General features: G+C 68.6%; 55 protein-coding genes (2 of these 55 running past the window's edge). 29 read left to right on the plus strand and 26 right to left on the minus strand.

Translation table 11 applies throughout. The annotated features are described in order from the left end of the window. Positions 1 to 468: the 3' end of a DUF5694 domain-containing protein gene (locus FXO19_RS00520; RefSeq protein WP_255516188.1), read on the plus strand. Its footprint begins 588 nt before the window's first position; the window shows 468 of its 1,056 coding nt (coding positions 589-1,056); the start codon falls outside the window, past its left edge; its stop codon occupies positions 466 to 468. Positions 469 to 543: 75 nt separating this feature from the next. Here FXO19_RS00520 and rlmF read toward each other — a convergent pair whose 3' ends face one another. Continuing rightward, on the minus strand, positions 544 to 1,584 hold the full coding sequence (rlmF, locus tag FXO19_RS00525; RefSeq protein ID WP_223115393.1) for a 23S rRNA (adenine(1618)-N(6))-methyltransferase RlmF: 1,041 nt from the start codon (positions 1,582 to 1,584) through the stop codon (positions 544 to 546). A 143-nt stretch (positions 1,585 to 1,727) separates the two neighbouring features. Here rlmF and FXO19_RS00530 point away from each other — a divergent pair, with 143 nt between their 5' ends. From FXO19_RS00530 to FXO19_RS00540, 3 genes are all read left to right on the plus strand, one after another. Next, on the plus strand, positions 1,728 to 2,828 hold the full coding sequence (locus FXO19_RS00530; protein WP_149193112.1) for a Gfo/Idh/MocA family protein: 1,101 nt from the start codon (positions 1,728 to 1,730) through the stop codon (positions 2,826 to 2,828). A 207-nt stretch (positions 2,829 to 3,035) separates the two neighbouring features. After that, the gene (locus tag FXO19_RS00535; protein ID WP_149193113.1) at positions 3,036 to 3,779 is read left to right on the plus strand and encodes a carbonic anhydrase; all 744 of its coding nucleotides are present in this window, start codon (positions 3,036 to 3,038) and stop codon (positions 3,777 to 3,779) included. A 127-nt stretch (positions 3,780 to 3,906) separates the two neighbouring features. Then, a complete protein-coding gene (locus tag FXO19_RS00540) occupies positions 3,907 to 5,094 on the plus strand; it encodes a glycoside hydrolase family 18 protein (RefSeq protein ID WP_149193114.1) in 1,188 nt (395 codons plus the stop codon). Here the strand turns inward: FXO19_RS00540 and FXO19_RS00545 are convergent. After that, complete coding sequence (locus tag FXO19_RS00545; RefSeq protein WP_187775567.1) at positions 5,091 to 5,855, minus strand: GAP family protein; 765 nt, start codon at positions 5,853 to 5,855, stop codon at positions 5,091 to 5,093. The genes FXO19_RS00540 and FXO19_RS00545 overlap by 4 nt on opposite strands. A gap of 197 nt (positions 5,856 to 6,052) precedes the next feature. Here FXO19_RS00545 and FXO19_RS00550 point away from each other — a divergent pair, with 197 nt between their 5' ends. After that, complete coding sequence (locus tag FXO19_RS00550; RefSeq protein WP_223115394.1) at positions 6,053 to 7,495, plus strand: SLC13 family permease; 1,443 nt, start codon at positions 6,053 to 6,055, stop codon at positions 7,493 to 7,495. Here FXO19_RS00550 and FXO19_RS00555 read toward each other — a convergent pair. The 4 genes from FXO19_RS00555 to FXO19_RS00570 all read right to left on the minus strand — a co-directional run bounded on the left by FXO19_RS00555 (position 7,485) and on the right by FXO19_RS00570 (position 11,250). Continuing rightward, positions 7,485 to 8,285 carry an SRPBCC family protein gene (locus FXO19_RS00555; RefSeq protein ID WP_149193116.1) on the minus strand — a complete coding sequence of 267 codons (801 nt, stop codon included), beginning with the start codon at positions 8,283 to 8,285 and terminating at the stop codon, positions 7,485 to 7,487. The genes FXO19_RS00550 and FXO19_RS00555 overlap by 11 nt on opposite strands. 3 nt (positions 8,286 to 8,288) lie before the next feature. Next, a complete protein-coding gene (locus FXO19_RS00560; RefSeq protein ID WP_149193117.1) occupies positions 8,289 to 8,888 on the minus strand; it encodes an ArsR/SmtB family transcription factor in 600 nt (199 codons plus the stop codon). Between the two features lie 93 nt (positions 8,889 to 8,981). Continuing rightward, a complete protein-coding gene (locus FXO19_RS00565; RefSeq protein ID WP_149193118.1) occupies positions 8,982 to 10,871 on the minus strand; it encodes a M56 family metallopeptidase in 1,890 nt (629 codons plus the stop codon). After that, positions 10,864 to 11,250 carry a BlaI/MecI/CopY family transcriptional regulator gene (locus FXO19_RS00570; protein ID WP_149193119.1) on the minus strand — a complete coding sequence of 129 codons (387 nt, stop codon included), beginning with the start codon at positions 11,248 to 11,250 and terminating at the stop codon, positions 10,864 to 10,866. The genes FXO19_RS00565 and FXO19_RS00570 overlap by 8 nt, the downstream gene beginning before the upstream one ends. Before the next feature lie 495 nt (positions 11,251 to 11,745). On the opposite strand from FXO19_RS00570, the gene FXO19_RS00575 reads away from it, so the two are divergent. Further along, positions 11,746 to 11,982: a DUF6289 family protein gene (locus FXO19_RS00575; RefSeq protein ID WP_149193120.1), complete on the plus strand. Its 237-nt coding sequence runs from the start codon at positions 11,746 to 11,748 to the stop codon at positions 11,980 to 11,982. An 88-nt stretch (positions 11,983 to 12,070) separates the two neighbouring features. Here FXO19_RS00575 and FXO19_RS00580 read toward each other — a convergent pair whose 3' ends face one another. Then, positions 12,071 to 13,216 (minus strand): DUF5694 domain-containing protein, encoded by a 1,146-nt coding sequence (locus FXO19_RS00580; RefSeq protein WP_149193121.1) that lies wholly within the window; start codon positions 13,214 to 13,216, stop codon positions 12,071 to 12,073. A gap of 592 nt (positions 13,217 to 13,808) precedes the next feature. Between FXO19_RS00580 and FXO19_RS00585 the strand changes: the two genes are divergently transcribed. After that, positions 13,809 to 14,972: a N(5)-(carboxyethyl)ornithine synthase gene (locus FXO19_RS00585; RefSeq protein WP_223115395.1), complete on the plus strand. Its 1,164-nt coding sequence runs from the start codon at positions 13,809 to 13,811 to the stop codon at positions 14,970 to 14,972. A gap of 91 nt (positions 14,973 to 15,063) precedes the next feature. Here FXO19_RS00585 and FXO19_RS00590 read toward each other — a convergent pair whose 3' ends face one another. Both FXO19_RS00590 and FXO19_RS00595 read right to left on the minus strand, forming a co-directional pair. After that, the gene (locus tag FXO19_RS00590; RefSeq protein WP_149193122.1) at positions 15,064 to 15,507 is read right to left on the minus strand and encodes an SRPBCC family protein; all 444 of its coding nucleotides are present in this window, start codon (positions 15,505 to 15,507) and stop codon (positions 15,064 to 15,066) included. Positions 15,508 to 15,733: 226 nt separating this feature from the next. Continuing rightward, positions 15,734 to 16,444, minus strand: coding sequence for a DUF899 family protein (locus FXO19_RS00595; RefSeq protein ID WP_149193123.1), 711 nt, complete (start codon positions 16,442 to 16,444; stop codon positions 15,734 to 15,736). Positions 16,445 to 16,751: 307 nt separating this feature from the next. Between FXO19_RS00595 and FXO19_RS00600 the strand changes: the two genes are divergently transcribed. The 10 genes from FXO19_RS00600 (at position 16,752) to FXO19_RS00645 (ending at position 24,959) form a co-directional block, all read left to right on the plus strand. Then, on the plus strand, positions 16,752 to 17,417 hold the full coding sequence (locus FXO19_RS00600; protein ID WP_149193124.1) for a c-type cytochrome: 666 nt from the start codon (positions 16,752 to 16,754) through the stop codon (positions 17,415 to 17,417). Positions 17,418 to 17,434: 17 nt separating this feature from the next. Beyond that, positions 17,435 to 18,361, plus strand: a complete 927-nt coding sequence (locus tag FXO19_RS00605) for a DUF305 domain-containing protein (protein WP_223115396.1) — start codon at positions 17,435 to 17,437, stop codon at positions 18,359 to 18,361. A 107-nt stretch (positions 18,362 to 18,468) separates the two neighbouring features. After that, positions 18,469 to 19,365, plus strand: a complete 897-nt coding sequence (locus FXO19_RS00610; RefSeq protein ID WP_149193125.1) for a bifunctional helix-turn-helix transcriptional regulator/GNAT family N-acetyltransferase — start codon at positions 18,469 to 18,471, stop codon at positions 19,363 to 19,365. A 218-nt stretch (positions 19,366 to 19,583) separates the two neighbouring features. Further along, positions 19,584 to 20,315 carry an SDR family oxidoreductase gene (locus FXO19_RS00615; RefSeq protein ID WP_149193126.1) on the plus strand — a complete coding sequence of 244 codons (732 nt, stop codon included), beginning with the start codon at positions 19,584 to 19,586 and terminating at the stop codon, positions 20,313 to 20,315. 9 nt (positions 20,316 to 20,324) lie between these two features. Continuing rightward, positions 20,325 to 20,807, plus strand: coding sequence for a nuclear transport factor 2 family protein (locus FXO19_RS00620; RefSeq protein WP_149193127.1), 483 nt, complete (start codon positions 20,325 to 20,327; stop codon positions 20,805 to 20,807). A gap of 100 nt (positions 20,808 to 20,907) precedes the next feature. Continuing rightward, complete coding sequence (locus FXO19_RS00625; RefSeq protein ID WP_149193128.1) at positions 20,908 to 21,837, plus strand: M14 family metallopeptidase; 930 nt, start codon at positions 20,908 to 20,910, stop codon at positions 21,835 to 21,837. 80 nt (positions 21,838 to 21,917) lie between these two features. After that, positions 21,918 to 22,442 carry a GNAT family N-acetyltransferase gene (locus FXO19_RS00630; RefSeq protein ID WP_149193129.1) on the plus strand — a complete coding sequence of 175 codons (525 nt, stop codon included), beginning with the start codon at positions 21,918 to 21,920 and terminating at the stop codon, positions 22,440 to 22,442. Between the two features lie 292 nt (positions 22,443 to 22,734). Further along, positions 22,735 to 23,193 (plus strand): GlcG/HbpS family heme-binding protein, encoded by a 459-nt coding sequence (locus FXO19_RS00635; RefSeq protein WP_223115397.1) that lies wholly within the window; start codon positions 22,735 to 22,737, stop codon positions 23,191 to 23,193. Between the two features lie 115 nt (positions 23,194 to 23,308). Continuing rightward, positions 23,309 to 24,547, plus strand: a complete 1,239-nt coding sequence (locus FXO19_RS00640; protein WP_255516191.1) for an amidohydrolase family protein — start codon at positions 23,309 to 23,311, stop codon at positions 24,545 to 24,547. 103 nt (positions 24,548 to 24,650) lie between these two features. Next, positions 24,651 to 24,959 carry a hypothetical protein gene (locus FXO19_RS00645; RefSeq protein WP_149193130.1) on the plus strand — a complete coding sequence of 103 codons (309 nt, stop codon included), beginning with the start codon at positions 24,651 to 24,653 and terminating at the stop codon, positions 24,957 to 24,959. Positions 24,960 to 24,994: 35 nt separating this feature from the next. On the opposite strand, the gene FXO19_RS00650 is transcribed toward FXO19_RS00645, so the two are convergent. Then, the gene (locus FXO19_RS00650) at positions 24,995 to 25,834 is read right to left on the minus strand and encodes a helix-turn-helix domain-containing protein (RefSeq protein ID WP_149193131.1); all 840 of its coding nucleotides are present in this window, start codon (positions 25,832 to 25,834) and stop codon (positions 24,995 to 24,997) included. A 120-nt stretch (positions 25,835 to 25,954) separates the two neighbouring features. On the opposite strand from FXO19_RS00650, the gene FXO19_RS00655 reads away from it, so the two are divergent. Both FXO19_RS00655 and FXO19_RS00660 read left to right on the plus strand, forming a co-directional pair. Then, positions 25,955 to 26,374 carry a hypothetical protein gene (locus tag FXO19_RS00655; RefSeq protein ID WP_149193132.1) on the plus strand — a complete coding sequence of 140 codons (420 nt, stop codon included), beginning with the start codon at positions 25,955 to 25,957 and terminating at the stop codon, positions 26,372 to 26,374. 641 nt (positions 26,375 to 27,015) lie between these two features. Further along, positions 27,016 to 30,234 carry an autotransporter outer membrane beta-barrel domain-containing protein gene (locus FXO19_RS00660; protein ID WP_255516279.1) on the plus strand — a complete coding sequence of 1,073 codons (3,219 nt, stop codon included), beginning with the start codon at positions 27,016 to 27,018 and terminating at the stop codon, positions 30,232 to 30,234. A gap of 166 nt (positions 30,235 to 30,400) precedes the next feature. Here FXO19_RS00660 and FXO19_RS00665 read toward each other — a convergent pair whose 3' ends face one another. Then, positions 30,401 to 30,871, minus strand: coding sequence for an aminoacyl-tRNA deacylase (locus FXO19_RS00665; RefSeq protein ID WP_149193134.1), 471 nt, complete (start codon positions 30,869 to 30,871; stop codon positions 30,401 to 30,403). 211 nt (positions 30,872 to 31,082) lie between these two features. Between FXO19_RS00665 and FXO19_RS00670 the strand changes: the two genes are divergently transcribed. Beyond that, positions 31,083 to 31,496: a CBS domain-containing protein gene (locus tag FXO19_RS00670; protein WP_149193135.1), complete on the plus strand. Its 414-nt coding sequence runs from the start codon at positions 31,083 to 31,085 to the stop codon at positions 31,494 to 31,496. Positions 31,497 to 31,696: 200 nt separating this feature from the next. After that, positions 31,697 to 32,656, plus strand: coding sequence for an SDR family NAD(P)-dependent oxidoreductase (locus FXO19_RS00675; RefSeq protein WP_149193136.1), 960 nt, complete (start codon positions 31,697 to 31,699; stop codon positions 32,654 to 32,656). 214 nt (positions 32,657 to 32,870) lie between these two features. Here FXO19_RS00675 and FXO19_RS00680 read toward each other — a convergent pair whose 3' ends face one another. Next, positions 32,871 to 34,706 (minus strand): DUF885 domain-containing protein, encoded by a 1,836-nt coding sequence (locus FXO19_RS00680; protein WP_149193137.1) that lies wholly within the window; start codon positions 34,704 to 34,706, stop codon positions 32,871 to 32,873. A gap of 231 nt (positions 34,707 to 34,937) precedes the next feature. On the opposite strand from FXO19_RS00680, the gene FXO19_RS00685 reads away from it, so the two are divergent. Next, entirely contained in the window at positions 34,938 to 35,381 is a 444-nt protein-coding gene (locus tag FXO19_RS00685) for a tellurite resistance TerB family protein (protein WP_149193138.1), read from the plus strand. Here the strand turns inward: FXO19_RS00685 and FXO19_RS00690 are convergent, their stop codons facing one another. Both FXO19_RS00690 and FXO19_RS00695 read right to left on the minus strand, forming a co-directional pair. Then, complete coding sequence (locus FXO19_RS00690) at positions 35,382 to 36,329, minus strand: alpha/beta fold hydrolase (protein ID WP_149193139.1); 948 nt, start codon at positions 36,327 to 36,329, stop codon at positions 35,382 to 35,384. It lies immediately after the preceding gene. A gap of 133 nt (positions 36,330 to 36,462) precedes the next feature. Further along, positions 36,463 to 37,251: an IclR family transcriptional regulator gene (locus tag FXO19_RS00695; RefSeq protein ID WP_149193140.1), complete on the minus strand. Its 789-nt coding sequence runs from the start codon at positions 37,249 to 37,251 to the stop codon at positions 36,463 to 36,465. Positions 37,252 to 37,564: 313 nt separating this feature from the next. Here FXO19_RS00695 and fucP point away from each other — a divergent pair, with 313 nt between their 5' ends. Further along, complete coding sequence (fucP, locus tag FXO19_RS00700; protein ID WP_149193141.1) at positions 37,565 to 38,848, plus strand: L-fucose:H+ symporter permease; 1,284 nt, start codon at positions 37,565 to 37,567, stop codon at positions 38,846 to 38,848. Positions 38,849 to 38,952: 104 nt separating this feature from the next. Here fucP and FXO19_RS00705 read toward each other — a convergent pair whose 3' ends face one another. The 6 genes from FXO19_RS00705 to FXO19_RS00730 all read right to left on the minus strand — a co-directional run bounded on the left by FXO19_RS00705 (position 38,953) and on the right by FXO19_RS00730 (position 45,315). Beyond that, complete coding sequence (locus FXO19_RS00705) at positions 38,953 to 40,107, minus strand: alpha-hydroxy acid oxidase (protein WP_149193142.1); 1,155 nt, start codon at positions 40,105 to 40,107, stop codon at positions 38,953 to 38,955. Between the two features lie 172 nt (positions 40,108 to 40,279). After that, positions 40,280 to 41,611, minus strand: coding sequence for an L-fuconate dehydratase (locus FXO19_RS00710; RefSeq protein ID WP_149193143.1), 1,332 nt, complete (start codon positions 41,609 to 41,611; stop codon positions 40,280 to 40,282). Beyond that, on the minus strand, positions 41,604 to 42,449 hold the full coding sequence (locus FXO19_RS00715) for a fumarylacetoacetate hydrolase family protein (protein ID WP_149193144.1): 846 nt from the start codon (positions 42,447 to 42,449) through the stop codon (positions 41,604 to 41,606). Before FXO19_RS00715 ends, FXO19_RS00710 begins: the two co-directional genes overlap by 8 nt. A 28-nt stretch (positions 42,450 to 42,477) precedes the next feature. Further along, positions 42,478 to 43,230 (minus strand): SDR family oxidoreductase, encoded by a 753-nt coding sequence (locus FXO19_RS00720; protein ID WP_149193145.1) that lies wholly within the window; start codon positions 43,228 to 43,230, stop codon positions 42,478 to 42,480. 169 nt (positions 43,231 to 43,399) lie between these two features. Beyond that, positions 43,400 to 44,245: an amidohydrolase family protein gene (locus tag FXO19_RS00725; protein WP_149193146.1), complete on the minus strand. Its 846-nt coding sequence runs from the start codon at positions 44,243 to 44,245 to the stop codon at positions 43,400 to 43,402. Further along, positions 44,236 to 45,315: an aldo/keto reductase gene (locus FXO19_RS00730; protein WP_149193147.1), complete on the minus strand. Its 1,080-nt coding sequence runs from the start codon at positions 45,313 to 45,315 to the stop codon at positions 44,236 to 44,238. The genes FXO19_RS00725 and FXO19_RS00730 overlap by 10 nt, the downstream gene beginning before the upstream one ends. 256 nt (positions 45,316 to 45,571) lie before the next feature. Here FXO19_RS00730 and FXO19_RS00735 point away from each other — a divergent pair, with 256 nt between their 5' ends. Together FXO19_RS00735 and FXO19_RS00740 are read left to right on the plus strand one after the other, a co-directional pair. Then, on the plus strand, positions 45,572 to 46,501 hold the full coding sequence (locus FXO19_RS00735; RefSeq protein WP_149193148.1) for an aminotransferase class IV: 930 nt from the start codon (positions 45,572 to 45,574) through the stop codon (positions 46,499 to 46,501). Positions 46,502 to 46,510: 9 nt separating this feature from the next. Further along, positions 46,511 to 47,242 carry a sulfotransferase-like domain-containing protein gene (locus tag FXO19_RS00740; RefSeq protein WP_149193149.1) on the plus strand — a complete coding sequence of 244 codons (732 nt, stop codon included), beginning with the start codon at positions 46,511 to 46,513 and terminating at the stop codon, positions 47,240 to 47,242. 145 nt (positions 47,243 to 47,387) lie between these two features. Here FXO19_RS00740 and FXO19_RS00745 read toward each other — a convergent pair whose 3' ends face one another. The 4 genes from FXO19_RS00745 to FXO19_RS00760 form a co-directional block, all read right to left on the minus strand. Beyond that, complete coding sequence (locus tag FXO19_RS00745; protein ID WP_149193150.1) at positions 47,388 to 47,834, minus strand: DUF421 domain-containing protein; 447 nt, start codon at positions 47,832 to 47,834, stop codon at positions 47,388 to 47,390. Between the two features lie 13 nt (positions 47,835 to 47,847). Beyond that, on the minus strand, positions 47,848 to 48,357 hold the full coding sequence (locus FXO19_RS00750) for a hypothetical protein (protein ID WP_149193151.1): 510 nt from the start codon (positions 48,355 to 48,357) through the stop codon (positions 47,848 to 47,850). Between the two features lie 271 nt (positions 48,358 to 48,628). Further along, on the minus strand, positions 48,629 to 49,531 hold the full coding sequence (locus tag FXO19_RS00755; protein WP_149193152.1) for an SDR family NAD(P)-dependent oxidoreductase: 903 nt from the start codon (positions 49,529 to 49,531) through the stop codon (positions 48,629 to 48,631). Positions 49,532 to 49,602: 71 nt separating this feature from the next. Further along, the gene (locus tag FXO19_RS00760; RefSeq protein WP_149193153.1) at positions 49,603 to 49,896 is read right to left on the minus strand and encodes a hypothetical protein; all 294 of its coding nucleotides are present in this window, start codon (positions 49,894 to 49,896) and stop codon (positions 49,603 to 49,605) included. A gap of 211 nt (positions 49,897 to 50,107) precedes the next feature. Here FXO19_RS00760 and FXO19_RS00765 point away from each other — a divergent pair, with 211 nt between their 5' ends. The 3 genes from FXO19_RS00765 (at position 50,108) to FXO19_RS00775 (ending at position 52,238) form a co-directional block, all read left to right on the plus strand. Next, complete coding sequence (locus FXO19_RS00765) at positions 50,108 to 50,455, plus strand: cupin domain-containing protein (protein WP_149193154.1); 348 nt, start codon at positions 50,108 to 50,110, stop codon at positions 50,453 to 50,455. Positions 50,456 to 50,577: 122 nt separating this feature from the next. Beyond that, positions 50,578 to 51,282: an SOS response-associated peptidase gene (locus FXO19_RS00770; protein ID WP_149193155.1), complete on the plus strand. Its 705-nt coding sequence runs from the start codon at positions 50,578 to 50,580 to the stop codon at positions 51,280 to 51,282. A 200-nt stretch (positions 51,283 to 51,482) separates the two neighbouring features. Further along, the gene (locus FXO19_RS00775) at positions 51,483 to 52,238 is read left to right on the plus strand and encodes an anthrone oxygenase family protein (protein ID WP_223115398.1); all 756 of its coding nucleotides are present in this window, start codon (positions 51,483 to 51,485) and stop codon (positions 52,236 to 52,238) included. Between the two features lie 60 nt (positions 52,239 to 52,298). Here the strand turns inward: FXO19_RS00775 and FXO19_RS19055 are convergent, their stop codons facing one another. Continuing rightward, positions 52,299 to 52,451, minus strand: coding sequence for a hypothetical protein (locus tag FXO19_RS19055; protein ID WP_187775568.1), 153 nt, complete (start codon positions 52,449 to 52,451; stop codon positions 52,299 to 52,301). A 550-nt stretch (positions 52,452 to 53,001) separates the two neighbouring features. On the opposite strand from FXO19_RS19055, the gene FXO19_RS00780 reads away from it, so the two are divergent. Then, on the plus strand, positions 53,002 to 53,859 hold the full coding sequence (locus tag FXO19_RS00780; protein ID WP_149193156.1) for a PA4780 family RIO1-like protein kinase: 858 nt from the start codon (positions 53,002 to 53,004) through the stop codon (positions 53,857 to 53,859). Between the two features lie 293 nt (positions 53,860 to 54,152). Here FXO19_RS00780 and FXO19_RS00790 read toward each other — a convergent pair whose 3' ends face one another. After that, positions 54,153 to 55,040 carry the 3' portion of a glutamate-5-semialdehyde dehydrogenase gene (locus FXO19_RS00790; RefSeq protein ID WP_149193157.1) on the minus strand. 387 nt of this gene lie beyond the right edge of the window, so 888 of the gene's 1,275 nt are visible here — the last part of the coding sequence; the start codon falls outside the window, past its right edge; it ends in the stop codon at positions 54,153 to 54,155.

A 55,040-nucleotide genomic window follows, 5' to 3' on the forward strand; every position in this document is an offset into this window, starting at 1 on the left:
GCCGCGCGACTGGGCCTGCAGCGGATCCATGCCGTCGACAACCACACCGGTGACAACGTCGAGGTCGCGGATGTGCAGGCGTTCGGCCAAGCGATCCAGCAAGCCTGGGAGGCGGGCAGGGCGGAACTGAACGCACGCGAGGAGCAGGAACGGGCCTTGTCGCAAGGCCGTGACCTGCTGCCGCTGTACCGCTACATCAACCATCCGGAACACCTGAGGGTGCTCGCCGACGTCAATGCCGGCGCGGCCATGCGGGCGAAGTCGCCGCGGGATTACCCGCAGATCTGGGCGGCGGGTTGGGATACCCGCAACCTGCGCATGGTCGCCAACATCCGCGAGGCTTTCCGCGAACGCCCCCGCGCACGCGTACTGTCGATCGTCGGTGTCTCGCACAAGCCGTGGTTCGACAGCTGGCTGGGGCAGATGCAGGGCGTGGAGGTCGTCGACGCGGAGCAGGTACTGAAGTGATCGGTCCGTAACGCCATCGATTGCTATCGCCGCGGGCGCGGCCGTGCGGATCCGGAGTGGCGCCGGTGCGATGATCTACCTCCGCCCCTTTTCCCGCCACGCCCGGCGCTGACCGGTCGCCAGGAACGTCCAGGCGACGAACCGGCTTTGCTTGCTGCCCTGTGCCATGGCGACTTCGCGCACGTCTTGCGCACTGGCCTTTCGCAGCTGCTTGTGCACGTCGGCAAGATGTTCGGACTTCGAGACGAGCGTGCTGAACCACAACACCCGGTCCTGGATGCCGGTGCTTTCCCGGACCATGCGGCGCACGAACGACGCTTCGCCGCCGGTGCACCACAGCTCGTTGGCCTGGCCACCGAAGTTCAGTGGCGCCGCCGGGCCTCGCGCGGCAGTCCTGTCGAGCTTGCGCCACTTGCGCTGGCTGCCGCGCGCGGCGTCCTGTGCGGATGCGTGGAACGGCGGATTGCACAGGCTCAGGTCGAAGCGTTCGTCGTCGCGCAGCACGCCCGCGAAGAGGCTGCCGCGTGCAGGCTGGTGGCGCAGCTCGATCGCTTCGCCCAGGCCGTTGTCTTGCACGATGGCGGCGGCCGCGCGCACTGCCGTGGCGTCGATCTCGGTACCGACGAAATGCCAGCCGTAGTCGGCATGGCCCAGCAGCGGGTAGATGCAGTTGGCGCCCACGCCGATGTCGAGCACGCGGATGGCGGGCCCACGCGGGATGCTCCCGTCATTATCCGTGGACAGCAGGTCGGCCAGCCCATGCAGGTAGTCGGCGCGGCCCGGGATCGGCGGGCACAGGTAGCCGTCAGGGATGTCCCAGTGCGCGATGCCGTAGTCGAGCTCGAGCAGGGCACGGTTCAATGCGCGCACCGCGTCGGGGTTGCCGAAGTCGATGCTGGTGTCGCCCGCAGGCGTGGTGACGAGGAATGCCGACAGCGCCGGGCATGCCTGCGTCAATCGCGCGAAGTCATACCGGCCCCGGTGACGGTTGCGGGGGTGCAGGGAAATGCTCGCCTTGGCGCGTCGGTCTGGCGGAGACTTCATGGACCGATTGGATGTGATCGGAAACAAAGGCCAGAGTACCGTTTTCGGGTTGATTCCGATGCCGGTTGGCAACCCATGCGATCTTGACGACCCTTGGAGGCTACGCGACATTGCAGCCGCACCGGCCGGCGATCGCCATCGTGCATGCATGGCGGCCCCGCGGTCCTAGGAGGGGCAACGCCCGCCTCTCGACCCACACTACGGGAGTGCTCGACATGGCCAAGCTGTCCCGCCGCCAGTTCCTGAGCGAGACCAGCTCCGCGATCGCGACGGCTCCGTTCATCAGCACCAGCGCCACGCGCGCCCGGGCGCAGGAATCACGGAAGCTCGGGTTCGCGATCTGCGGGTTGGGGCGGTTGAGCGAGGGCCAGATCGCGCCGGCGCTCACCAGGACCAGGCATTGCCGCCTGGCCGGCCTGGTGACCGGCACGCCGGCGAAGGCCGAGGCGTATATGGCGAAGTACGGCGTGCCGGCCGGCAGCGTGTACTCCTACGACACCATGCACCGCATGGCCGACGATCCGGAGATCGACGTGGTGTACGTGGTCACGCCCAATGCGCTGCATGCCGAACACACGATCCGGGCCGCCGCTGCCGGCAAGCACGTGTTCTGCGAGAAGCCGCTGGAGGTCTCGGTCGAGCGCTGCCAGCAGATGATCGACGCCTGCAGGAATGCCGGGCGGATGCTCGGCACGGCCTACCGCTGCCAGTACGATCCGCACCATCTGGAGTGCATCCGCCTGGTGCGCGAGCAGGTGTTCGGCGCGCCGTTCATCATCGAGGCCGGCTTCAGCATCGACGTCGGCGACCCCGACCAGTGGCGCTTGAGGCGGGACTTGGCCGGCGGCGGCGCCCTGATGGACGTAGGCATCTACGCGCTGCAGGCCACGCGCTATCTGACGGGTGAAGAGCCGACGGTGGTGTCCGCACTGGAAACCAAGAGCGATCCGGCCAAGTTCGCCGAGGTGGACGAGAGCATGATCTGGACCACCCAGTTTCCGGGCGGCGTCGTTGCCCACTGCAGCACCAGCTACAAGGCCGGCGGCATCCAGAACATGCGCGTGAACGCCGAGCGCGGCTGGTTCGAGCTCGATCCGGCGTTCTTCTACGACGGCAACCATGGCCGCCGCAGCGACGGGAAGGAGATCCGGTTTCCGGAAATCGACCTGTTCGCCGCGGAGATGGACGACTTCGCGCTATGCATCCTCGAAGACCGCCGGAGCAGGGTGTCAGGCGAGGAAGGGCTGCGCGACGTGCGCATCATGCAGGCGATCTACGAATCCGTCCGGATCGGTGCGGCGGTGACGTTGGCCTGAGCCGGGAAAACCGGAGCCAGCGTCGCGTTTCGTGGCTCCAGGGATGAAAAGTGCACGCTGACGCCGGTGTTCCGACCCCGGCGTTCCGCGCATTCCGACATTCTTCGCACAAGACGCTCTCTAGGGTCACCCGGTCCGAGACGGCCGATGTCCGGTCTCCGCCGAGACCGCGGCCGTTGCGGCTCCCCCGCAATCGAGAGTGAAGTGATGAAGAGAGTTCTGTTGGGAGCGTTGGGCGTCCTGCTCGCCTCCGTCGCCTCCGCCGCCGAACCGCAGGCGCACTGGGGCTATGAGGGCGGGCACGGCCCGGCGCATTGGGCCGAGATCGACGCCGGCTTCGAGGATTGCGCGATCGGCAGGATGCAGTCGCCGATCGACATCCACGGCGCACGCGAGGCCGACCTTCCCGGGATCGATTTCGAATACCGGGCCGGGCCCGCCGAGGTCGTCAACAACGGCCACACGATCCAGGTGAACGTACCGGAATCGGGCGGCATCGAGATCGGCGACGCGCGGTATCCGCTCGTGCAGTTCCATTTCCATACGCCGAGCGAGGAGAAGATCGACGGCAAGGCCTACCCGATGGAGGCGCATTTCGTGCACAAGGACGCCGAGGGCCATCTGGCGGTGGTCGCGGTGATGCTGAAGGAAGGCCGCAGCAACGAGGCGCTCGCGGACCTGTTCGACGCGCTGCCTTCCGCCGAAGGCGAGAAGCGCATGCTGGCGAAGGCGCTGGATCCGGAAGACCTGCTGCCGGAGGAGCACGGCTACTACGCCTACGCGGGCTCGCTGACCACGCCGCCGTGCAGCGAAGGGGTGCGCTGGCAGGTGCTGAAGCAGCCGGTCGAGCTGTCGAAGGGGCAGATCGCGGCGTTTCGCCGGCTGTTCCCGATGAACGCGCGTCCGGTGCAGGCGTTGAACGGGCGGGAGGTTCTGGAAAGCCGTTCGTGAGTCCGCTGCCGACCGCCGCAAGCGGCTGCTTGCGACGGTCGGTGGTTCCGCCGGTATCGCACTCGGCCTCCGCTTTTGGCAGAGTGCAGGCAGTTCAACCGAACAGGCGATGCCCGTGTCTCGATGGATGATCGCTGCTTTCCTCGTCGGCCTGACCGCGGGCAATCCGTTGGTGGCGGCCCACGCCGCCGATGGCAACCGACCCGCGACGAAGGTGATCGGTGCCTACTTCCCCGGCGGATCGGCAGCGCGCTATCCGATCTCGCGAATTCCGGCAGACAGGCTCACGCATCTGTTCTATGCCTTCGCCACCATCGACCAGGGCCGCTGCGCCAGCCCGGGCGCCGAGGCGGGCGCGCATTTCGCCGCGCTTGCCGAACTCAAGCGCCGACATCCCGGGCTGCGGACGCTGATCTCGATCGGCGGCTGGGGCGCGGGCGGGTTCTCCGATGCCGCGTCGACTGCCGAATCCAGGCGGCGGCTCGTCGCATCCTGCATGGCGCTGTTCTTCGACACGCATCGCGGCAGCTTCGACGGCGTCGACATCGATTGGGAGTACCCGGTCTACGGGGGGCCGCCGGAGATCGGCGCGCGTCCGCAGGACCGGTGCAACATGACCTTGCTGGCGCGCGAGTTCCGGCGGCAGCTGCGGGCGCTCGGCAAGGAGCGCGGGCAATCGTTCCTGCTCACCGCCGCGCTTCCGGCGGGGCGCCTGCAGTCGGCGGGTCCTTACGACCCTGCGCGCAGCTACGAGCTGGCCGAACTCGCCGGGGTGCTCGACTTCATCAACCTGATGACCTACGACATGGGCACCGGTTTCTCCGCGGTTTCCTCGTTCAACGCGCCGTTGCACGAAGTCGCCGAGGATCCGCTGGATCAGCCGATGCGGCAATGGAACAACGTGGCGGGCGCGATCGACTACTACCGGCAGCAGGGCGTGCCCGCGCACAAGCTGGTGCTGGGCGTTCCGTTCTATGGCCGCGGTTTTCGGGTTTCCTCCGAGGCGGAGGATGGCCTGTACCAGGCCTACGCCGGGACGTTCGTTCCGGGCGCCTGGCGCGACATCAAGGCCGACCTGCTGCCGGATCCGCAATGGGAGCAGCACTGGCATCCGGTCGCGCAGTCGCCGTGGCTGTTCCATCGCGGCGAGCGGAAGTTCGTCAGCTACGAGGACCCGAAATCGATCGCGATCCGCGCACAGCTCGCCAGGGACCGCGGCCTGCTCGGCGTCTTCATGTGGGAACTCACCGGTGACGACGAGCAGCACGGCTTGTTGGAGGCGATGGCGCGGCCTTTCAGGGACGGACGCAACTAGGTCGTCCGCGGCTCGCTACGATCCGCGGCTGGACGTGCCGCATTTCCCTGTGCGGGCGCTACCGGCGCGTGTATCGCCACCGCATCGTCCCGCTCCTTGCCGGCTTTGATCCATCGACCTGCCGCGTCGCCCAGCAGCGCCACGCCGACGATGCCGAAGATCCACAGCGTCGCTTCGCGCGCGCCGCGGCGCAGGCGTTCGCGCCAGCGGGCGAAGCGCTCGTCGGTGCGGTGGCCGAGCAGTGCATGCAAGCCCAGCAGCAGCAATGGCGGCGCCACGAACACCAGGTTGTAGCCCACCAGCAGCGGCAGCCACTGCGCCGGGGACAGCTCTGCGGCGATCATCAGCGCGATGGCCGCGAAGTAGGGCAGTGCGGTCACCAGCTCCACCACCGTCACCGTCATGCCCAGTAGCGCGAAGGCCGCCAGTCGTCCGCTGGCCGGCGCGTGCGGCTCGTGCGCCTGGTGCGCACCGGACGGCGCGAAGATCGCATAGACCAGCAGCCCTGCGCCCAGCAGCGCCTGCAACGCCACCGCGACGGGATGGTCCAGCACGGCGGCCAGCGTATCGCGCGCGGCGGTGATGCCCAGCATCATCGCGATGCCCAGGCCGAGATAGGCGACCAGGATGCCGGCCACGTAGGCCAGCAGGCGCGGCGCGGCGCGCGGTTGCGACAGCAGCCACAGCGCCACCACCAGGGCGGACGGGTTCAGGCTGTCCAGCAGCGCCAGCGGCAACAGGATCGGCAGCAGGTTGTCCATGGGAATGCAGGCGAGGTGGGTAAACGCGCAGCGTAGAAGAAACGGAGGGCGGCGTGTCGACCTTTTGGCCCGTGCTGAAACGCGGAAAACGTGGGGCGTCCCGGCGCGTCGGGCGGGTGTGCCGGATGACCGGGTACCATCCCCCGCTGTGCATATCGGCGCGGGGAGGGCACTTGGTTTCATCTGCGGACATCGCCATGAGCCCGGATCCGGGCGTTTCGATGCGCCAGCGCGTGGGCCTGGGCCTGGGGCCGTTGCTGTTCGCATTGGTCTACTTGCTGCCGGCCCTCACCGGGCTCGACGATTCGCCGCGTGCGGTGCTGGCGGTCACGCTGTGGGTGGCCACCTGGTGGATCACCGAGGCGATGCCGATCCCGGCCACCTCGCTGATGCCGATCTTCCTGCTGCCGATCACCGGCGGCGCGGACGAGCGCACCGCCACGATGGCCTACGGCAACCCCATCGTCTTCATGTACATGGGCGGTTTCACCATCGCGCTGGCGATCCAGAAGTGGGACCTGCACAAGCGCATCGCGATGGCCATCCTGTCGATGGTCGGGGCGGGCGGGCAGCGGATCACGCTGGGCATCATCCTGGCGACGGCGTTCCTGTCGATGTGGATCTCCAATGCGGCCACCGCCTTGATGATGTTGCCGATCGGCCTGGCGCTGATCGAGGAGATCCGCCGGGAGCAACTCTACGACGAGGCGTCCCTGAAGCGTTTTGCGAAGGGACTGCTGTTGTCCATCGCGTATGCGGCCTCCATCGGCGGCCTCGCCACGCTGATCGGTTCGGTCCCCAATGCGGTGTTCGCGGCGGTGTCGGCGCAGAACCTGGGCCGGACGGTCACCTTCGCGGAATGGTTCTTCTTCGCCTCGCCGTTGACCGTGCTGATGCTGGCGGTGCTGTACTTCTACATGACCAGGCTGAAGTTTCGCGTGCGCCCGCGCCAGGACATCGGTGCCGGGTTCGCCCGCGAGCAGCTGCGGCGGTTGGGCCCGATGGCGTTCGAGGAGAAGGCGGTGCTGGCGGTGTTCGGCGCCGTTGGTGCGTTGTGGATCGGCAGCGGCTTCCTGCCTGCGCCGCTGCGGCTGTCGGACACGTCGATCTCGATGATCGGCGCGGTGAGCCTGTTCCTGCTGCCGGCCCGGCGCGGGCGGGGCCGCCTGATGGGCTGGCCGGACATGAAGAGCCTGCCGTGGGGGCTGCTATTGCTGTTTGGCGGCGGCCTGTCGCTGGCGGCCGCCTTCGAGAGTTCGGGATTGACGGCATGGTTCGGCGGCCTGCTGGGCGGCCTGCAGGTGCTGCCGTTCGCGCTGATCGTCGTGGCGTTGGCGGCGATCGTGCTGTTCATGACCGAGATCATGTCGAACACCGCGGTCTCCAACATGCTGATCCCGGTCGGCATCGGCCTGGCGCTCGGCATCGGCGCGGATCCGCACACCATCATGGCGGTCATCGCGCTGTCGGCCAGCTGCGCCTTCATGCTGCCGATCTCCACGCCGCCCAATGCCGCGGTGTTCAGTTCCGACTACATCACCATCGACGACATGGTGCGTGCCGGCTTCTGGATCAATATCGCCGCGGTGATCCTGATCAGCGCGTTCGTGCTGCTGTGGAGGCCGATCGCTATGCCTTGATGGCCCGCTCCAGCCATGCCCGCCACTTCGGTTCGCTCGCTGCGGCTTTCCGCTTCGCGTCGTCGCCATAGAGATACAGGCTGACGCTGGCATGCGTGCTTTCGCCCCATCGGTAGGTGCCGATCAGCGCCACGCCGGGCTCCGGAGCGTTCAGGCGCAGGACTTGATAGCGGTGCCTGGCGCTCTGATCGATCCGTTCGACCACGCCCGACAGGCGCTCCGGCGTCTCGGGTGCGGTGATCTCATCGCCGGAATTGGCGCCGGCGGTCCCGAAGAGTTCGGTCAATCGCCGCCAGACCTGCGACTCCGACGCCTCAACGCGCTCCATCGCACCGAACATCCCCGCCTCCCGTCCGGCGAAATGCGCGAGGTAGATCCGCAGCACCTCGAAGAACCCCGGCCAGCCGCCCTCGAAGCCTTCGAGTTGGTCGTCCCAGTCGTCGGTCGACGCGAACAGGGAGTGGACCATGCGCATCACGCAGCGATCGCCCGACCTGGCGGTGATGGTGATCTCGGTGGCAACGGGCGGCGCGCCGTCGCTCCAATCGCGCTCGACATAGCCGAACCGCAGCGGCGGCTCCCACGCCGTCACCTCCCCGGTGGAACTTCCCATGGCGCCGAGGTCGAAATGGAGGGTGCCGCCGACCCGTTCCTCGATCTCCGTTCTGGTGAACCAGGCCGAATTGCCCGCGCCCGTCGCCATTGCTTGCCACACTTGCTCCGGCGTGCCGGGCACCAGCAGTTCCATTTCAACCCAGCGTTTCCCGCTCTCGTCTTTCTTGATCGGCATGTTTCATTCTCCTCGTGGTTTGGCACCGGCGGGCGCGGGATAGGCGGCCACCACGAGCCGGTGCGGCCGGCCGCCCGACGTGCGTTCGTCGTGATAGCGCGCCGCCAGCGCTGCGACGGCGTTGGTCAGGTCCTCGGTGAAAGCAGCGCGATCGGCGGGCGACTTGAATCGGATGACCATATCGATCGACAGGGTGGCCAGCCGCTTGTTCCCGGTTCGCGCCGTCTGCCATAGCCGGCCGACCTCGCTCACGATCCGGGCCGCCAGGGCGATGAGATAACTGGCCGACAGGCGATCGTTGCTGCGCGCCGGATCGGCGCCGATGCAGCCGAGCGCGGCCGGCGAGACGACGTACGAAGCGGCCGTCGCGACGACCAGCCGCTCGGTCAGCCCGCCCCACTGGCGCTCCTCGATCGGCTCGACCAGCCCGTGTTCCTCCAGGGCCCTGAGGTGGTAGTTCACCTTTTGCCGCGCAAGGCCCACCTTGCCGGCGAGCGAGGCCGCCGACGCAGGCTCCGAAAGTGCGGCCAACAGTCGCGCCTTGATCGGATCCATGACCAGGGCGGCGGTTTGCGGAGCTTCGATGACGTGGAGATCGCGCATGGGGGCGTTATCGCATTGACAAATATTTTTGTCAATAGGCGGCAAAGAGGCGTTCGGCGAACGGGCGGGCGCCGCCGCGGGCGCAGCAGGGAATCAATGCTGCGTCGGCGCCGGTTGCGCGCGGCCGCTGCGGTAGGCCTCGTCGATCAGCTTCCGTACCTGGTCGTCGGCGAGTCGTGCCTGCGCTTCGATGCGCGTGCCCAGCGCTTCCATTTCCTCGCCGATCGCTTCCACCGGCTCGCTCGCGGCTTCCATCTGGCGGCCCAGAGCTTTCATCGGCTCGTGCTGCGCCTCCATGCGTTCGCCGAGGGCCTCGAGCGTTGCGCCGTGCCGCTCCATTTCCTGTTGCAGGGTTTCCTGCTGGCGCGCGAGTTCCTCCTGTTCGCGTTCTATCCGCTGCGCGTCCGCTTGCTCCGCGTCGTGCATGCGCAGGGCCAACGTCACCTGCCGTTCGGCCAGCGCCTCCATCTCCCCGCCCAGGGCGTCCATCCTTGCGGTGGCGGCGCGCGCCTCCGGCGATTCGAAGGCATCGGGTTCGCTGAGCGCCTGCATGCGCGCGCCCAACGCCTCCATGCGATCGCTGTGCGGCTTCATACGCGCGTCCAGCGCCTGCATCTGTCCGCTTAGCGCGTTGGTTTCGGCCCAGGCATCGCGGGCGCGGGCCACGGTGGCGACGTCACGCACCACCCAGGCCTTGCCGTCGCGGCGGAACCAGAGGAAATCGCCGTCGATGCGGCGTCGGGCGGCGCGGATGTCGTCGATATCATCCGTGTTGCCGGACATCGAGAATCCCTCGCTGTCCTTGCGCACCAGCGCATAGCTGAGGCGGTCGTCCTCGTCCGCGGCGGCCACGACCTGCACGCCCGGTTTCGCGGCGGGCGCTGGCAGGGCCTGCGCGGCCGCCATCGGCATGGGCGTGGACGTGGATGTGGACGTGGACTGTACGAGGGCTCCCGGTGGCAGGGGCGACATGCGGGCATGCGCGTAGAAGGCGGCGCCGGCCACGGCGAGCCCGACCAGCGGCAGCAACAGGATGCCGCTGACAGGGCGGTGACCGGGGCGGACGAGTCGTTGGATGCGGAACATGAGTTGACCTCCGCGCGCGGCGAGCGCGTAGTGGGGCTGCGGGACGGGTGATCGCGGGCAGGCATCGCGATCGAGTTCGGACAGGGCCAGCGCCAGGCACCTGGGTTCGCCCAGGGCCGTGGCGGCGAGATCGTCGGCGACGAGTTCGCGTTCGCTACGGATGCGGTGCGACAGCCACCACACCACCGGGTGATAGAACAGCAGCGCCTCGGCCGCACCCTGTAGCAGGTTGACCGCATAGTCGTGGCGGCGGATGTGCGCCAGTTCGTGCGCGATCAGGGCTTCGACCAGGTCCGCGGGCATGCGCGAGGCGATTGCCACCGGCATCAGCACCACCGGTCGCCACCATCCGGCGGTCACCGGGCTGTCGCCCACGTCAACCAGGCGTAGCGCGACCCGGCGGCCGATGCCGAGCCGCGGAGCGAGCCGGTCGACACAGGCCTGCCAGCGGCTGCCAGCTTCGGCATGCGCGTCGCGGCAGAGCCGGCGCACCCAGAGCAACCCGCAGGCCATCCGCAGCGACAGCAGGCACACACCTGCCGCCCACAATGCGACGATCCAGGGCAGGGCATCCACTGGTGGACCCGGCAGTTCCAGCAGCGCATCGCCTTGCATTGTCGGCGGCGCGGCGTCCATGCCGTCGGCTGCCAGCGCGACGCGCGCGGCCGGTGCAGATGCGGCGTCCGCGCCCGTCAGCGCATGGGCCAGGCGCCATGCAGGCAGCAGCATGCAGGCCAGTAGCGCCAAGCAGGCCACGGCATAGCGCGCCTGGGGCCTTGCATTGCGCAGCAGGATCAGCGCCAGCCAGGCCAGCAGGCCGACCAGCATGCCCTGCCAGAGGAAGTGCAGCAGCGCGAGCGCAAGTGCCGGCACCAGCACCGTCAGGGCGTCAGTCATCGCGGGTCTCCTCGAGGAAGCGTTGGATCTCTTCGCGTTCGGCGTCGCTGACGCGGCCGCCGCGCAGCGCGGCCAGCACCAGCGCCTTGCCGGATCCGGCAAAGGCCTTGTGGATCAGATCGTCGAGCAGCTTCGTCTGCAGCGAACCCTGCGGCTGCGCGGCCGAGTACACGTGCGAGCGCTGGCTCTCGTCGCGCTTGAGCAGGCCCTTGCCATGCATGACTTGCATCAGCCGCAGCACGGTGGCATAGGCCAGGTCGGGGCGCTCGTTCCGCTGCGCCTCATGGACCTGGCGCACCGAGGAAGGGCCCAGTTTCCACAGGGTGCGCAGCAGATCGAGTTCGGCGGGGGTGGGCTTGGGCGGGCGGGGCTTGGCCATCGCTAGTGCGCATGTGGTACGGGTGACGGCGCCACGGTATACCATCTAGACTGTTTTGTCTAGACTTTATTGTCTAGATAGGCGCACTCAAGATCCAGCAGGGGCTTGTGGTGGTCGTCGGTACGATGGCCTGCAGTGCATGCAAGCCCAGCAGCAGCGCTCTGGTGAGGTGACTTGGACCGCGGAACCGGGCCCGTAGCGCGGCCATGGACTGTCTGATCGCGGATTCAGGCGCATCTCAGGCAGATCTCGCGCCAAACGCGCCGCCGTTTCTGTTGGTCTCGCGCTCGTCCTTCAGGCGCGTGTTCTCGCGCATGTGGATCGTCCGGAGTCTCTGAATGTCGATTTGGTTGCCGAATCCGGCCCCGCTGGATCGTCTGAGAATGTTCGCCGATACGGCGAAACGTGACGAAAGTCCGCGCCGGGGCCTGCCCCGGCTCCCCGCATAGCGCTAATCTCGGCAGTGGCGTTATCGCCATCACGAAGGAGAATGGAATGTCTCGTACCCGTGTTTTCGTTCTTGCCCTCGCACTGAGCGCGACTGCGTTCGGAGCCGCCATCGCGAAGGAGCCACCCGATGGTCCCGGCGGCTCCTGGATCGAGTACACCTACTATGACGCGAATGGCGTGGCGATCGGCGGCAGATGGAAGGACTGCACCGGCCATATCGCCACTTGGGGTGCCTCGGGCGGCTCGCGCACGGAAGTGACCACCGGCCCCTGTCCCGGATAGGCGCTGTGCACGGCGGATTCCGTTCCGGCTCCGCAGAAGCAGAAGAACAGGGGTCACCGACCCCTGTTCTGCGTGCGGGAGTGACGGTTCAATGTTCTGCGGCTCCAGCAGCCGATGTATCGAACTCCTCGAACTGCCGCAGCTTCAGGCTGAGCTTGGTCGCCAGCTCGCGGTCCAGATAGGCCTTGTGCGAGAAGCCCACCACCACCAGCACGCGTTCGGGCTGCGTGGATGCGGCAGCGTCGAGGATGGCGCTGGCCATGCGCAGGTTGCGCTGTTCCCACATGGCGTAGCGGAAGCGGTCCAGCCCGCTGGGATGGTCCATGGTCAGCCAGGACCGCCATTGACCTGCATCGACTTCCAGCACGTCCGGTGAGTTGACCTCCCGGACCAGCCCGAGCAGGTCGCCCGCCTCCAACGCCCGCTCCGGCAGGGCGAACACGCGCTGCATCTGCGGTCCCTCGCGCCAGACCGCCTGGGCGGGATTGGCGAACACATCGTCGATGACGTCCTGTGGAAAGCCGAGGGTGCGGATGACCTCGTACTGGCTGTCGATGGGATGGATGCGCTGCAGACCGTGCCGGCGTGCCAGTTCCAGTGCCACGATGACGTTCTCGCGCTTCGACTGCAGCTCCTCGTCGAGCGCGGTGCGTACCGTCTCCGGCAGTCCAGCCGCCTGGCGCTGTTCCGGGTTGAGGTACGACCACTGCAGGACGGCGCTGTCGTATTCGTAGGCGGCCAGCATCTGGCCGACGAGTTCGGTACGTGCGTCGGCGGCCATCTCCGGTCCGGCCTCGGCCAGCAGCGCCTCCATGCGCCCGGCAGCGGTGGCGCGGTCGGTGCCCAGGTGCTTTTGCATGGGAGCGCCGTTCTCGACGATGCGCTTGCCGAAGGTATCGAGCACCCAACGGGCGGCTTCCGAGTGGTCGCGCTGCTCGAGCAGCAGGGCGATTTCGTCGGGTGGCAGCGATTCCACGGCGATCTGCGTCGGCGCGTAGCGGTCCAGCCGCTCGAGGGTGCTTTCGAGGTGGCGCGGCTCCATCTCCTTGAAGGCCGCGGTATGCCAGAAGCCGAGCACGAGCACTTCGCTTTGCGCGCGCGGGGTCACCGTATCCGCAAGCGCGCGCGCGACGGCTTCGCCGCGATGCTCGACAGGAGGATTCGCGGTCGCGGTGCTTGCGGCCAGAGGCGCCAGCAGCAGTGCAGCCAGCAGGTGTCGTCGCAGCCTGGACATCTCGGGCTCCGGTGTCGGGGTGGTGGCCTCAAGTGTGCCAATGCGCCGGCAGCGCCTCATGTGTGCATGGTCACCCTGACGGTGGTCACTGTCGGCCTCACCCCGCTGCGTCCGATGTCTGCTCGTGGCGTTTCTCGATTCCACCGAAGGCATCGGCGTTCTGCTCCTGTGGTCTGGACGGCGTGGCAAACGATGGCGTCGTTGCTCCGTCATGGAATGACGGACGCGGCCATTGTGATGTGACGACCCGACATCCGGTCCGAACGGTGCGTGGTTTCCGGGCCGTATCGCGCCGGCGGCATCCGCACCGCATGGCGCAGGAGCAGCGCAGGCGAACTCGCAGAGATGGAAAGGACGGAAAATGAACATGAAGGCGCGCTTTTCCCGAAGCAGCAGGTTCTGCTCACATGCGACAGCGCGCAAACGTGCATACTGCGTCGGCACCACGACGCAATGTCGTGACGGCGACTCAGCCGCGTCGCACCTCCACCCACTCTCCGCACTGAGCATCCTGCTGCCGTCGCTGACGGCAGCTTCGGCTTCGGCCGCCGTGCAGTCCGCTGGACGGTCTCATCTCATGCAGGAACCGGGCATGCAACTGAATTCATCCTCCATCGGCATCGTCGGCACGTCGCGCAAACCCGACGAGCACCGTGTCCCCATTCATCCCGAGCATCTGTCACGGCTGCCGGAGGACGTCCGTCGCCAACTGGTGTTCGAAACCGGCTACGGCACGCCCTTCGGAATTGCGGATGCGACCATCGCGTCGCAGTCGGGTGGCATCGCCCCGCGCGCCGCACTGCTGGCCGACGCCGGTACCGTGGTCATCGCCAAGCCGGTGCTCGCCGATCTGCAGGAACTGCGCGAGGGCGGGGTGCTGTGGGGTTACGTGCATTGCGCCCAGCAACGCGCCATCACCCAGGCCGCGATCGATCGCAGGCAGACCCTGATCGCCTTCGAGGACATGTTCGTCTGGAGTCCGGACGGCCGTATCGGGCGGCATACCTTCTACAAGAACAACGAAATGGCCGGCTACTGCGCCGTGCTGCATGCGCTGCAGCTCAAGGGCATCGATGGCCACTACGGCAACCAGCGCAAGACGCTCATCTTCAGCTTCGGTGCGGTCAGCCGCGGTGCCATCTATGCACTCAAGGCGCACGGCTTCCGTGACATCACCATCTGTATCCAGCGCCCCGACCACGAGGTGCGCGAAGAGGTGCTGGATTGCCACTACGTCCGCATCGAACCGGGCACGGAAGGCGAGGCCCGGATGATGGTCGTCCAGCACGACGGCAGCCGCCTGCCACTGGGCGACCTGATCGGCGAGGCGGGCATCATCATCAACGGCACCTTCCAGAACCCCGCCAGTCCGGTCGACTTCGTCACCCGCGACGAGGCCGATTGCCTGCGACCGGGTTGCCTGGTCATCGACGTCAGTTGCGATGAAGGCATGGGATTCTATTTCGCCAGGCCCACGACCTTCCGCGACCCGATGTTCGAGGTCGGCGGGGTCGATTACTACGCCGTCGACCACACGCCCAGCTACCTGTGGGAAAGCGCGTCGCGCTCCATCTCCGCGGCGCTGGTGGTGTATGTGGAGGCGATGGCGAAGGGCCGCGTCGGCTGGGAAAGCGATCCGACCCTGTCCCAGGCCGTGAACATCGACGGCGGTGTGATCCAGAAGCCGGCGATCGTGTCGTTCCAGAAGCGCCAGGCCGAATATCCGCATGCACCAGTCGGTCGGCTTGCGGCGTAAAGGCGGAAGCGGGAAGCGGCCGGGCCGCCGTCGGCCTTGCCACGCTAACCCCCAGTCTTGGCCGGAGGCTAGAGTGGCTTGCGGCCAGCGGTCAGTCCGGGATCTCCGGCTCCACCACCTGCGCCAGCAGCGACAATGATTCCTGCCATCCTAGGTGGCAGGCTTCCGCCGGGATCACGTCCGGTACGCCTTCCTGCACGATCTGCAGTTCGGTGCCGCAAGAAACGGCCTTGAGCGTGACGGTGACGGTCATCTCGCCCGGCAGGTTGGGATCGTCGAAACGGTCCGTGTGGCGGATGCGCTCGTTCGGCACGAGCTCCAGGTATTCGCCGCCGAACGCGTGGTGGTTGCCGGTACCGAAGTTGGTGAACGACATCCGGTAACGGCCGCCGACCTTTGCGTCGATCTCGTGCACCGTGCCGGTGAACCCGTGCGGCGGCAGCCATTTGCACATCGCTGCCGGATCCAGGAACGCGCGGTAGACGCGATCCGGCGGCGCATTCAGGACGCGGTAGAGACGGATGGTGCTCGGCATGACGATTCTCCTAAGACAGAGGACGACCCTCTGATTGAGCGACGAGCGGTGCGGGCGGAAATCGACATCAGCGCAAGCGCGTCGTATGTCGCCGGGAGCGCTGGGCCGTGAAGCCCCGTGACCGCAAGCACGCGTTGCGTTGCGTGGAAGCAGTGGCTCGGGCACGCCGCTGGCTGATCATGCGTGGACGCACGGCCTCGCACCGGCCAGTCAATTGGTTCCGGCATCAGTCGTCGTAGCCGAGTTTCGGATACCAGTCCTTGCCGCGACCTTCGGGGGTGACATCGAGGATCATCCAGATCGGCATCGGGTCAGGTGCGCCGCGCGGGTCCTGGCCCGGATCGGCCGTTTCGAATCCCATTTCGCCGCCCCAGAAGTGGCGGATGGTGCCATCGCGCCGGGTGAAGACGTTGAAGGCCGCATCGTCGCCGCCATCCTCACCGACGCCGTGGTAGTCGCGGCTGTAGCTGTCGTTAGTATCCGAATACAGCGCGAGGTCGCGCCAGCCGCGTTCCTGCTTGAATGCGACCAGGCGTTCGATCGGCGATCGCGCCACCACGGCCAGTGCCACCCGCTGTGCGATGTCACGCGCCTCGCCGTCCCAGGCGCTCAGCAGCGACGTGCACATCGGGCAGGGGCGTTCACGCTGCGGGCCGAACATGTAGCTGTAGACCACCAGTGTGTCCTTGTCGCCGAACAGGCCGGCGAAATCGACCGGGCCGCGTTCGCCCTCGAATCGGTAGTGTCCGGTCACCTCGCCGCCGGGCGGCAGGGCCCGGCGCTGCTCGGCGACCAGTTCCAGGTGCCGGCGCAGTTCGATCTCCTCGGCCAGCAGCGCCTGGCGCGCGCGGCGGTATTCGGCGCTCTCGTTCGGGAAGCGGTAGCGGTTGCGTTCGGCGAGTTCGGCGGCGGGGATGAGCGCGGGGTTGTTGGGCATCGTCGGCCTCCTGAAAGACGGATCTCCTGTCGGCGACGAACCGGAAAGGCCGGAATCGACATCCGAATGCGCGGACCGCATTCATCCGCCTCGACGCCCGACGTGGGCGGGCGCTGATCACGCCCCGCGTCGGCATCGGCTCCGTTCCAGCGCAGCCCAGGCATTCCATCATCGCGTCATGGCGGTCAGCGGCGTGACGAACGGCGCCGCAACGTCCGGCTGCCGCCAGCGCGGCTGACGCGCCATTCACTCGTCGGCGCGTAGGCTCGGCGGGCATCCGGATTGGCCGTAAACCGCAGGAGCCGCCGTGGAAGGCAAGCGCAAACCCCTGTGGACGGGTGTGGCGGCAGGCGTCGTAGGCACCCTGCTCGCGCTGTTCCTCGGTGCGCTGTTGGTCGCCTATACCGGCGCCTACAACATCGCCGCCAGCACCGGGCACACCGCGGGCATGCGCTGGCTGCTGGATCACGCGATGCACGCGTCAGTGCGTTCGCGTGCGCCGAAGGACGGCGTGGCGGCGCGGCTCGGGGAGGCGGATCTGGCCGCCGGCGCCGGCGAGTACAAGGCGATGTGCGAGCACTGCCATGGCGGCCCCGACACCGAACCGGCTGGGTGGAGCCGCGGCATGCGACCGCGCGCGCCGCACCTGACCGACGCTGCAAGCCAATGGGAACCCGCGGAAGTGTTCTGGATCGTCCGGCACGGCATCAAGTACACGGGCATGCCGTCGTTCGGCGAATCGCACGACGAGGCGACGCTGTGGAACATCGCCGCGTTCGTCGACCGGCTGCCGGCGATGACACCGGAGCAGTACCGCGCGTACGGCGACGCACATGGGCATGCCGGGACGTCCAGCGACGTACGCGAGAAAGCGGGGAATGCCGCGCACGGCGGCGCAAGGAAGGAATCCGCAACCGATGCCGGCCGCGAGCCGCACGCCCATGGCGATCGCCCGGCGGATCGGCATCACTGAGGCGGAGAGGCGCAGGCATGCAGATGTCCTACTGGCGTTTTGCCGCGATGGTCGCCACTGCGACGGTGGTGATGTTCGGGCTGATGTATCTCAACACCTACGTGCTCGACCACGTGCGGTGGAGCGAGATGCGGGCGTGGATGGCGCTGTTGATGGGCGCGACGATGGCCATCGTCATGCTTGTCTTCATGCTGAGCATGTACAAGCAGCGCAAGGTCAACATCGCGATCTTCGCCGGCAGTGCCGTGTTGTTCGCACTGTGCATGTGGCTGGTGCGCAGCCAAGCGACGGTGAGCGACGTGGACTACATGAAGGCCATGGTGCCGCATCACTCGATCGCGATCCTGACCAGTACGCGGGCGCAGATCAGCGATCCGCGCGTGCGCAAGCTCGCCGACGAGATCATCGCGGCGCAGCGGCGCGAGATCGCCGAGATGAAATACCTGATCGATCAACTGGAGTCCGGTGCGGGCGAGATGGACGCGCTGCAGGAGGCCGAGGCGCAGCCGCGCCTCGTCACTGCGCGCGAGGCGGTCACCAGCACGGAGGTCGCGATGACCGACCTGGAGGAACTGGACGAGGCGGAGATCGAGCGCGTGCTCGGTCGCATGCCGCGCTGCAGCTTCCGCTATTCCCGCGCCGCCGGGCCGGTGCTGGCCCTCGCGATGCCTGCAGCCGCGTCCAATGACACCAAGGGCGTGGTCAAGCTGCACGGCCGCCTGGTCGAGATGAGCGGGCGCTATGCGGCGAAGCCGTCGCCCGCCGTCGCCGTCACGTTGTCGGCGGACGGCATGGAAGTCGTGGTCGAACCGGGCGCGGGCAGCGGTCCATCCGTCGTGGACGGCGACACGCGCGAGGCCGATGCGCATCTGCGGCTCGAAGCGGGGCTGGCGGTCGGCTACGGTGGCTTCTACGGCTGCGATGCACGCACAGTGGAACGGTAGCGGGAGTGAGCCCGTCTCGACGGCCGCGGCGGGCATCCCGGCCGTGCTTCCAGCCCGGATGCCTGATTGCATTGACGTCGTCCATTTGTCTGACTAAAGTCAGCTAAATGGACGAGCACCAGATTCGGCAGGTTCGCGATTTCAATCGCACGGTGACGCGGCGGATCGGCGTGCTGACCGACGACTATCTCGGCCGCGGGCGCCCGTTGGCGGAGTCGCGGTTGCTGTTCGAGATCGGCCGAGGCGGCGCGGAGATACGTGATCTGCGTGCGCGGTTGTCGCTGGATTCCGGCTATCTCAGTCGATTGCTGCGCTCGCTGGAGGCGCAGGGGCTGGCGAAGTCGCGACGCGCGTCCGCCGACGCGCGGGTGCGGCAGGTCATGTTGACCCGGAAGGGGTTGCGGGAAATCGAGGCGCTCGACCGCCGCTCGCAGCAGTTCGCGACCTCGCTGTTGGCGCCGCTGGGTGCGGTGCAGCGCGAACGCTTGACCGCGGCGATGGCCGAGGTGGAGCGGTTGATGCGCGCGTCCGCGGTAGCGATCGAGCCCGAGGACCCCGGCAGCGCCGATGCGCGGGCGTGCATCGGGGCATATCTGTGCGAGCTGGACGAGCGCTTCGAGACAGGCTTCGACGCGACGCGCGGCCCTTCGGCCGATCCCGATGAACTCGTGCCGCCCGCGGGCCTGTTCCTGATCGCGCGCCTGGACGACGATCCCGTCGGCTGCGGCGCGCTGAAGGTCACCGGACGCGACGTCGGGGAGATCAAACGCATGTGGATCGCGCCTTCGGCGCGCGGGCTGGGCATTGCCCAGCGCCTGCTGGAAACGCTCGAAAATCATGCCGTCGCGCTGGGCGTGGACAAGCTGCAGCTGGACACGAATCGCACGCTCACCGAAGCCCGCGCACTGTACGCGCGCAACGGATACCGCGAGATCCCGCCGTATAACGACAATCCCTACGCCCATCACTGGTTCCAGAAGCGCGGGTTGCAGCGGCGGACGTAGCCGGGGCGCCTGCCGGCGATGTCCAGGCGCCTGCTCCGCCGGACTTTCAGAAGGCATGGCGATTCGCGATTCCGGTGATTGCCGCGTCCCGCCGTTTCGGTGAAGGCCGGGACCCGTCCCGCAGGATCGTGCAAACGATGCGGAGTTTCCGTCTACCGCCCGGTCGGCGACGGGCGCGATGCTGTGCGCAACCGGCACGTGCCGCAAGGGAGAACGCCATGACCATTCGCGACAAGATCGTCCTCGTCACCGGTGCCAGCAGCGGCATCGGCGAAGCCATCGCCAGCCATCTCGCCGACGCGGGCGCCACCGTGGTCGCCGGTGCACGCCGGCTCGACCGTCTCGAGCGCCTGGCCGCCCGCGCCGTCACCGGCGGCGGCCGCCTGCACGCCCGCGCCGTCGACGTGACATCGCGCGAGGAGGTCGAGGCCTTCGCCGCCGCCGCCGTGGCGGAATTCGGGCGGATCGACGTACTGGTCAACAACGCCGGAGTGATGCCGCTGTCGCCGCTGCGCGCGCTCAAGGTGGACGAGTGGAACCACATGATCGACGTCAACATCCGTGGCGTGCTGCACGGGATCGCGGCCGTGCTGCCGCGCATGGAGGCACAGGGTGCGGGGCACGTGATCAACATCGCCTCGATCGGAGCGCATGCGGTGTCGCCGACGGCGGCGGTCTACTGCGCGACCAAGTACGCGGTCTGGGCGATTTCGGACGGCCTGCGCCAGGAGACCGAACGCTTGCGCGTGACCGTGGTGTCGCCCGGCACGGTGACCTCCGAACTCGCCGACACCATCACCGACGCCACCGCGCGTGAGGCGATGGAAGCCTTCCGCAGGGTGCGGATCGAGCCCGAGGCCATCGCGCGCGCGGTCGCCTACGCCATCGACCAGCCCGAGGACGTCGACGTCAGCGAGATGATCGTTCGCCCCACCGCCAGCCCGCATTGAGGTGCCGTGATGAAGCCTGCATCGCTCGTTCTTGCCGTGGTCCTGTTCCTGGTGCCGCTGGCGGCCGCTGCCGGGGCGACGCACCGGAGTGCCGAGGAGGCGGCCAACCTTGCGCGAGTCGAGCGCGCCTTTGCCGACTGGAGCAGCGGTCGCGGTTCGATCTTCGTCCTGCTGTCGCCGGACGCGACCTGGACGATCCTCGGGCCCACCCCGAGCGCCGGCACCTATGATCGCCCCACGCTGCAGCGCGATGTCCTCGTGCCGTTCAACGCGCGCCTGGCCTCGCCCCTGGTGCCGGTGGTACGCAGGCTATACGCCGACGCAGATACGGTGGTGGTGCTGTTCGAGGCCAGCGCGACCTTGCGCGACGGCGGACATTACGAGAACAGCTACGCCTGGTTCCTGCGACTGCGCGACGGCCTCGTCGTGGAAGTCACCGCCGTGCTCGACCTGCACGCCTACGACGCGGTAGTGGGGACATCGGTGCAGTAGCGGCGGCGGCTTCGCCTGGGAATCCCGGCTTGCGGCCGCGCCGTGGCGCAATGCTAGAGTGCACCGCCTTACCCAATGCCACTGCGGAGCGAGCGACGCGATGACGACCCAGGCCACCTATCCGATCGGCACGCCCGGACGCCCGTGGGGCGCCACGGAGAAAGCGGACTGGCTGTCGCGGCAGCGCCGCAAGCGCAGCTTCGAGACGGACGTACTGGCGGCGGTCGAGCGCCTGCGCCCAGGCTTCGACGTGGAGGAGTACGGCCGCCTGGACTACGGCCCCGACCGCTATCCACTGCTCGCCGTCAGGAGTCGTGACTGGCAGGACGGGCTTCCCGCCGCACTGGTGACCGGTGGCGTGCATGGCTACGAGACCAGCGGCGTGCATGGCGCCCTGCAGTTCGTCGAGCGGCACATGGCCGGCTACGCGGGCCGGATCAACCTGCTCGTCGCGCCCTGCGTCAGCCCATGGGCCTACGAAAGGATCCAGCGCTGGAACATGCATGCGGTGGACCCGAACCGCTCGTTCCGCGACGACAGTCCGGCGCAGGAGTCGGCGGCGCTGATGCGCCTGGTGGCGCCGCTGCGTGATCGTCTGCTGGTGCACGTCGACCTGCACGAGACCACCGATACCGACGAGTCCGAATTTCGCCCGGCGCTGGCCGCCCGCGACGGCGTTGCGTACGTGCCCGACGAGGTCCCCGATGGTTTCTATCTGGTCGGCGACAGCGACAATCCGCAGCCGGAGTTCCAGCGGGCGGTGATCGCGGCGGTGGCGCAGGTCACCCATATCGCGCCGGCCGACCGCGACGGCGCGATCATCGGCTCGCCCATGGTCGCCCCGGGCGTCATCAACTATCCCGTCAAACGGCTCGGCCTGTGCGCGGGCATCACCGATGCCCGCTACGTGACGACCACCGAGGTCTATCCCGATAGCCCGCGGGCGACCCCGGAGCAGTGCAATGCCGCGCAGGTGGCGGCGGTATGCGCGGCGATCGACTTCGCGTTGGCGCACATGCACACGGAGTAGGGCTCCCGGCTGGGTCCTGCGCTTGACGGCCACCGGCCGCTTGCGATGATGTGCGCCCGGAGACTGGAGGCGAGGCGATGATGGTGATCCGGGACGCGACCCTTGCGGACGTTTCACCGCTGGCACGGCTCTGGTTCGATGCCTGGCAGGATGCGCACGCGGCGATCCTGCCGGAGGCGCTCAGGCGCATCCGTACGCTCGAAAACTTCAGCGAGCGTCTGCTGGCGGCGCTCGGCGACGTGCGCGTGGCGGTGGATTCGGCGGGGGCGACGCTCGGCTTCTGCATCGTGGACGGCGACGAACTGTCGCAGTTGTTCCTGTCCGCGGCTGCCCGCGGCACGGGCGTCGCGGCGGCACTGGTGGCGGATGCGGAGACGCGCATGGCGGGATCCGGTGTCGGAACCGCATGGCTGGCCTGCGCCATCGGCAACGATCGCGCCGCCCGGTTCTACGAGAAGTGCGGCTGGCGGTGCCAGGGAAACATGACCAGCCGCTTGCCGGTGCCCGGCGGTATCTTCGAACTGGAGGTGTGGCGCTACGAGAAAATGCTGCGCCCCGCCAGGGAAGGATCGGCCGTGCCTGGTGCGTCGTCGCCGGACCGGTGACGACGGCCAGCCGGCCAGGTGCGGTCCCGCAAGGAAGCGGTGTAGCCACGCGGTTCCCGAAATGCGCCGGGTGAAGGTCCGATGCGGCATCACCGGCGGGCATGCCGATGTTGCGCAGCACCCGTTCAGACTATGATCCGTCCGGCGCGGATGTCCGCTCCACAGAACGATGCGGCGTACTTGCTGTTCCGATCCGGCGTGGCTCCGATTCGATATCGCGCCATGCCGAGGTGATCGGATGCGGCCTTGTGAAGGAGAGACGATGCAGCGGTTGAAGTCGGTAGGCATGATCTTGGCGCTTGCCGCGCCCATGGCGGGCGCGGCGCAATCGGGGGTGAACGTGGAACTGGACAACAGGCCGGCGCTGACGCTGTCGGCGGCGAAACAGATCGCGGAGGCCGCGGAAGCCGAAGCGGTGCGGAACGGGTGGAGGGTCGCGATCGCGATCGTCGACGACGCGGGGCGGCTGTTGTACTTCCAGCGCATGGACGACATCGCCAACGCCAGCGTCGACGTAGCCATGGCCAAGGCGCGCCACGCGGTCAACTATCGGCGCGACACCCGTTTCCACCAGGATCTGCTGGAGAAGGGCAATCACGTGGTGCTGGCCCTGCCGGACGCCATGCCGCTCGAGGGAGGCTTGCAGCTGTCGGCCGGTGGCCGATTGGTCGGTGGCATCGGGGTGTCCGGGGTGCAGTCTTCTCAAGACGGCGAGATCGCGAAGGCCGGCGCCGACCTGCTGGCGAAGTAGCGCCGGTGCATTCGAGCCGCGGAGAATTGGGCGGCTCCGCCATCGAGAGCCGGCGATTGACACGTCCCGTGCGCCGATTCAGGCTCTTTGCTGTTTCAAGTCCGGGTGCGTGTCGATGAAAGCCTTGCTTTGGACGTTGCTGCTGGCCTGCGCGTGCCCGGTTGCGGCTGCGGACCTGGCCATTGTTGGTGCGCGCATCTATCCGGCGCCGGAAGCGGATCCGGTCGAGCGCGGCACGGTTCTGGTGCGCGACGGCCGTATCGTGGCGGTAGGTGCATCGGACGAGATGGAGGTGCCGGACGGGATCGAAGTGATCGACGGCAACGGCAAGGTCGTCACCGCGGGGTTCTGGAACAGCCATGTGCATTTCCTGGGGCCGGTGACGCGTGAGGCGGCCACCCGCCCGGCGCAAGAGATGGATGCGGTGTTACGGCACATGCTGACGCGCTGGGGCTTTACCACGGTGTTCGATATTTCTTCGTTCAACGGCAACGCGGCGGCGCTGCGCAGGCGCATCGAGGCGGGCGAGGTCGTCGGGCCGCACATTCTTCACGTCGATACGCCGTTCTTTCCCGAAGACGGAACGCCGGTCTATGTGCGCGACCTGCTGGAGGAACTCGGCGTGCCGAGTGCGGAAGTGGCCAGCCCCGAAGAGGCAAGCGGGCGCGCCGCGCGGCAGCTGGCCGCCGGCGCCGACGGAGTCAAGTTGTTCGCCGGGGCCATCGTCGGCGGGGAGATCGAGGTGTTGCCGATGAAGGTCGACATCGCCCGCGCGGTGGTGGAGGAAGCGCACCGCGTGGGCAAGCCGGCGTTCGCGCATCCGACCAACACGGAGGGGCTGGAGGTCTCGATCGCGAGCGGGGTGGACGTGCTGGCGCACAGCACACCGTTCTCGGGTCCCTGGGACGAAGCGCTGGTGCAGCGTCTGCGCGCCGCGGAGATCGCGCTGATCCCCACCTTGACCCTGTTCGAGGCGGAGCTGCGGCGCGAGGATGCGCCAGACCAGGTGGTCGAGCGTTTCATCGCCGACGCCACCCAGCAGGTGCGGGTGTACACGCAGGCCGGCGGCACGGTGCTGTTCGGCACCGACGTGGACTACATCTCACACGTCGATACACGCCGCGAGATCGAGCTGCTGGCGGTGGCGGGCCTGGACTGGCGCCAGGTCCTGGCAACGATGACCACCGCGCCGGCCGACCGCTTCGGTCACGGTGAGCGCAAGGGGCGCATCGCCGCGGGAATGGAAGCCGACCTGGTGGTGCTGGGCACCGATCCGGCACTGGACATCACCGGCCTGAGCGACGTGCGGGCGACGATCCGGGGAGGACGGGTGATCCATCGCACGGCGGATTGATTGCCGCCACCAGGCAGCTTGCTCGCTGGCGGATTGCGGTTGCGTAAAAAAGGTGCAGGGCGAGGCCCTATGATCGCCAGCGACACCATCACGGAGTGCGGCCATGTATGCGGTTTTCAGGCAGACGCAGTATTCCCCGGACGTTCCGGTCCATCGGACCCCGGAGTTCCGCGAGTTCCAGCAGGTACACGCGGAGCGTCCCGGATACCAGGGCACGGTGGTGGCGGATGTCGGCGACGGTAGGCTGCTGACGGTGACGCTGTGGCAGACGGCCGAGGACATGCAAGCCGCCCGGCAGGCACTCGGGCCGGTCGTCGGCCGCCTGCTGGATCCGCTGATGACCGCGCCGTCGATCCTGCTCGGCACCGGTGAAGTGCTGGTCAGCGATATTGCCGACAACCGGGACCGGTAGGCAGTGCGAACGCGGTCGGTGAATCCGGAGTGCCCTCAGGCCCCTGGCTTCAGTGGTGGCAGCTTGAACCGCAGGACCCGGCCGACCAGCGACATCGCGCGCATCACCTTCGCGGTCTTGGCGTCGGCGGGAAAGAACGACTCGATCGCCAGTTCCGACAGCGTTACCTCGACGGGCGTGCCGAACACGGTGGTGGTGCTGAGAAAGGAAAGTTCGCCGGCTTCGCTGCGCAGGCGCATGGGCACGGCGATGGCGGTCGGGTCGGGCGATTCGTCGTGATCCGGCGCCGGATAGGACAGTAGCTCCTGCAGCAGCTCGTCGAGGACGGGGTCGCCGCTGGTCTCGACCTGCCTGCGCAGGCGCTGTATCAGGTGCGCGCGCCACTGGCCGAGGTTGACGATGCGCGGTGCCACGCCGTCCGGGTGCAGGCTCAGGCGCAGCACGTTGATCGGCGGCTCGAGCAGCGCCGGCGCCACGCCCCGGAGAAACGGCACCAGTGCACGGTTGGCCGCGTGCATCTGCCAGTGGCGGTCGACGGCGAGCGCCGGATACGGCTCGTGGCCGCGCAGCAACAGGGCGATCGTCCGCCGCGCCGCCTCCAGGTTCGAGTCGTCCAGCGCATGCTCGCCGTAGACCGGGGCGTAACCCGCCGCGGTGAACATGCGGTTGCGATCGCGCAGCGGAACGTCGAGCCGGTCCGACAGCCGCAACAGCATCGCGCGGCTGGGGACGGAACGGCCGTTCTCGAGGAAGCTCAGGTGGCGCGACGAGATGTCGGCCAGGCCGGCGAGGGCTTCCTGCGAGAGCAGTCGCCGGCGGCGCCAGTCGCGCAGTTGCTCCCCCACCGGGGGGCGTTCGGATGCGGAAATAGTCATATGTGGACGATAGCCGATTGCGGGTCGCGGCCGTCATTACCTGCCAGGTAATGGTTTCGGGTGCGGCCGCGGTCCAGCATTGTCCCGAACCGATCACGATCCGACCTTAAGGAGTCCGCCATGTCGTTGCAACGCACATTCGCCAGCCCGAACTTCCTGCCCCGCCTGCTGCTCGCGGACGGTCTCGCGACCGGCGCCACGGCCCTTCTGCTGCTCACCGCGGCCGACGTACTTGCGCCGCTGCTGCAACTGCCAGCGGGCCTGCAGCGCATCGCCGGCCTGATCTGCGTGCCCTTCGTGGCATGGGTGCTCATGCTCTCGCGCCATTCCACGGTGCCGCGCGGCGCAATGAACGCCGTGATCGCGATCAACCTCGCCTGGGTGGCCGGCAGTGCATGGGTGGCCTTCGGCGGCAACTGGCAGCCGAGCCCACTCGGGGTCGCCTTCGTCACCGCGCAGGCGCTGGTGGTGCTGGCCTTCGCCGAACTCGGCTGGTTCGGCCTACGTGCCTCGCGCCGGACTGCGCCCGTTCCAGCCTGAGCTCGGGCGGCTGCATCGGTCGACATCGCCGGCCCGGAAGCACGAGGCCGGCGACGTCCCGCAAGCCCTGCTAGTGCGCCGAGCTGACGCTGCTGAGCACGAAACCAGCGGAAGATCATCGGCCATTCGACGATCATCCGCGCCGTGATCGCCGACGATCGTTACCCCGATCGCGCTCAACCGGGCGCGATGTCGCGTGGATCGAGAAAGCGAACGACCGAAGCAGATCGGTCGATATCAACGCCTCCGGACAAGAAGAGGCGGAAGGCCGTGGGAACGGATTCGCACACCGGCTCAACTGCTCCTCGGTGCGTTCGGGCCTGCTTGCGCGCGCAGTGCCACAACGATCACACAATCGCATCGCGACGCGCAGCTTGCGACCAACGGCTTATGGATGCTCCCGGCATGCCGTGCTAGCTTGTTTTCGGAGAGGTATTTCAGTTGGCCGTCATGCGTTTGCGCTTGGCGGTCCTTGCATTTTTCCGGGAAATCGAATGTCCTACCCGACGCAGAAGCGCGGTCCGCGCTCCCGTGCACGAAGCTATGCGTGCCATCCGCCGCTGCCGCCGCTCTGGCAGCAATCCATCATCGACAATGCACGCCTCGAGGTTCGGCGCCTCGAGTCGCAGCGGCGCTTGAAGATGCTGTCGCTGTCCGTCGCGACCGCGGTGATGACGGGGGCGTTCGCACGGCCCGGCGCCGTGCATGCGGTCGACTACCAGGATACGATCACCGGCGTCGCCGACAACGATCGCGATGGCGGCAGCGGCGGTTACGACCCCGGCTACGACATCGTCGAGCAGGACGGCATGCTGCATTACCGCTTCGCCGATGGCGACAGCGTGGCGTTGGAAGGCGTCGACAACGACGTGCATGCAATGTCCATCACCAGCGGCAACCCGCCGGTGGCGCTCGACGTGGTCGGCGGCGGATGGCTGGAGCTGTCGGCGATCCGCGGCGAGAGCAGCACCGTGGGCAGCGCGGTCGGCATCCTCAACGACGGCAATACGGTCACCGTCAATGGCAACACCAGGATCTCCACCAACGCCAACGACCTGGATTTCGGTATGGTCCGGGGTAACGGTGCGCAAGGGGTGATCGGCCGCGGCCGCAGCACCACGATCTTCAACGGCGCCACCGACATCCACGCCCGTACGCAGGGCCATGCGCGTGCGGTCTGGGCCGATAGAACCAGCGCCATCATCTTCAACGGCCCGACCACGATCCTGGCCGAGAGCCGCGGCACGCTCGATGCGGTCTACAGCTTCGATGGCCGCATCACCTTCAACGGAGACACCACCATCTCGGCGCTGTCGATCTGGCCCAGCGACAACGCCCATGCGATCTACAACGACGGCGTCGGCAGCCGGCTGACGGTGAACGGCGACCTGTCGCTGACCACGGTCGCGATGGGCTCGACCGCATTCGGCGTGCGCAACCAGGGGAACATGGAAGTCAACAGCGACACCACGGTCGATGTCCAGGGGCCCCGCTCCACGCACGGGATCGCCAACACGCATTGGCGGGCGCGGATGACCTGGAATGGCGACGTCGACGTGCGCGTACGCAGCGAAGGGCCGGAAAACGGCTACACGCCGTTCGGCAAGCCCTCCGGACTCAGCAACGACCGCTCGCCCGGTGCGGTGATGACGTTCAACGGCGCCGTCAATGTCGATGTCGTCTCGGAAGCGGAAACCTACGGCACCGTCAACAGCGGCATCATCGACTTCACCTCGCCCACCGCACCGGTGTCGTTCACCGTCGCCGCCGCTTGCGACCCGCCCAACACCCCGAATTGTGACCGTGACGTGTACGGCGTCCGCAACTTCGGCACTGTCAACGTTGCCGGCGGCTTGACCGTGTCGACGACCGCGGCCGGCACCGGCGCTGCGTACTCGATCTGGAGCGTGCCGATCGACATCCAGGACGCCAGCGTCACCGTCAACCAGGCAGGCGGGCAGCGCGTGCAGCTCGACGGCGACATCGCGACCGCGACCGCGACCGAAACCGCCAACGGCAACATCGGCTCGGTCGACATCAATTTCGACACGTCCGATTCCTGGCTGCGCGGCATCGTCGTCGGCCGGCAGACCGATGCGGGATACAGCGTCGGCGGGACCGACCTGGAATTCTCCGGCGGCGCTGCGTGGATTCCGCAGGGCGCCGGCACGTTGAGCAACGATTTCGGCACGGGCTCGTTGGCCATCGGCAACGGCGGCACGATCGATATGGCCGGGCACTGGGGCGGCTTCGAACCCGGCGCGGTGCCGGATCACACTTATCGCACGCTGGTCGTCGACAGTAGCAGCGGCGCCAGCGCGACCCTGGAAGATGGCGCGAGGTTCATGCTGCTCAGCGACATCACCGGCATCTCCGGCACGGCCACAGCCGACCGGATCGTGTTCGGCAGCGGCATCGCGGCGTTCTCCGCGACCGGTACGCAGAACGTCGCCATCGTCTACGACCCGGTGCTGGACGACACCTCCTGGGTCGACGCAACGGCCCTGCGCGACGGCACCACGATCGAGGCCGCGGTGCCGATCGACATCGTCGACGCCAGCGCCGCCGCCGGCGGAGATGCCGCGTTCTCCTCCGTGGCGGGCCTGGACCGCGAGTGGAGCAACACCTTCGAGAACGCGCTGGTACGTTTCGCATATGCCCCGCAGGTGGCACTGAGCGACGACGGCAGCAAGGTCGTGCTGACCGGCATCGCCATCCGGGGGACGGATGACGGTGGCGGCGGCGATCCGGTCGGCGGCGGCGATCCGGGCGGCGGAGAAGATGGCGGCGGCGAGACCGGTGGCGGCGAAACCGGCGGTGGCGAGACCGGCGGTGGTGAGACGGGTGGTGGTGAAGGGACCGGTGGTGGCAACGGCGACGGCGGTGGTTCGGATACGGGCGACGGTACGGGCGGCGGAGCCGTCGGGATCCGGCCGTCGGAAACCGTCCTGACGGCGGCCGAGGCCGTGGACAGCGCCGTCGAGCTGTGGAAGCTCGGCGAGTCCGGCGCCCTGCGGCGCGTGCAGGGTCTGGTGCGCGGCGGCGATGCCGACCGCGCCGGCGTCTGGGCGCGGATCGACGGCGGCAGGCTGACCGCGGATTCCGCGTACTCCCGCGGTCATCGCCAGGACTACAGCGGCGTGAGCGCCGGCGCCGATCGTCGCTTCGCGCTCGGTGCCGGTGCCAACTTCACCGGCGTCAGCGCAGGCCGCATCCGTTCGACCGCGGACTACGCGCAGGGCAGGGGCGAGCTGACCGGGACCACGGTCGGCCTCTACAGCACCTGGATCGCCGACGGCGGCGCCTACGTTCTCATCGGGGCCGAAACCACTTCGCTGGAGAACCGCTACACGGCCCGCGATTCCACCGGTACCGACATCGCCGGACGCTACCGGACCCGCGCGCGACGGCTGCACGCCGAAGGCGGGTATCCGTTCCGGTTCGCGCAGTCCTGGTACGTCGAACCGCAGCTCGGCGTGTCCGTCGGCGTCGTCGACGGCCGCGAGCATGTGACCAGCAACGGCGTGCGCGTCGCCCACGACGATTACGACATCTCGTTCGCGCGCGCCGGCGTCGCCGTCGGACGGACGTTGCAGGGCCCGCGGCTGGGCGGCAATGCGTACGTGCGCGCGTCCGCGCGGCACGACTTCGGCGACGATCCGCGCATTGCGGCTTCCCGCGACGGCGGTGGCATCGTTCCCGAGACCGCCGACCGTACCGGCACCGGCGGCGAGTTCGCGGCGGGCGCCGATCTCGCCGTCGGCGCACGCACCGGCCTGTTCTTCGAGGCATCGCGGACGACCGGCACCCGGACCGAACGCGACTGGGGCGTCCGCGCCGGATTGCGCTACAGCTGGTAGCGTGTCGGCCTCATGAAGAAGCGCGTGCCCGGCGCGAGGCGGCGACCGGCTCGGGAGATCGGGCGCGCGCGTCGTCTCCGGAATAAACCACGGAGGCGAAGCGCCATGCGCGCGGCGTCCCGTTCCGGCTTTCGGTCCGCACCGATGGGATCGGTCGCGTCCCCGGTCACATCACATGCGCCATGTAGAGCAGCTCCGGTTGTGTCAGCCGTTCGAACTCGGCGTATGGCATCTGTACCACGTCGGTGTGCGAGCCGGCGTTGAACGCGATTTCACCCGCGTCCATGGCCAGGCGCGCGTCGACATACACCGGAACCCCGTAGAGATTGCCGAACGGCGGCATCGCGCCGAGTTCGCAATCGGCGAACACGTCCTTGAACTCGTCCTCGCTGGCGAGTTCGACTTCGGGTCCGCCCAGCGCACGCGACAGCCGCGTCAGGTCGACGCGGTAGGCGGCCGGCATCACCAGCATCGCCAGCTTGCCGTCGACCTTGAGCATGACGGTCTTGGCGAAACTGCGGTTGCCGACGTGCGCGGCATTGGCGGTCTGGCGTGCGGTGACGGTGCGATCGTGGGGGAGCGTGGTGTACGGCGCGTGGCGTTCGTCGAGAAAGCTGTGCAGGCGTGGGGAGATCATGGTCGCCTCCGTTGCGGCGCGGCCGCCATCCGTGCAGCGGTGCCGTGTGGTGGGCTGAATGCGCGCATCTGGCGTCGCATGGCTGCTGCGTGCGCGTGACGCACCCGCGAGCGCAGCATACTCCCTGTTCCGGCAGCGCGCTGCCGCGACACTTGGCGCTCCTTTCACGGTACCGGCGGTAGAGTCGAATTTCTTTACGGAGGAACGCGAAATGAAAGTCAGCGAGATGATGACACGCGATGTCCGCGTGGCCTCGCCCGACCAGACGATCCGCGACGCCGCAGCGGTGATGGCAGAGCAGGACGTCGGCAGCCTGCCCGTCGGAGAAAACGACCGCCTGGTCGGCATGATCACCGACCGCGACATGGTCGTGCGCGCAATCGCGAAAGGGCACGGCGCCGACACGCACGTGCGCGACGTGATGACGGACGACATCAAGTACTGCTACGACGACGAGGACGCCGACCGGATCGCCCGCGACATGGCGGACCTGCACCTGCGGCGACTGCCGGTGATCAACCGCGACAAGCGGCTGGTCGGCATCGTGTCGCTGGCGAACGTGACACGGACCGGCGACGGCAAGGCCGCCGAAACGGTGCTGCAGGGCGTGGCGCAGCCGCACTGACGGCGACTCAGCGAGGCGGCTGGACCACTGCGTCTACCGGACGACCGAATTCAGTCTGGCTACCCATGTGGGAGCGACGGAAGTCGCGACCCGGTGGTGTCGCGACTTCCCGGCGGTGGCATGTCACGCCACTCTCGCAAGAGCGAGGCGGTAAGCTCCAGTGCCGGGCGCGTGCGCGCCCATCCAATGGAGATCGCTGGATGCCGGTTGCACCGACCCGCCGCCGCTTCGTCAAGGCCGCCCTCTTGGCAACACTCGCGCCCGCGCTCGCCCGGGCAGCGGCCACGCCAGTCGTGGCCAGCGGGTTCGGTCCGCAGTCGACGGCCGAGGAAGTCACCCGCGGGCTGGACCTCACCGGCCGTACCGCCGTGGTCACCGGCTGCAACTCCGGGATCGGCTTCGAGATCATGCGGGTGCTGGCGTTGCGCGGCGCGCACGTCATCGGCACCGCGCGCACTGCGGAGAAGGGGCGCGAGGCCTGCACCCGCGTGCAGGGCAGGGCCACGCCGGTGGTGCTGGAGCTGACGGATTTCGATTCGGTCGTCGCCTGCGCGACGCGGATCGAGGGGATGGGCGTACCCGTCGACATGCTGGTCTGCAACGCGGGTATCGTGCTAGGCGAACACGAGCAGGTGCACGGGCTGGAGAAGCAGTTCGTGGTCAACCATCTCGGCCACTTCCTGCTGACCCATCGCCTGCTCGACCGGGTGCGCGAAGCGCCGCAGGGTCGGGTGGTGGTGCTGGGCAGCGGCGACCATCACCGCGCGCCGCCCGGCGGGATCCAGTTCGATTCGCTTTCGGGCCAAGGTTGGCATGCGCGCGGCTACAGCCACTCCAAGCTGGCCAATGGGCTGTTCTCGCTGGAACTGGCTCGGCGCCTACACGGTACCCGTGCCACCTCCAATTGCGTTTCGCCAGGCCATGTCAGGACCAATATCCTGCGCAATGTCGGCAACGGCTACGGAAAGAACGCCCGGACCGTGCATCAGGGCGCCGCGACCCCGTGCTACGTCGCCGCCCACCCCGCAATGGCGGGCGTGAGCGGCGGGTTCTTCAGGGATTTCGAACCGGCGGAGCAGAGCGGAGACCAGACCGATGCCACGATGGCGGCGCGGTTGTGGGCCGTGTCCGAAGCGCTGACGCGGGAGTACCTGGCATGAGCGGCGCGCCGGCGCGTTCGTAGCCTCCTCCCGCTTGCGGGACGGGCCGGGCGAAGCAGGGTTGGGTGAGGGTGCGGCGAAGTCGCGATGGGTCAGGCGCCTGCCGCTTCGCCGTACCTTGCGGTGGGGCAAGGTCCACCCTATGCGGGTGATAGGGTGGCCTTGGCCCACCATTGCGGAAGAAGGGATTCGTCGACACTCGCGCAAAGCGGCCTTAGCCGCCGCTGCGGATGTAGGCGTCCACTTCCTGCTCCAGAACGGTCAGCGGCACCACGCCGGTGAGCAGGACGCGGTTGTGGAGCTCGCGCGGATCGAAGCGCTCGCCGAGGGCGTCGCGGGCCTTGTCGCGCAGGCGGATGATCTCCAACTGCCCAACCTTGTAGGACGTCGCCTGGCCGGGCATCACCACGTAGCGCTCGACCTCCGAGGGCGAGATGCCGTAGTCGATCGCCTGCTGGCGGGTCCAGCGCATGGCGTGCAGGCCGGTGTCGACGACCAGCCGGCGGGCGCGGAACAGCTCGGCATCGAGCTGACCGAGCCGTCCTTCGAGGTCGCCCTCGTACCAGCCTTCCTCGGCCGCCAGGCGCTCGGCGTACAGCGCCCAGCCTTCGCTGAAGGCGGAGATGCCGCCGAACGCGCGCGTCTGCCGGAACTTCGGCAGGTCGCGGTTCTCCACCGACAGCGCGATCTGGAAATGATGGCCGGGCACGGTCTCGTGATAGACCAGCGTACGCAGGCCGAAACGGGTCAGCCGGTCCTTGCGCAGCGGCATCTGGTACACGCCGGGGCGCGAGCCGTCGAGCGGGGGCGGGGTATAGCTGGCGGCGGCGCTGGCCCAACGGAATTCCGGATAGGGCCGGGCGACGACTGGTGTCTTCGGGCGGATGTCGAACAACGCGTCAGAGCGCCGCTCGGCGTCGCGGATCATGGCGTCGATGTCGGTCATGATCTGCACGCGGCCGGCATCGGTCTCGGGATAGGCGAGGTCGGCCTTGAGCTGCTCGACGCGCGCTTTCACCGTGCCCTCGCTGCGGCCGAGCGAGCGCAGGATCTCGTCCATCTCGGCCTCGATCCGCGCCACCTCGCGCAGCCCGAGCTGGTGGATCTGCTCGGCGCCGAGCCCGGTGGAGGTGAACTGGCGCAGGCGATGCGCGTAGGCTTCGGCGCCGTCATCGAAACGCCACAGCCCGGCATCGTCGGTGGCGTGGCCGAGCTGCGATTCGAGCACCGCGATCGCCTCGCGCCAGGCCGGGTAGACGCTGTCGGCGACGATGGCGGTGGCTTCGTCCACCAGCGTCCGGCGCGCGGCTGCATCAAGATCGTCGATCCCGGCGAGCCGTTCGGCGAAGGTGGCGACCAGCGGGTTGGCGGCCGGCTCGGGCGAAATGAACTGCCGCATCTGCATGATGGTGGACTGCAGGATGAAGCGCGGCGGCAGGATGCCCTTCGCGGCCAGGTCGCGGGCGCGCTGGGCGGCTTCGCCCATGCGCTCGTCGAACAACCGCAGGCGGGCCAGGTAATTGTCGGCGTCCTGTGCGCTGCGCACGGGGTGCACCACGGTCATCAGGTTGGGCAAGCCGACGTTGGCGCCGCCGAACTGGTTGAGCGGGTACTGGTAGTCGCTGTAGCGGTCGCCCTCGATTCGGGTCCGCAGCAGCCATTCCAGCAACTCGGCGGAGACGCGTTCGTCGTCGTCCATCGTCGCGCGGTCGAATGTCTCCAGTTCGGCCAGCCCGCGGCGGGCGAGGGCGATGGTCTCCTCGTCGAACTGTGCCGTCTGCGGCGTCAGCTGCCGGTCCATCGCGACCTGGGTCTCGCCCTCGAAATAGCGACTGCCGGTCGCCGAGGACGGCTGCCGCAGCATCCACTCGTCGGCGAAGGTCTCGAAGAAGGTTGCGATCGATCGTGCCTGCTGCGTGGCCGCGGCTTGTTGCGCGCCGGTCGCGGGCGCAGTGGCGGGAGGCGCGGAAGCGCAGGCGGCGAGCACGCCCGCAGCGACGACGACGGCAAGCCGCGACAGCACGGGACGAGAACGATCACGATGGATCACGGCAGTTCCTCGGTTGGAGACACGGCGTCAGGGTACCGTCCTCGGTGCAGCGCCGGCGAGTCGGCTCCGGGAGCCGCCACCCGCGAGAGCGGGCCATGCCCGCAATGCCGATGTTCTCGGAACCATCGCGAAACCCGTGCTGTCAGATCTGGCAGGCCACCCTCCAGCAGGAATTGCCGTTGAAATCATCCAATCCTTCCCGGGCGATCCCGCCGAGCGTGGGCCGATGCCATGGTTGACTGGTTCCAGAACCTCAAAGGCATCGTCACCCGCCATGAGCCGGCCGACGACCCCCACGCACTGCCCCGGGCCGCCGCCGCGTTGATGCTGGAGATGGCGGTAGCCGACGACGGCGGCGAAGACGCCGAGCTCGAAGTCGTCCATCAGGCGGTGCGACGGACCTTCGGGCTCGATACGGGTGAGCTGGACGAACTGCTCGACCAGGCCCACCAGGCGAAGCGCCAGTCGGTCTCGCTGTACGAATTCACCCGTCAGTTGCGCACCGGCCTCGCCCCTGAGCAGCGCGCCGAGCTCGTCGAGTGGTTGTGGCGGGTGGCATACGCCGATACGCGCCTGGGCATGCACGAGGAACACCTGGTGCGGCGCCTGGCCGACCTGCTGGCGGTGCCCCACCAGGAATTCATCCGTCGCAAGCTGCTGGCGAGGGGCGGTTGACTACCCGCCCGCCTGCACCTGTTCGGCCCAGCTCTTGGCGTCGCTCCCGCCGTTGAGGAACGGCAGCACGGTATTGGCCATCTCCGGTGCCATGAACATCTCGTAGTGGGTCAGGTTCGGCAGGATGGCAAGGCGGTTCTGCGACATGTGCTCGCGCATCCAGCCGGCGTCCTTCTGGCCGCCGCCGAGCAGCCGGTAGAACTCGACGATGTGTTCGGGACGGAACATGTCGCTGTCGCCGAAGATCAGCATCACCGGCATCTGCAGTTTGGCGACGTCGGTCGACCAGTCGTAGGGCTTGCGCATCAACTCGCCCATCCGGTCCAGGAGCCGCGGGAAGTCGTCCACGTTCGGCGCGATCTCGCGATACGACTGGTACATCGGGGTGTCCTTCATCGCCTCGGCCATGTCCGCGCCGACCTGGGCCTGCATCGGCAGCATTTCCGGGTGGAATCCGTCCTGGGAGAAGCCTGCCGATGCGATCGCCAGCCGGCGTACGCGCTGCGGATGCTGCGCGGCCAGCCGGAACGCCACGCCGCCGCCGAACGAATAGCCGAGCACGTCGACCTGGTCGTAGCCGAGCGCCTGCAGCAGCGCCGCCATGTCGTCGCCGATGTCAACCGGGTCGATGGGACGATCGCCCAGCGTGGTGCGGCCGTGGCCGTGCAGGTCGACGCCGATCACCTGGCGCTCCGCGGCCAGTATCGGCAGCACCGGACCGAACATGCCGGTCGATCCCAGTCCGCCGTGCAGCAGCAGCAGGGGCTCGCCCTGTCCGCGGATCTCGTAGTAGTAGTCGACGCCGTTGATCGGCAGGCGCCCGCTTTTCGCGACGGCGGCCGCCTCGGCGGCTTCGGGTGGAGCCGTTTTTCCGGCAAGGACCGGGGCTGGGATCAGGGATGCGGCAGCGGTGCAGGCCAGCAGCATGAGGGTTGCGAATCTGGGCATGGTCGTCTCCTGCGAGTCCGGTGCCGGGATGGCTCCGGATGGTCTTCGCTGAAACGACGAATGCCGCCACGGGAGATCGACATACCGCGAGAGATTCGTTCGGCGAGCCCGGCTCGCTCCCGCCGGCGTGCCGTCAGCCGGCCGTGCCGGACCCGGCGCCGTACATCAGCGCATGCGAGATCTCGTCCGCCGCCTTGCACAGCGCGGCGGCGACCGCATCGGTGCCGATCCGGGCCGGATGACGCTCGATGAACGGAACGGTCAGCGCGCACACGGCGTGGTCGTGCTGCAGCACCGGCGCGGACAGGTCGATCACGCCGTCGACCACGTCGCTGGCCGCGCGGGCATAGCCAAGCGCGCGCGCCTGGTCGGCACGCTCGACGAAGCGTGCCTGGTCCAGCGTCGGCTCGGACTGCAGCAGCATCTGCAGCCAGCGCGCGCGGATCGCCTCGCTCTGGAACGCGAACAGCAGCAGGCCCGAGGTGGAATGCGCGAGCGGCCGGCGATGCCCGACCCGGACCACCAGGCCGATGTCGCCGGGGGCGTCCACCCGCGCGATCACCACGATCTGCTCGCGCGAGGGCACCACCAGGTGGCAGGGCTGCTGGATCCGGTCGGCCAGCCGGTGCATGACCGGCAGGGCCGCTTCGACCGCGCTCTTCACCGGCGGCTGTTCCATGCCCAGCATGAACAGCCGGTTGGTCAGCGCGTAGCCGGACTCGCCGGGTGCGCGTGCGATATAGCCGCGCTCCTCCAGCACCTGCAGCATGCGGAAGATCTCGCCCTTGGAGCGGCCGACGCCCTCGGAGATCTCGGTCATGCTCATCGGCGCCGACGCGCGCGCCAGCAGTTCCAGGATGTCCAGGCCCTTGTCCAGGGCCGGCGCCCGGTACTTCGGCAGGTTGCTCGCGACCGTGCTCATGTCTCCAGGATCCTCCCGCGTGCGGTGCGTCTCGGCGGCGGTGCGTTCCGCGGCGCCGCATCCGCCTATTCTGTTCGACTTCGGGTTGCCGGTGTGTCCGCCGTGCGCCGGCCGAACGCGGCGCGGCGCCCGGTCGGGCGTAATTCGAAGACACGCCGCGCGTTCGACCCGCACGAATTCACGATCTGCGTTTCAGCATATATGAAATTCAACTTCATATTTGCATGTCACGGCGGCCGCCACTATGCTCGAATCCGGGCGCATGCGCCTGCACGATTGCTTCCGGCGCGGTACACCTTGGGAGGGGTAGGGCATGCAATATCGTCAGCACGCGGCCGCGGTCACCGGCGCCGCACGCGTCGCGATCGTTCCGCTGATCCTGATCGTCAGCCTGTTCTTTTTGTGGGGCGTGGCGAACAACCTCAACGACATCCTGATCAAGCAGTTCAAGAAAGCGTTCGAGCTGTCGGACCTGCAGGCCGGGCTGGTGCAGAGCGCGTTCTACCTGGGGTATTTCGTCTTCGCCCTGCCGGCGGGCATGTTCATGCGCCGCTTCGGCTACAAGGGTGCGGTGGTGACCGGCCTGGTGCTGTATGCGGCCGGCGCGTTCCTGTTCCTGCCGGCGGCGCAAACGCATACCTACGGAGTGTTCCTGCTGGCGCTGTTCGTGCTGGCCAGCGGGTTGGCGTTCCTGGAAACCTCGGCCAATCCGCTGGTGACGGTGCTCGGCCCGCGGCAGGGCGCGGCGCGGCGGCTCAACCTGGCGCAGGCGTTCAATCCGCTCGGCGCGATCACCGGCGTGCTGATCGGTCGCTATTTCATCTTCTCCGGCGTCGAGCACACGCCGGAACAGATGGCGGCGATGGAGCCGGCGGCGCGCGAGGCCTACCTGGCCTCGGAGTCGGCGATGGTGCAGGGGCCGTATCTGGTGATCGGCATCATCGTCGTGCTGTGGGCGTTGCTGGTGCTGTTCACCAGGTTCCCGCGCGTCGACGAGGGCGCCGACGGCGGCAGCGGCTTTGCCCACCTGGGCAAGCTGCTGCGCAACGGACGCTTCGTGTTCTCGGTGGTCGCGCAGTTCTTCTACGTCGGCGCGCAGGTCGGCATCTGGAGCTACCTGATCCGCTACGCCCAGGACGTGGTGCCCGGCACCCCGGAGCGGACCGCCGCCGATTTCCTCACCGCCTCGCTGGTGTTGTTCATGATCGGGCGCTTCGTCGGCACGGCGTTGATGCGGCGGGTGGCGCCGGCGCTGCTGTTGGCGGTGTTCGCCGCGGTCAACGTATTGCTCGCGGCGGTGGCGATCGCGATGCCCGGAACGGTCGGGCTGTACGCGCTGGTCGTGGTGAGCTTCTTCATGTCGGTGATGTTCCCGACCATCTTCGCTATGGGCCTGGACCGGCTGGCAGACGATGAGCGCAAGCTGGGTTCGTCGCTGCTGGTGATGGCGATCGTCGGCGGCGCGGTGCTGACCGCGGCGATGGGGCTGACCTCGGACCTGTTCGGCATCCATTGGGCCATGGCGGTGCCGCTGGCCTGCTTCGTGGTGATCCTGGGGTTCGCCTGGCGATATCGGAGGGTGGAGGCGGTTGTATGAGGTAGGGTGCGCCTCGTCGCGGACGATGATGGTGGGCCAAGGCCCACCCTATCATCCGCATAGGGCGGGCCTTGGCCCACCGCAACGCTACGGCGAAATGGCCGTCACCACGGACTCCCGTCCGCCCGCAGCAGGATGTCGCGGTTCACGGCGCGGACGTCGGTCTGGCCGGTCAGGGCCATGCTCACGTCCAGTTCCTTGCGGATGATCTCGAGCGTGCGGGTCACGCCGGCCTCGCCCATCGCGCCGAGGCCGTAGAGGAAGGCCTTGCCGATCAGGCCGCCGCGCGCGCCCAGCGCCAGGCCCTTGAGCAGGCTCTGTCCGCTGAGGATGCCGCCGTCGAACAGCACCTCGGTACGGTCGCCGACCGCATCGACGATCCGCGGCAGCATGTGCACCGACGCCGGCGCGCCGTCCAGCTGGCGGCCGCCGTGGTTGGACACGACGATCGCGTCGATGCCGGCGTCGGCGGCCAGGCGCGCGTCCTCGGCGTCGAGGATGCCCTTGACGATCAGCTTGCCCGGCCACGACGCGCGGATCCATTCCAGGTCGCGCCAGTTGAGCGTCGGGTCGAACTGATCGGCGATCCACTGCGCCAGCGTGGTCAGGCTGTCGGCGCCGCGGATGCAGCCCTCCAGGTTGCCGAACGAGCGGCTCGGCGCGCGCAGCACGCTCCACGCCCAGCGCGGCTTGCCGGCGATGTCCAGCAGGTTGCGCAGGGTCAGCTTGGGCGGCACGGTCAGGCCGTTCTTGATCTCGCGGTGGCGCTGGCCCTGCACGGTGAGGTCGACCGTCAGCATCAGCGCCGGACACTGCGCGGCGGCGGCGCGCTGGATCAGCTCGCGGGCGAAGCCGCGGTCGCGCATGACGTAGATCTGGAACCAGAACGGCGCGTCCACCGCGGCGCGCACCTGTTCCAGCGAGCAGATCGACATCGTGCTCAGACAGAACGGGATCCCCGCCTTGGCCGCCGCGCGCGCGCCATGGATCTCGCCGCTGCCGCACTGCAGTCCGGTCAGGCCGGTCGGTCCGATCGCCAGCGGCATCGACACCGACTGCCCGGCCAGCGTGGTCGCCAGCGAGCGCCGGTCCACGTCGACCATCACCCGCTGCCGCAGCCGGATCGCCTCCAGCGCGGCGCGGTTGTCGCGCAGGGTCAGCTCGTCGTAGGCGCCGCGGTCGGCGTATTCGAAGAACGCGCGCGGCACGCGCCTGCGCGCCAGTTCGCGCAGGTCGAGGACGGTGGTGATGGGTTCCATGGCAGTCCCTCTTTGCGTCGGTCGTCCGCAGTTGCCGATACTCGTCTCGAAACGCGCTATTTGCCGCGGATTGACGCGGATGAACGCGGATGGAGCATCAGGAGGGACGAAACTCCGGTTTTCTCCAGTTTATCCGCGTGTATCCGTGGCGAATGGCCTTATGGGACGGGATCTACTCGCCGGAGGATACCGGCAATGCTTCCCGCTCCTCGCGCCACACCGGCCCGTCGGGGAACAGGTGCTCACGCACCGATTCTTCGTACATCTCCGCGGAGAACCCGGGCGACATGGGCGCGAGGTAGCGACCTTCGCGGATCCGCACCGGATCGACGAAGTGTTCGTGCAGGTGGTCGACGTACTCGATGGCGCGGTCGTCCATTCGCCCGCTGATCGCGATGAAGTCGGCCATCGCCAGGTGCTGCACCAGTTCGCACAGGCCGACGCCGCCGGCATGCGGGAACACGCGCACGCCGAACTTGGCCGCCAGCAGCAGGATCGCCAGGTTCTCGTTGACCCCGCCCACGCGCGCGGCGTCGATCTGGATCAGGTCGACCGCGCCGGCCTGCAGCAGCTGCTTGAACATCACCCGGTTGTGGGTGTGCTCGCCGGTCGACACCGGCACCGGCGCGATGCCGCGGCGGATCGCGGCGTGGCCGAGCACGTCGTCGGGGCTGGTCGGCTCCTCGATCCAGGCGAGATCGAACGACGCCAGCCGCCGCATCCAGGCGATCGCGTCGTCCACGTCCCAGCGCTGGTTGGCGTCCACCGCCAGCGCGATGCCGGGGCCGATCGCCTCGCGCGCGATGCGGCAGCGGCGCACGTCGTCCTCCACGCTCAGGCCGACCTTGATCTTGATCGTGCGGAAGCCGTCGGCCACCGCCTCGCGCGCCAGCCGCGCCAGCTTCTCGTCGGGATAGCCGAGCCAGCCCGGCGAAGTGGTGTAGGCGGGGTAGCCCTGTTCCAGCAGCAGCGCCGTGCGTGCCGCCCGGTCCGGTTCGGCCGCCCGCAACAGCGCCAGCGCCTCGTCCGGCGTCAGCGCATCGGTGAGGTAGCGGAAATCGATCAGGCCGACGATCTGCTCCGGCGTCATCTCCGCGATCAGCCGCCACACTGGCTTGCCGGCGCGGCGTGCGGCCAGGTCCCAGGCGGCGTTGATCACCGCGCCGATGGCCATGTGCATCACGCCCTTCTCGGGACCGAGCCAGCGCAGCTGCGAATCGTCGGCGAGGCTGCGGGCGAAGCCGCCGAGGTCGTTCACGACCACATCGACCTCGCGCCCGACCACCAGGTGCGACAACGCCTGCAACGCGGCCGTCTGCACGTCGTTGCCGCGGCCGATGGTGAACACCAGGCCGTGCCCGGCGAGGCCGGACGGATCGTCGGTGCGCAGCGTCACGTAGGCGGCGGAGTAGTCCGGATCCGGATTCATCGCGTCCGAGCCGTCGAGCTGGCGCGAGGTCGGGAAGCGCACGTCGAAGGTGTCGAGCGCGACGATCCTAGTCATGGGCGATCACTTCCTGGCGCTGCCGGCCCAGGCCCTCGATCTCCAGTTCCATCACGTCGCCGGGCTTCAGGTAGGTCGGCGGATTCAGGCCAAGGCCGACGCCGGGCGGCGTGCCGGTGCTGATGATGTCGCCCGGGTGCAGGCTCATGTAGCGGCTGATGTAGCTGACCAGCTGCGCCACGCCGAACACCATGGTGCGGGTGCTGCCGTCCTGGTACGGATGGCCGTTGACCCACAGCCGCAATGCCAGGTCCTGCGGGTCGGGCACCTCGTCGCGGGTGACCAGCCAGGGGCCGATCGGGCCGAAGCCGTCGCAGCTCTTGCCTTTGACCCACTGCCCGCCGTGCTCGAGCTGGAACGCGCGTTCGGAAAGGTCGTTGACCACCAGGTAGCCGGCCACGTGCTCCAGCGCGCGCTCCACCGGCACGTCGCGGGCGACGTCGCCGATCACGACGCCCAGCTCCACTTCCCAGTCGCTCTTCTCCGAACCGCGCGGGAGCGTCAGGCGGTCGTTCGGGCCGGTGATCGCGCTGGTGGCCTTCATGAACAAGATCGGCTGCTCCGGCACCGGCATGCCCGACTCGGCCGCGTGATCGGCGTAGTTCAAGCCGACGCAGATGAACTTGCCGACGCGGCCGACCGCGGGGCCGAGGCGCGGCGTGCCGTCCGCCTTCGGCAGCATGGCCGGGTCGAGCGCGCGCAGCCGCGCCAGGCCGTCGGCGGTCAGCGCCTCGCCGGCGATGTCGTCGACGAAGCCGTCGAGATCGCGGATGGCGCCGTCGGCATCGAGCAGGCCGGGCTTTTCGTGGCCGGGTTCTCCGTAACGCAGCAATTTCATGCAGGTGGTCCTGGGAATGTGGGGATGTTCAGTTCGACCAGCCGCCGTCGATCACGTGGATCTGGCCGGTGGTGAAGGAGGATTCGTCGGAAAGCAGGTACAGCACCAGCGCGGCGATCTCCTCCGGCGCGCCGAGGCGGCCCATCGGCTGGCGATCGACGAAGCGCTTCCACACCGCGTCCGGATCGCCGCCGAGCGCGGACACCCGCTGCGCCAGCGATGGCGTCTTCACCGTGCCCGGGCAGACCGCGTTGCAGCGGACGCCCCGGGCGACGTAGTCGGCGGCGATCGCCTTGCTCAGGCCGATCACCGCGGCCTTGGTGGTGCCGTAGGCGAAGCGGTCGGCCACGCCCTTGATGCTGGAGGCCACCGACGACATGTTGACGATGCTGCCGCCGCCACGTTCCAGCATGCCCGGCAGCACCGCGCGGCACAGCCGGTACATGGCGTCGACGTTGATCGCGAAGCTGCGCCGCCAGGCGTCCTCGTCGCAGCCGAGGATGCTGCCCTGGTGCACGTAGCCGGCGCAGTTGAACAGGCCGTCGAACGGCTCGCGCGCGGCGACCAGCGCCTCGATCGCCCGCGCATCGGTCACGTCCAGCCGCATGGGTTCGATCGCGCCGTCGCCCGCGTCCGCGGCCAGGCGCGCCAGCGCCGTCTCGTCGATGTCCGCCGCCAGCACGCGCGCGCCCTCGCGCGCGCAGGCGAGCGCGCCGGCGCGACCGATGCCGGCGCCCGCCGCGGTGATCAGGATGCGCTTGCCGGACAGGCGTCCGCTCATGTCGTGTCTCCGTTCGTGTCTTCTATGTCTGGAGCCCGTCTGAAAAGCATTTCTTTGCCGCGGATCGACGCGGATAAACGCGGATGAAGCATCGAACGGAGGGGGAAGATCCCGGTCTTGCTTCGATGCGTATCCGCGTTGTCCGCGTCGATCCGTGGCGAATGGCTTTTCATGAGGCGAATTCCAGTCCGTAAAGGGTGGCGGCGTTGCCGCCGAATACCCGTGCTTCGGCTTCCGGCGCATGCCGGCGGATCAGGTCGCGCGCCAGCGCCAGCCAGCCGCCGTAGTCGCCGCACAGATTCAGCACCGGCCAGTCGCTGCCCCACAGCACCCGCGTCGGGCCGAAGCAGGCCAGCATGTGCGCGGCGTAGCGGTCGAGCGTGCCGGCGCCGGCGCCTTCGCCGGCTTCGCTCAGCAGGCCGGACAGCTTGCAGTACGCGCCGGTGTCGCGCGCCAGCGCGGCGATGTCCCGCGCCCAGCCGTCGAAGCCGCCGCCGGCGATGTCGGGCTTGCCGGCATGGTCGATCACCGCGCGCAAGTCGGGGTGGCGCAGCAGCCGCGCATGCAGCGGAGCCAGATGTCGCGGTCGCACCAACGCGTCGAACGCCAGCCCATGCTTGGCCATCGCCGCGAACGCGGGGTCCAGGTCCGGCCGCGCCAGCCAGCCGGGGTCGGCGATGTCCTGCACCATCGGCCGCAGGCCGCGCAGGCGTCCTTCGCCGCGGGCGGCCAGTGCGGCGATCCGCCGCGGCGCGTCGGCGGCCTCGAAATCGCTCCAGCCGACCACGCCGGCGATGAAGGCGTGGTCGCGCGCCAGTCGCAGCAGGTACTCGGTCTCGGCCTCGGTGGGGGCGGCCTGCACCAGCACCGTGGCGCGCACGCCGTGGGCGGCGAGCAGGGGTTCCAGGTCGGCCGGTTGCCAGTCGCGGTACAGCGCACCGGCTTCCGGCGTCAGCCAGCCGTAGTCGCCGCGGTCGAGCCGCCAGAAGTGCTGGTGCGCGTCGATCAGGTGCATGCCGGGGTCGGCGCCTCCGCTGCCAGCAGGCCTGCCGCGCGCAGCCGCGGCCAAAGTGTCGACGGCACTTCGGCGTGCATGCGCGCAGCGGCGCTGCGCGCTTCCTCCGCGTTGCGCATGCCGGCCACGACCGTGGCCACCGCCGGGTGCGCCAGCGGAAACTGCAGCGCCGCCGCGCCGGTCTCCGCGCCCTCGCCGGCGCACAGGTCGTACAGGCGCTGCGCGCGCGCCAGCGTGTCCGGATCGACCGGACGGTAGTCGTAGGTGGCGCCGGGCCGGCGCGCGTCGCCGAGCAGGCCGGAGTTGTAGGGCCCGGCGGCCAGGATCGATACGCCGCGTTCGCCGGCAAGCGCCATCAGCCGCGCCGAACGCGCCTGTTCCAGCAGGGTGTAGCGGCCGGCCAGCATCACGCAGTCCAGCGGGAAGCGCGGTAGCACCTCGAGGCACACGTCCTCCTCGTTGACGCCCAGGCCGATCGCGCGACAGGCGCCGGACGCCTTCAGTTCCGCCATCGCCGGCAGCGCTTCCTCCAGCGCCTGCCGCAGCACTTCGGGATGGCGGTCGCCGTGGGTCAGGCGGCCGATGTCGTGCAGCAGCAGGATGTCGACGTAATCGGTGCGCAGGCGGCGCAGGCTGGCCTCGAACGCGCGCAGCACGCCGTCGCGACCGTAGTCGAACACCGCGCGCCGGCCGGCCACGGCGAAGCCGTCGCGGCCTTGCGCCGTAGCCTCGTCCTCGATCCGGCGTCCGGCCTTGGTGGAGATGACCAGCTCCGCGCGCACCTGTCCGGCCAGCGCGTCGCCCAGCCGCGCTTCGCCCAGGCCGTAGCCGTAGTAGGGCGCGGTATCGAAATAGCGGACGCCCGAAGCCAGCGCCGCCGCGACCGCGGCTTCCGCCTCGGCCGCGTCCACCGGCGCATACAGGTTGCCGATCGGTGCGCCGCCGAAGCCGAGCACGGTCGGTGCGACCGGGCCGCCGGCGACCCGGCGCCGGGGCAGGGCACTGCCGGGTGCCGCCGCCGGCACGGCCGAATCCGGGCCGTCGGGGGCCGGGCCAGCCGTCTTGTGCATGGTCGAACTCCGCGGGAACGTTTCGCTAGTAAAATCTACATCCATATTTAAGACAAACAAAGTTGCACTGCAACATCCAGGCGGCATGCCGGGCAGCCGGTCGCAGCTGAGACCCCGTTGCCGGGTCGGCGCCCGCGCGCGGCGAGCGTCCCCAAGAACGCGGGATCGCCGGCGATCGGGAACGAGCCGCTGCGCGCGTCAGACGGAAGGCAAGGAGCCGTTGGCTACCATGGCGTTCCCGCACAGGAGCCTCCGCATGACCCAGGGCAGCCAGCACTCGGCCGACGACCCGCGCAACGCCGACATCCGGATTTCCGTCAACGGCGTGCTGAAGCACCGCGACCAGGCAGTGGTGTCGGTGTTCGACAGCGGCTTCGTGCTGGGCGACGGCGTCTGGGAGGGGTTCCGCGTGGTCGGCGGCCACCCGGTCTTCCTCGAGTCGCACCTCGATCGCCTGTACGAGGGCGCCAAGGCGCTCGCGCTCGACATCGGGCTCGACCGCACCGGGCTCACGCGCGCCATCTACGACACCCTCGACGGCAACGGCATGCACGGCGACGGCGTGCACGTGCGGCTGATGGTCACCCGCGGCGTCAAGCGCACGCCGTACCAGGACCCGCGCGTCACCGCGGGCCCGGCGACGATCGTGATCATTCCCGAATACAAGACGCCGTCCGATGAGACCGCGCGGCGCGGCCTGTCCCTGTTCACCGTGCACGTGCGCCGCGGCCATCCGGACGTGCAGGACCCCAAGCTCAACTCGCACAGCAAGCTCAACTGCATCACCGCCTGCATCCAGGCCTATACCGCCGGCGCCGACGAAGCGCTGATGCTCGATCCGCATGGTTTCGTCGCCACCTGCAATTCCACCCATTTCTTCATCGTGCGCAAGGGCGAGGTGTGGACCTCGAACGGCCAGTACTGCCTCGGCGGCATCACCCGCGGCAACGTGATCGCGCTCTGCCGCGACGCCGGCATCCCGGTGCAGGAGAAGCCCTTCAGCCTCACTGACGTCTACGGCGCCGACGAAGCCTTCGTCACCGGCACATTCGCCGGCGTGGTGCCGGTGCACACCATCGACGGCCGCCGCATCCGCGACGAGCGCGGGCCGACCGTCGAACGCCTGCAGGCCCTGTACCGGGCGCTGGTGGCGCGCGATGCCGCCGGACGCCGCCGGCCGGAGTGAGAAAACAGGATGGTTGAGCCGCTGCGCATCGCCATGTGGTCGGGCCCGCGCAACATCTCCACCGCGATGATGCGCGCCTGGGAGAACCGCGCCGACTGCGCGGTCAGCGACGAGCCGCTCTATGCGCACTACCTGGCGCACACCGGGCTCGACCATCCTGCCCGCGACGCGGTGATCGCCGCCGGCGAAACCGATTGGCGCAAGGCCGTCGACGGGCTCCTCGGCCCGTCCCCGGCGCAGAAGCCGATCTGGTACCAGAAGCACATGACCCACCACCTGCTGCCGCACATCGAGCACGGCTGGATCGCACGGCTGCGCAACGTCCTGCTGATCCGCGATCCGTACGAGGTCGTGGCCTCGTACGTGAAATCACGTGCCGCGGTCGCCGCCGACGACATCGGGCTGCCGCAGCAGGCCGTGCTCTACGACGAATTGTGTGCGGTCGGCGAGGCGCCCCCGATCATCGATGCCGGAGACTTCCTGCGTGCTCCCGAGGCGCACCTGCGTGCGCTGTGTGGCTGGCTCGGCATCGAATTCAGCGCGCGCATGCTGCACTGGCCGCAGGGCCCGCGCGCCAGCGACGGGGTATGGGCGCCGCACTGGTACGCGAGGGTCCGGAAGTCCACCGGCTTCGCGGCGCCGGTGGCGCGCGAGATCGCGCTGTCCGGCGAGGCCGCCGCCGTCGCCGAGGCCTGCCGGCCGCATTACGCGCGTCTGCGCGCGCTGCGCATGCGCGTCTGACCGGCCCGGGGTTGCGATCCCGGCAACCTGTTCCTGTGGCGCGATGGGAGCCGCGACTGCTCTTGTTTCGCAGCGTCGCGAATTCCAGCGGCGGCAAGCCGCGATTCCCACGGGAACCGGTCGCATCCGGGCGCTGGCCGTGCGGTCAGGGTTTCTTCGGCACGATGGAAATCGCGCCGCTGCGCTCGACCACCGCGTACTTGACCTGCCGCATCTTTTCCAGCCCGTGCGCCGAGCGCGCGGCTTCCAGGACATCCTGCTCGTCCACCTGCGCCATCCGCATTCGCTTCGGCAGCGGTTCGCCGTCCTGGACGACGATCAGCGGAACGTCGTCGAGCCAGCGTGCGGCCGCCGGGACCTTCTCCTTCAACACCGCCATGCCCTGTTCGATCAGCACCAGCGTAGCGACCAGGATCAAGGCCGTGGTGACCGAGAAGTCGTCGCCGATCAGCCCCTGCGAGACCGATTCGCCGATGATCAGCAACAGCACCATGTCGAACCCGGTCATCTCGGCCAGGGCGCGCCTGCCGCTGATGCGGAACACGATCATCAGGAACAGATAGATGGCGGCGGCCCGCAGTACGATTTCCATGGTGTGCTCCGGCTCAGGGATAGACGAAGGTGGCGATCGGCAGCGGCGCTCGCCCGTCCAAGGTCACGGTGCCGGACAGCGAGCCCATGGCTTCCGGTCTGCCTTCCAGGGTGATGGCCCGGCGGTCGCCGGGGACGACGGCGAAGGTGAACACGATGCCGCCGTCCGTCGCTGCCATGCGCTCGGGTTCGGGCGTGATCCGCTCGATCGAAAAATGCCGTGCGTGGTCGCCTGCGATCGTGAGCGACAAGGTGTCGGCCGCGTCCGCCGGCGTCGGCGCTTCGATCTCGAGCCGTACCGGCCCCTGGTAGCGCGCAAAGCGGGGAAAGCGCACCTCCAGCCCGCCCGCCGCCGCTGTCGCCTGCGACACGGGGCCGCCGGCGCCGAACACGCCGGCCAGCGCCGCCAGCAGTCCGATCACCAACAGCACGATGCCGACCCTGCGGGCCAGCAGCAACCGGTGCTGGAAACGCAGGTGCTGATCGAGTTGCAGCGTATGGCCGCCATCACCGTCGTTGCTCATCGCATGACCTCGGCAAAGGACGATCCGACTATCTGTTCAGCCGCGTGGAGGCCGCGTATGCGCCACGGCCGGGTGCTGCGGACTTCCGGGGCTGCCGGGGACCACAGCAACCCACCTCATCAAGCTATATCCGCCACGGATTGACGCGGATGAGCGATCAGTGGGAATGGAAGCGGCTCCTCGCGTCCGCCCTGACAGCCCGATCCGCGTTCATCCGCGCCAACCCGCGGCTGAACACGCCTCGTGGGATGAGCTCCAATCCGGCCGGCCGTTAGCGTCGCGATCGTTGCGCTTCGGCCTCGAGTTGCGCCCGGATGTCGCCGTGGACGCCGGTGCCGATCGCCACGGGTGCGTGCAGGCTGCCCGGCGCATGCGCTGCCGGTTCTGCCGTTTCCATCTGCAGCTGGTGGGAGACGACGCCGGTCACGCGGTGCACGAGCCCGGGCGCGAGTCGTTCGCTCAGCACCGCCGCGGTTGCGGGGAGACCGACGGTGATCTCGTCGCGCGGCGCATCGACCGCGGCGACGATGGCATCGATCACCGCTTCGGCGTCGATGATGGGGAAGGGGTGCAGGGTATGGCCGGTGTAGTTGGCGGCGTGCTCATAGAACGGCGTATCGGCGGCCATCGGCAGGATCGTGCAGATGTGGATGCCTTCTTCGCCGTGGGCGCGCAGTTCCTGCCGCAGCGCATCCGAGAGCCCCAGCACGCCGTACTTGCTCGCACAGTACGACGCGTAGTACGGGGACGGGGTGCGGCCGAGCATCGAGGCGATGTTGATCAGCGTCCCGGACTGCAGCTGGCGGAAGTGTCGCAGGGCGACATGGCTACCGTTGACGACGCCACCGAGATTGGTCTGCAGCACGCGCTGATGGTCGCGCAGGGGGATGTCGTCGAAGCGGCCGAGGGCCGCGACCCCGGCGTTGTTGATCCACACGTCGATGCGGTTGAACTTCGCGATCGCGGCCTTGGCGAGTTTCTCGACGTCGTCGGGATTGCCGACCTCGGTGACGACGGCGATCGCATCGCCGCATGCTTCGGCCAACGCCTCGAGCGCTTGGCCGCGGCGCGCGGCGAGCACGAGGTTGAAGCCGTTGGCGGCCAGCCGCAGGGCAGTGCCGCGGCCAAAGCCGCTGGAAGCGCCGGTGATGACAACCGTCCTGGTGGGTTCCATGCCGACTCCGGTCGGAGTGTGGGAAGGACGAAGTGCGCGTCGATCGCGTCGTTCCCGCGCGATCGCGGGGCTCATTCGTCGCGGGGCGTGCCGGCCTCCGGGTCGATCGCGGCGTAGCGCGGATCTTCCGCATCATGCGCGTGCTCGAGCGCTCGGCGCACGGGGGCCGCCAACCGGTCGATGTCCAGCACGACCTTGCCGGAGTGGACGTCCTTGACGGCATCCAGCGGTACGGTGAAGTCGCCGGCGTTCTGGATGTTGATCAGCAGTTCCGAGGATTGCCTGCGCACCTCGCGCACCGCTGCGACGCCCATCTCGCCGTCGGCGACGAATACCATGGAGCCCGCTTCGATTCGTTCGTTCATGTCGGTTTCCGTGGGATGAGCCGCAATGTCTGGCGGCGCAGAGTGGGTGATGCGGACGCAATGATGGGCCACGTACCGTGGCGGCGTGGTGAACCCGGCTCCGCCAATACCGGTCGCAGGCGACCGTCTCGCCGTCTATCCGTTCACGTCGCCGTCTCCCGCGTTTAACGCCGGACGCGCGATCTTCCGGGGTGCAACGCCAGGAGTCGAAATGAAGCACGAGCGCTTCCGCTTCGACAGCGGGTTCCGGGTGGCCTTCGACGTACGCGGGGTGCAGGCGGCGGAGATGGTCGTCTCGCCCGGCGACAGCGAAGGCGGCCCGGACAATTGCCATCAGGGCGCGGACCAGTGGTTGTACGTGGTGTCCGGCACCGGGCTGGCGATCGTCGATGGCCTACATCAGCGGCTGGGGGCCGGCAGCCTGCTGGTGATCGAGCGCGGCGAGCGGCACGAGATCCGCAATACCGGCCGCGCGCCTCTCAAGACCCTGAACTTCTATGCGCCGCCGGCCTACGACGAGGACGGGGAGCCGTTGCCGGCGGGCCGCAAGCGCGGATAGCGTGATGGCAGCTTGCAGCGCAGGACACGCCGGCGCGGTGCGTGCATGCCGGCGGCAAGGGATGCCTGCTGGAGCGGGGTCGATGCGATCGCCCAGCGGGCGGCCATGCACGGCGCGCGCGCATGCGTAGATTCGTCCAGGCATTCGCGCTAGGCGGCTTGCCCGGCGAGTTGCCGCCGGATGTCGCGGCGACATTGGCCGGCATGCCGGAGCGCTACAACATCGCCGTGCGCAAGCCGGCCGCCGTGATCTTCGGCCGCGGCGACGGCCTGCGCGTGGAGGAGTTCGACTGGGGCCTGATCCCGCGCTGGGCGGCGTTGCCGGAGACGAAGTACACGACGGTCACCGCGCGGCTCGAGCGCGCGCCGAAGAGCCGCATCTTCCGCCGCCCTTGGGAAACCCGGCGCTGCGTGGTGCCGATGAACGGGTACTACAAGTGGGACCGTTCCGCGGCGCCGGCGCAGCCGTACTTCATCCAGGCGCGGGACGGCGCGGCGCTGTTCGCGGCCGGGCTGTGGGACCACCGGGAGAAGGACGAGCCGCAGGTCTATTCGTTCGCCGTGCTTACGCAGGCCAATGCCGCGATTCCGCCGCCGCTGGTGCCGGATGGTCCGGTGTTCCTGCCTGCGGCCGAGGTGGCCGAATGGATCGCGGGCCCGCGGCTGCCGACGCGTTTCCTCTCGCGAATGGCGCAACCCGCGCTGGAGGCCTACCCGGTATCGCGTGCGATTGCGCGCCGCGACGTCGACGACTACACGCTGCTCGAGCCCGTCGACCCGCTGGAGGATGCGATCGCGAACGTAGGTTTCGACGACGAAGAGGAATAGCCGCGACAGCACATTCGTAGGAGCGCCCCATGGGCGCGATACCGCGGGTGTCGGAATTGCGTGACGAAAGCCGACTCGAATGCCTTTGGACCAACCCGCCCAGGATGAAACGCCTGCAGCCGAATACCCGCGGTATCGCGCCTATGGGGCGCTCCTACGGGGGGCGTGCCGCACGCCACCAAATGCAGCACCCATATCCCGTGCTCGCCGACCTCGTCAGGACTGGTGGCGGCCAGCAGGGCCTGGATGCCCCCATGCCGGCCGGCCGCCGGCACCGCGTCCGGCTCGATCAGAATCGGCCACTGGTAGTCGCTCGTCCGGGATCTTCGGGCCGGTCCGGCGCCAATCATGGCCGGCTCGTGGGGCGGACAACGCACCGCTCCCGGATGGTTGACGCGACGGTAACGGTGCGTGCCCTAGCGTGCGTCGATCGCGGTGACCGGAGTGACTGCATGTGGATGGCGGGCGTGCAACTGCTGTGCCTGGTTCTGGTCGCGTGCGCCATGGCATTCGCCCTGGCGCACGCGGCCGAGTTGCCGGGAAAGCTGCGGCTGGACAAGACCGCCTATCTCGCGACGCAGCCGATCTACCATCCCGGTTTCACCATCGGTGGGGCCAGCGAGCCGCTGGCGATCCTGGCACTTGCCGTGCTGACATGGATGGTGCGGACCGACGGCGCCGATCGTCTGCTGGTGATCGCCAGCCTGGTGCTGGTGCTGGGCATGCAGATCGTCTATTGGCTCGCGGTTCATCCGATCAACAAGTTCTGGCTGGCCGATCGTTCGCTGCCGCCGGTCAGCGCCGGATTTTTCGGACTGGGAAAGGCACCCCGCGATTCCGGCGTGGATCGGTCATGGCGCGCGTTCCGTGATCGCTGGGAGTATGCCCACCTGGCACGCGCCAGCCTGGCGTTCGCCGCGTTCGTGCTGCTGTGCCTCCATGTCGTGAGGCCGTGACCCGGTCAAGACGGGTGGGAATCGTATGCGCGGACCCGGTGGAACGACGCGCCGGGGCGCTTATTCGCTGCCGGCGACCGGATTGCGGGTGCCATCGGCGGTGGACGGTTCCGCCTTTTTCGCTGCCTGCTTCTTGGCGCGTTTTTCTTCCTTCTGCTTCTGCTTGGCGATCTCGCGCTGTCGCTTTTCGAAGGAATAGTTGGGCTTGGCCATGGGCGTAATCTCCAGGGAGGGATGCCCCAGTGTAGCCAGCATCGCGAAAGAAGGTCGCGAAAGGCGGGGTTGCATCGAAGGCGATGCGCGTGTACGGGCCTTGCGCCGCGTCTTGCAGCGGGCAGCGGCGGCGCGCGCGGGCGCGGTATCCGCGACATTCGAGCTCGGGCACCCATCGCTGCCGTGCCCCCTTCGGCGTGATAGCCAGGATCGCCCCGACTGGCGTCAGGTCGGGCACCATGCGCGGATCCCGACCCGGATCCGTGGTCTCGAGTCCCGCTTCGCCGCTCCAGGAATGCCGGACCGCCCCGTCGCGGCGCGTGGACACGCCAAGCGCCGCGTCATCGCCACCGTCCTCGCTCACTGCGCGGTGGGCAGTCGCGACAGGGGGCCGCGGCCGTCGATCGCCCGCGTGCTGCAACTGGCGCCTGCAAGGTCGTTCAGAAACGCGCCGGTGTCTTCGACAGGGGGGCGGTTCAGGCATCTGGTCGCTCCGATACCGGTTTCCGACGACAATGGCCGCCCTTTCCACGCCGGCGTACCGTACTAGATGAAGATCCCCCACGGCCTGCAGCCGATGATCGACGATGGTCTGATCGACGAGGTGCTGCGGCCGCTCAAGAGCGGCAAGGAAGCGTCGGTGTACGTGGTGCGCTGCGGTGACGAGGTGCGCTGCGCCAAGGTCTACAAGGACATGGCGCAACGCAGCTTCCAGGCGCGCGCGCAGTACCAGGAAGGCCGCAAGGTGCGCGGCAGCCGCCAGGCGCGGGCGATGGCGAAGGCGAGCAAGTTCGGCAGGCGCGAGCAGGAGACCGCGTGGAAGAACACCGAGGCCGAGGTGTTGTACCAGCTGGCCGATGCCGGCGTGCGCGTGCCGCAGCCGCACGGCTTCTTCCATGGCGTGCTGATGATGGACCTGGTTACCGATGCCGACGGCCACAGCGCCCCGCGGCTGGTCGAAGCCGACCTGACCGCGGACCAGGCGCGCGCGTTCCACGCGACGCTGATCGGCGACGTAGTACGCATGCTGTGCCTGGGCCTGATCCACGGCGACCTGTCCGAGTACAACGTGCTGGTGGCGCCGGACGGGCCGGTGATCATCGATTTCCCGCAGACGGTCAGCGCCGCCGGCAACAATGCCGCGCGCGAGATGCTGCTGCGCGACGTCCACAACCTGCGCGAAAGCCTGGGGCGCTATGCCCCGGAGCTGCACGACACGTACTACGGCGAGGAGATGTGGGCGCTGTTCGAGCAGGGCGAGCTGCGCCCGGACGCCGCGCTGACCGGCACCTTCGTGTTCGACGAGCACACCGCCGATACCCGCGCGGTGCTGTTCTCGATCGAGGACGCGCGGCAGGAGGCGATCATCCGCCAGCAGGGCCGCGAAGAGGCCGCCGAAAACGATTGACGGCGGCGCTAGAGCAGTTTCCTGTTGGGGGTTTACACATGTCGTAGGACGCCCCCTCTCCCGCTTGTGGGGCGAGACCACGCGGCTTGCGCGCCATTGGCGCGCGCGTGGTAGAGCGCCCGCTCCGCTGGAGCGGGCAGGGGCGCGGAGCGGGGTTGGGGTGAGGGCGCTCTTAGCGAGAGATCAAAAGCGCCCTCATCCGCCCCCCGACTAGAGCACTCGGGGGCAGGCTCTTCGGGCACCTTCTCCCGCAAGCGGGAGAAGGGATCTGTCAAGACTTGCACCAAACCGCTCTAGCCGTTGTCGACGATCGATTCCGGATGCCGCACCTGGCCCTCGCCGCGCACCACGTAGCGCTCGATCGTCAGCGATTCCAATCCCATCGGGCCGTAGGCGTGCAGGCGGGTGGTGGAGATGCCGATCTCGGCGCCCAGGCCGAGGCTGCCGCCGTCGTTGAAGCGCGAGGAGGCGTTGACCATCACCGCCGAGCTGCGGATCTCGCGCACGAAGCGGTCGGCTGCCGCCGGGTCTGCGCTGGCGATCACCTCGGTGTGGTCGGAACCATGGCGCTGGATGTGGGCGATGGCGGCGTCGATCGAATCGACCACCCGCACCGCCAGGATCGGCGACAGGAATTCGGCGGCGTAGTCCTCCTCGGTCGCCGGCGCGGCGTCCGGGAACAGCGCGCGGGTGCGGTCGCAGCCGCGGATCTCGGCGCCGCGCGCCTTCAGCTGCGACAGCGCATCGGGCAGCCAGGCGTCGGCGATCCCGGCGTGGACCAGCAGCGTCTCCAGCGCGTTACAGACGCCCGGCCGCGACAGTTTGCCGTCGATCGCCAGCTGCAGCGCCAATGCCGGATCGGCGGCGCTGTCCACGTACAGGTGGCAGACGCCCTTGTAGTGCTTGATCACCGGCACCCGTGCGTTCTCGGCGACGAAGCGGATCAGCCGTTCGCCGCCGCGCGGGATCGCCAGGTCGATCAGGTCGCTGAGCTGCAGCAGCTCCAGCACGTGCTCGCGCGCGGTGTCCTCGACCAGGGCGACGGCCTCGGCCGGCAGGCCGTGCGCGCGCAGCGCGCGGTGCAGGCAGGCGGCGATCGCGATGTTGCTGTCGCGCGCCTCCGACCCGCCGCGCAGCAGCACCGCGTTGCCGGCGCGCAGGCACAGCGCGGCGGCGTCGGC

Origin of the sequence: Luteimonas suaedae (assembly GCF_008312895.1) — a bacterium.
Taxonomy (GTDB): Bacteria; Pseudomonadota; Gammaproteobacteria; order Xanthomonadales; family Xanthomonadaceae; genus Luteimonas; species Luteimonas suaedae.

Coding starts and splice junctions, on each gene's coding strand:
- FXO19_RS00530 (WP_149193112.1), top strand. CDS start 1,728: ATGGCCAAGCTGTCCCGCCGCCAGTTCCTGAGCGAGACCAGCTCCGCG.
- FXO19_RS00535 (WP_149193113.1), top strand. CDS start 3,036: ATGAAGAGAGTTCTGTTGGGAGCGTTGGGCGTCCTGCTCGCCTCCGTC.
- FXO19_RS00540 (WP_149193114.1), top strand. CDS start 3,907: ATGATCGCTGCTTTCCTCGTCGGCCTGACCGCGGGCAATCCGTTGGTG.
- FXO19_RS00545 (WP_187775567.1), bottom strand. CDS start 5,855: ATGGACAACCTGCTGCCGATCCTGTTGCCGCTGGCGCTGCTGGACAGC.
- FXO19_RS00550 (WP_223115394.1), top strand. CDS start 6,053: ATGAGCCCGGATCCGGGCGTTTCGATGCGCCAGCGCGTGGGCCTGGGC.
- FXO19_RS00555 (WP_149193116.1), bottom strand. CDS start 8,285: ATGCCGATCAAGAAAGACGAGAGCGGGAAACGCTGGGTTGAAATGGAA.
- FXO19_RS00560 (WP_149193117.1), bottom strand. CDS start 8,888: ATGCGCGATCTCCACGTCATCGAAGCTCCGCAAACCGCCGCCCTGGTC.
- FXO19_RS00565 (WP_149193118.1), bottom strand. CDS start 10,871: ATGACTGACGCCCTGACGGTGCTGGTGCCGGCACTTGCGCTCGCGCTG.
- FXO19_RS00570 (WP_149193119.1), bottom strand. CDS start 11,250: ATGGCCAAGCCCCGCCCGCCCAAGCCCACCCCCGCCGAACTCGATCTG.
- FXO19_RS00575 (WP_149193120.1), top strand. CDS start 11,746: ATGTCTCGTACCCGTGTTTTCGTTCTTGCCCTCGCACTGAGCGCGACT.
- FXO19_RS00580 (WP_149193121.1), bottom strand. CDS start 13,216: ATGTCCAGGCTGCGACGACACCTGCTGGCTGCACTGCTGCTGGCGCCT.
- FXO19_RS00585 (WP_223115395.1), top strand. CDS start 13,809: ATGCAACTGAATTCATCCTCCATCGGCATCGTCGGCACGTCGCGCAAA.
- FXO19_RS00590 (WP_149193122.1), bottom strand. CDS start 15,507: ATGCCGAGCACCATCCGTCTCTACCGCGTCCTGAATGCGCCGCCGGAT.
- FXO19_RS00595 (WP_149193123.1), bottom strand. CDS start 16,444: ATGCCCAACAACCCCGCGCTCATCCCCGCCGCCGAACTCGCCGAACGC.
- FXO19_RS00605 (WP_223115396.1), top strand. CDS start 17,435: ATGCAGATGTCCTACTGGCGTTTTGCCGCGATGGTCGCCACTGCGACG.
- FXO19_RS00610 (WP_149193125.1), top strand. CDS start 18,469: ATGGACGAGCACCAGATTCGGCAGGTTCGCGATTTCAATCGCACGGTG.
- FXO19_RS00615 (WP_149193126.1), top strand. CDS start 19,584: ATGACCATTCGCGACAAGATCGTCCTCGTCACCGGTGCCAGCAGCGGC.
- FXO19_RS00620 (WP_149193127.1), top strand. CDS start 20,325: ATGAAGCCTGCATCGCTCGTTCTTGCCGTGGTCCTGTTCCTGGTGCCG.
- FXO19_RS00625 (WP_149193128.1), top strand. CDS start 20,908: ATGACGACCCAGGCCACCTATCCGATCGGCACGCCCGGACGCCCGTGG.
- FXO19_RS00630 (WP_149193129.1), top strand. CDS start 21,918: ATGGTGATCCGGGACGCGACCCTTGCGGACGTTTCACCGCTGGCACGG.
- FXO19_RS00640 (WP_255516191.1), top strand. CDS start 23,309: ATGAAAGCCTTGCTTTGGACGTTGCTGCTGGCCTGCGCGTGCCCGGTT.
- FXO19_RS00645 (WP_149193130.1), top strand. CDS start 24,651: ATGTATGCGGTTTTCAGGCAGACGCAGTATTCCCCGGACGTTCCGGTC.
- FXO19_RS00650 (WP_149193131.1), bottom strand. CDS start 25,834: ATGACTATTTCCGCATCCGAACGCCCCCCGGTGGGGGAGCAACTGCGC.
- FXO19_RS00655 (WP_149193132.1), top strand. CDS start 25,955: ATGTCGTTGCAACGCACATTCGCCAGCCCGAACTTCCTGCCCCGCCTG.
- FXO19_RS00660 (WP_255516279.1), top strand. CDS start 27,016: ATGCTGTCGCTGTCCGTCGCGACCGCGGTGATGACGGGGGCGTTCGCA.
- FXO19_RS00665 (WP_149193134.1), bottom strand. CDS start 30,871: ATGATCTCCCCACGCCTGCACAGCTTTCTCGACGAACGCCACGCGCCG.
- FXO19_RS00670 (WP_149193135.1), top strand. CDS start 31,083: ATGAAAGTCAGCGAGATGATGACACGCGATGTCCGCGTGGCCTCGCCC.
- FXO19_RS00675 (WP_149193136.1), top strand. CDS start 31,697: ATGCCGGTTGCACCGACCCGCCGCCGCTTCGTCAAGGCCGCCCTCTTG.
- FXO19_RS00685 (WP_149193138.1), top strand. CDS start 34,938: ATGGTTGACTGGTTCCAGAACCTCAAAGGCATCGTCACCCGCCATGAG.
- FXO19_RS00690 (WP_149193139.1), bottom strand. CDS start 36,329: ATGCCCAGATTCGCAACCCTCATGCTGCTGGCCTGCACCGCTGCCGCA.
- FXO19_RS00695 (WP_149193140.1), bottom strand. CDS start 37,251: ATGAGCACGGTCGCGAGCAACCTGCCGAAGTACCGGGCGCCGGCCCTG.
- fucP (WP_149193141.1), top strand. CDS start 37,565: ATGCAATATCGTCAGCACGCGGCCGCGGTCACCGGCGCCGCACGCGTC.
- FXO19_RS00705 (WP_149193142.1), bottom strand. CDS start 40,107: ATGGAACCCATCACCACCGTCCTCGACCTGCGCGAACTGGCGCGCAGG.
- FXO19_RS00710 (WP_149193143.1), bottom strand. CDS start 41,611: ATGACTAGGATCGTCGCGCTCGACACCTTCGACGTGCGCTTCCCGACC.
- FXO19_RS00715 (WP_149193144.1), bottom strand. CDS start 42,449: ATGAAATTGCTGCGTTACGGAGAACCCGGCCACGAAAAGCCCGGCCTG.
- FXO19_RS00720 (WP_149193145.1), bottom strand. CDS start 43,230: ATGAGCGGACGCCTGTCCGGCAAGCGCATCCTGATCACCGCGGCGGGC.
- FXO19_RS00725 (WP_149193146.1), bottom strand. CDS start 44,245: ATGCACCTGATCGACGCGCACCAGCACTTCTGGCGGCTCGACCGCGGC.
- FXO19_RS00730 (WP_149193147.1), bottom strand. CDS start 45,315: ATGCACAAGACGGCTGGCCCGGCCCCCGACGGCCCGGATTCGGCCGTG.
- FXO19_RS00735 (WP_149193148.1), top strand. CDS start 45,572: ATGACCCAGGGCAGCCAGCACTCGGCCGACGACCCGCGCAACGCCGAC.
- FXO19_RS00740 (WP_149193149.1), top strand. CDS start 46,511: ATGGTTGAGCCGCTGCGCATCGCCATGTGGTCGGGCCCGCGCAACATC.
- FXO19_RS00745 (WP_149193150.1), bottom strand. CDS start 47,834: ATGGAAATCGTACTGCGGGCCGCCGCCATCTATCTGTTCCTGATGATC.
- FXO19_RS00750 (WP_149193151.1), bottom strand. CDS start 48,357: ATGAGCAACGACGGTGATGGCGGCCATACGCTGCAACTCGATCAGCAC.
- FXO19_RS00755 (WP_149193152.1), bottom strand. CDS start 49,531: ATGGAACCCACCAGGACGGTTGTCATCACCGGCGCTTCCAGCGGCTTT.
- FXO19_RS00760 (WP_149193153.1), bottom strand. CDS start 49,896: ATGAACGAACGAATCGAAGCGGGCTCCATGGTATTCGTCGCCGACGGC.
- FXO19_RS00765 (WP_149193154.1), top strand. CDS start 50,108: ATGAAGCACGAGCGCTTCCGCTTCGACAGCGGGTTCCGGGTGGCCTTC.
- FXO19_RS00770 (WP_149193155.1), top strand. CDS start 50,578: ATGCGTAGATTCGTCCAGGCATTCGCGCTAGGCGGCTTGCCCGGCGAG.
- FXO19_RS19055 (WP_187775568.1), bottom strand. CDS start 52,451: ATGGCCAAGCCCAACTATTCCTTCGAAAAGCGACAGCGCGAGATCGCC.
- FXO19_RS00780 (WP_149193156.1), top strand. CDS start 53,002: ATGAAGATCCCCCACGGCCTGCAGCCGATGATCGACGATGGTCTGATC.